Raw genomic sequence first — 55,213 nt, 5'->3', positions numbered from 1 at the left:
TGATTGCGGAAGCGACTGCATCTTTGGAATAATATCGCTCTCGATATGGGCAGGTACTTGTTTGATTACGAACAAGCCCTTTCCATTCCATCCGCTTCTACGGATAGCTCCACCTTGTTTTAGAACTTCGATCGCGTCACCAAAGCTCATGGCAAAAGACGAATCGGCTTCATCGTATGTCTTCACGAAGATGTCCGGTTTACACGGGTAAAACTCTCCATTTACTCCTTTGATGATATAGTCTCCCGGAGAAGCCTTCATTTCTCCTTCAAGCGTAGGGATAAATAGAGACATAAACGGAGAGGTAACACCATTATCGTAAACATCCGCTTCTAAATGTTTCCCAACAAACTCTTGAATTTCTACTCTATTGAACCCATTATACTTAACAGCCTCAATAACTACTGGTTTCTTTCTGAACTTTCCCATTATTCAAATTTTTCTTTTAAACGTTTCTCCGCCTCCAAAGCGGCACCACTCAATACTTCAAATCCTTTAGCTTCTACATAAGAGGCGTATTCTGTCTCATTCTTCAGTGTCAATCCGGTTTCATCTACTTCATACTCGTTAGACTGTCGAAGAGTACCGGTGATGTCCTGATAATCTCCATGATCCTTAGCATACTGAACAGCTTCCTCTCCTACCTCGGCCATAGCTCCCTTGACTTCTTCATAGAACTCATCAAAAGCCGCATCAACATCTGAGAAGTCAAAATCTACAGCCATATTTCCGCATACTTGAAATAGTTAGACTTACCGGACTTGATAACCTTTCCTTCAGCTCTCACGCTTTCCCCGTCCAGGATTCTCACCTCGGTACCAGCGTTTAGTTTCTCACCCTCATAGACTACATGATAACTATAGTCGTACATTACCCCGTTTACGGAGATTTGCTTCATCACGCCATTATCATCACACCGGCAGGAACCGAAGTCTTTCCAATCCTCTTTCGGGGGGATCGGGTTCATATCCTCGTCAAATGACGGACCGGACACGACCTTGACCATTAATCTATGTGGAGCGAATATCATAAGAACTTGACTTTGGGTTTATCGGTATTGAGTTCGTCTTTCAGCCCGTACTTCTTACACAAGAAAGAATAGTAATCCTTAATACCTTGGATGTTCCAAGACATAGAAAAACCGCTTTCCCCGATTGAGGTTGCACGAAGTAATAGAGAGGGGATGAACTTCGCCATCGCCACAGAGACACGATTGTAGCAATCCTCGTTCATCTCATCCTCTCCGCTTATTTTCGAGGTAAGACACATATCCAAAAGGTCAGCCTCCGACAATTGAATGCCGAAAGTCTGGAACTTTTGCTGTATGTAGTCGTTTACCGTCATCACTCGATACCTAATGCTTCTTTCAAAGCGGAAGTCTTTTCTTCATCCAGTTCGCCTGCTTTAGAAAGAAGTGTTCCCTCTCTCATATTTGCAGTTACAGAGACACCTATAGACTTCAATGCTTCTACAACGTCTTTCTTTTCAAACTCCTGTTCGAAGAGAATAATTCCCTTAGAGGCTTTCTTCTCTTCAATGACTTCAACAAGCTTACGTCCCGACAGGTCTTTTACGCGGATTTCGTCTTCAAAATCAAGAACTGTACCTGGATTGTACACTTCGCCTGTAAACTTGTCGCGGAAAATATCAATCACTTTAATCTTCATGGAATCCTCCTTATCCCTCCGGGACAGCGTTCATGGTTGACAAATCGATATTCACTATCTTATTTGGAGTTGTAAATTCAGGAATCCACTCTGCTGTGTACTCCATGTATCTACCCTCTTCGTCACGATAGTTACATACGGACATCTGACCTTCCGAAGTATTGTAAGAACGTCCCGGAACAGGGTCGGTCATTACATATGGCTTATGGTGGCGCATTTTCATCACCTTATCAGTCTGCAACAACGTAATACGGTTATCCGTATAAATCTGTACGTTCTCTTCGTTCTGATTTTCTACATAATCTTCCTTGATTTCGATTGCAGGAAGACCAATACCCGTAAATACGCTGGATGCCATTTGGTCAGTTACCAATCCCGCGTTAACCATGAACTCGCGTTCACCAAGAATCATCTTGAACTTATCCCCAAACTCGGAAGCACCTACAATGTTCTTCGTAAATGTACCACGAGACATTATCATCTTGGAGAACACACCATATTTAGCTTTCAGCTTTTGAATCTCCTGCTGTAAGTAGGAAATAAACGCATTCTTTACTGAAGCATCAGGAGTAAGAAAATGGAACGGTAACTCAATATCAAGCAGTTCGATATTTTCCTTGTTATCCGCCATATAAACGACAGACTTCCCTGTCATCAGCAATTCAGGAACAACGATATCCATACGCTTATGTGGAGCAAGAAGAATCTGGCGGTAGTCATCAACGATGAAGTCTATGATTTCCTGCAAGATTGTACGCTGATCGGAGGTGTTGGCTGCATTGAACTTGTCAATGATATCCTGCAACTGTGATAAGCGTTCAATATCCATCTGATAGCGGTCGCCCAAGTAAGCAATCTCTGTGTAGCCACTTCCAAGATTACGTCTTTCACGAATAGGTTTCTGGTCGTTCTTGCCAAGAATGGAACCAGCGACAACACCCGTAACAGTGCCTAAATAAGTCTTGAAAACACGGGTTTTGGTTTCCAAGAAATCGCCGTATTGCTTCCAGTAGATTGTATCCAATCTCAGTTGAAGCACACGATCAATCACCGCCTTAACAATGTTGGGGTCTGTAAATAAAGTTTGTATGGTCAAATTCATATCTAAACTTTTTAGGATTAATACTCAAATTGGAAACGACTGGTCAATCCAACCTTATCCAACTCATGGATCGGTAGAATCAGTTTACTTTCCTTCACCTCATACGCCTGCATCAGAAGAGTACAGAGGACAGCGCCATCGCTTTCAACTTTCTTTGCATCATAAAGAACGAAGTTTGCTGTATTCTTTTTCTTTGTTCCATCCACTGAGATAGCTTCAAAAAGAACTGCATCTTTTGCAATATCCTCGCCAAAAGCAGCCTCTGTTGTCAGGACATCATAGTCCTTATTGGCCCTATCTATAGCGGTTACCTTTGCTCCCTTCTTGCCGCTTCCAATAAACATGCCGACATAAGCCAGCGATTTCTTTGCAATCTTGATAGATAAAGCATCCGCCCCGGTTGTATAAGCCTCTACAACTTTTACATTACGAACGGGAACCAGCGTATGCTTCACCAAATCGACTTGAACCGGAGTGAACACAGGTAAGAAAGAACCTACCACAAGGTTGGTAATATCCAACTTGTACGGGCCGGACTTTCTCACGCCAGATTCGACACGGTAAAACTCCTGCGGTTCATACTGCGGAGTCAAGTCATAATGTGTACCTGCTGCCATTTAATTTACTTTTTAGATTCAACAATTTCTTTTGTACCCTCTGAAATCATGCTGGCGATAGCTTCGGTTTCTGTCTTAGTATCACCGCCAGTTTCAGGAGTTTTCACGCTTGCAAATCCTGCGTCTACAAGTTCCTGTTTTGCATCCTTGAAATAAGCATCCAAATCTGCATCTTCGGGAACAGCGTAACGCTTTGCCTGTGATTCGGGAATACCATACTCTTTTGCCTTCGCAAGTACCTGTTCTTGGCGGGTAGCCTGTGCTTTCTCTGTCTCAAATTGGGAAAGTTTATCAGAGAGAGGCTTAACAGCATTAGCCACTGCGTCAGCAATAATCTTTGCCATGTCTGGCTGCTGTTCTGTAGTAGTCTGCTGTTGCGTGGTAATTGTGGTATTCTCGATTGGTTTACCGTCCTTCAAGCCATGTTTTTTCTCATAGTTAGCCACTGCGGAAGCAACTGCACCATTAGCCCGGAAATCACCATAGGAATTTAACACGTCCTGGAAGCCTACTCCATCCGCAATTGTCTGTAATTGGCTTTCGTCCGTCACTCCGGTCGCTCTCTTTTCTGCGATCCGGATTAAAGTAGCTTCATCAACCCCAGGGAATTTGGTTTTGAGTAATGCTAAAATCTTTTCTTTCATACCGTATGAATTTTTGTTTAAAATCTTTGGTATAAAAGTAGATAGCTTACTTATTGAAAGGAAATATTAAGGAAGGTAGTAAACCACAATCGGGTGATTGTGGGAAAGTAAATGAAAAAGGCGCGAAACTGGGGAGGAATCACGCCTATAATAGTAAAAACAATTCTTTAAAAACCTAACATAGCTGCCGGAGGTATGTTTAACACACGGCAAAGTAATCTTGCTATCTTCAAAGTCGGTTCTGAACGACCAGCAAGATAGTCATTAATACGTGAAGGGCTAACTCCTATTTCACCGGCGAGTTGTCTTTGTGTCATTCCTTTTTCTTCAAGAGATAATTCTATCAATTCAGATACAGTTGGTTTCTCAATTGGATAGTGTTCCTTTTCATAGGCAATCACTATATCAGACATAACAGAGAGTTCTACTGCACTCTTGTCGTTTGCAGGAGTATCGTCTTCAACCATCGGTAGAAGTTCTTCTATTCTTGCCAATGCAAATTCGTATTGTTCCTTACTAACTTTATTCATATCCTATATCTTAAATGGTTGAACAATCAATTTTATCATAATCTTTATGAGTACCCACCCAGCGGATGAATATATAACCCATTGTAAACTTTACGACAACTACCAACCGATAATTGTTGCCCCTGATATTAAAAACATAATGCTGGTTGCCTACATAATCAGCAGAAAGAAAATCAACCTTAATATCAGATAAGTTTTTCCATTCAGCCTTTTCTGCAATATCATACCAACGTTCAAGAGCTACGCGCGAATCTTCATAACCTTTCGTTTCGTAGAAATCTTTCAGCTTCTTATGTGATACTATTCTCATTACTCTTTCATTTGATACAAAAATACAAAATAATTCTGTATTACAAAATTTTTACAAGGAATTTATTTTACATAATAGAATTTAGATAATAAAAAAGCGGAACTAAATAGCCCCGCTCATTAATATCATATTATCACAACTATGCTGCTGTAGGAGAATTACTTTGTTTTTCTGCCTTTTGGCTCATATCTTCTTCAATTTCCTTCAACTCTTCATCTATGCGATCCATGTTCCCAGCGAATATTATACCTTCTCGACGTGACCATATTCCACCATTTACAGCGGAGACAGCAGTAGATACTTTATCTGATACGTTATCAATCATGTACGGGACAATTTCCACATCAACGTCAATCGTTTCGGAAGCCTTTTCAAAATTGGTATTGATAGAGCCTAATGCAGAGACAAGGAAGTTTACCCTTCGTTGCATGAAGCTACCTATTTCCTCGGAGTGATTTTCTACTGCCATGTGAGCACCCATAAAGACATAGCGGAAGGCTTCGCCGGACAAAGCATTGCCTGTCCCTTTCAGGTTCTCAAAGGAGATACGCGGTGTATTAGTAAGTGCATAAGCCTTTTCTGTCAATCCCTCGGCCTCAAATTTAACCGTATCTGGCACCTGATTCCATGTCAGATATGAAGCGTTTGCACCCTGCCCTGTGAGTTGAACCATCCTATTCCTCAATTCGCCTGCAAATTTCTCGATCTCCCCAAAAAGCATTAAGATAGGGAAGAAATGATAGTCGACGCAATCGGCATAGCTGGACAAAAGCTTCTCTAAGCGCACACGAATGGTACGAATCTTATTACAATATGCCTCTGAACGATAGCTGTATATTACAGGCAGTTTCTTAAAGCCATGCTTGAAAGCGGAAACCATCTCCCAACCTTTGTCTAACTCCCACTGGTAAACTGCATCTTTCGTCACAGTCATAAAACAGGTGATTTCGTAGTCGTCCAGGTCTTTCTTTTTGTACTCACGGGAGAAAGCGACCATATCGCCCGAGTCATCGAAGAATGGATACAGTTTATCACCCCGAAAGGGAGACCAGAGGACACTACGAAGCTTATACTGTGGAACAGCCTTACCGAACAGGTTAGATACCTTCGCTTTCAACTTAGACCAGAAGCCATCGTCTTTCGTCACGTACCAATACTCAGCACACTCCTGTTCCGATAGCCAGGAACGGACGATCTTTCGGTTCTGGTACTTGATTTTGTTCTTCTTCAGAACTTGCTTGAGAGCCTCGAAGATGCCTTTCTCTGATTCTTCAGGGGCACAGTCCATCTTCGGCTCAGTACCAACGGTGAAAGCCGTTTGGATGTTCACGATATCCTGTTCCAAAGGAAGAGCAATCCGGTTAGGATCAACCTTCTTTGTCTTTTTCGGGATGACAGTAGTCTTGCCTGTCTTTTCGTCAAATACCTCTTTCTCCTGCTCAATGGTGATTTCAATCTGTGGATACTTTTCTTCATCCATGATGATTTCATGCTTATTGGGGTCCCAATCAGCATATAGTTTCTCCCGGTCTGGAAGTTGAGTTTTCCGGCCTTTTTTCAGATAGTAGATTTTGCGGTCTATATCTTCGAGTGCTAAAATTTCATCTATCGTTTTCATTTGATTATATTTTAATGTGCAAATACTCCTGAATTATCTTTCGGCTTCAATATCTTACCAAGAAGCATACCCAATACATAATAACGGGCCGCATCTATCAGGTGATTGTCTTTATCTACTGGTTCATTGATATAATTTCCATCTTTATCCTTATCCCAGACATAACTTCTAAGTTCATTAATGAGGTTATAAGAACGTTCGGTTACAAATAACTCCATATCCTTCATCTTATCAATGCCGGCATTGATAGAACCAGGATATTTATCTACAGGGTAAATATTCACACCACCGTTCTTTATCTCCTGGATCAAACGAGGATCAGCAGAGTCCGCCATAACCTTCAATCCCCACGGCTTAAGAACTTTGGTTATGCCAGAAGATAACATTCCTGTCTGATAGCACAACTCATCCAAGTATAAAGCATTATCCACGATACCGCACCGGACAGATGCCGAAGGATCGTTTGTATATCCAAAGTCTTGACCAATACCAACCTTTTTGCACCATTGCGGAAACTCTTTCACAATACCCCACTCCTTGAACACAGCACCTTCCGCAACATCGGCCCACCTACCGATAACTACATGAGCGTACTTTTCGGGGTTGTTCGTCTTCATATCCTCTACTTCCTTTAGAAACTCAGGAGAAAGATTCTCCAAGTTATCAAAGTAGGTCGTATGAATATGAAGCACATTCGGATGAGTGGAGATTTGGACTTGCACACCGTCAATCTCCACCAGTTTATGAGTATTCTCAATGTACTTTTTATAGATAAAGTGATTGGAATCGGTCGGATTCATTATAATCATTATCCGGTTTTGTATTCCTATCTGCCGGATGGAAAGCATTATCTTATCGAAACTATTCTCATCTGTCCATTCTTCGGCCTCGTCACAGACAAAAGTTGTCAAAGCATGGATAGACTTTAATTTAGCCGTCTGATTACCTGATGAAGTCTTAATACCACGGAACATGATACGGCTCTTGGTCATTTTGTTTACTATATCCGTCTTGGTAGTCTTGAAATACCTGGTTGTCCCATCCAATTCGATCTTCTCCATCATCTCCGGAATAATAGACATGCCTGCAGAGACCATCGTATAACGGGTATAAAGAATCTGGTGTACCATCTTCTCGGCTTCCGTCATTTCAAAGGTCAGCCGTTCGATGAAAGCTGAAGCGTTGAATGACTTACCAGAACCGCGACCACCGGTGATAAGGATAATGAACTTCTCCTTGTCAGTGTACAGTGGGTGATATATCGTTTGAGGGACAATCATTCAATCTTTCCTTTTATCCATTCGTTGATATCAATTCCCTTGGTGGGGTTCTTTGGGATATCATCATCTTCATCAATTCTCGGTGCCGGTCTATTCCATTGTTCCGGCTTACGGTTCTTTAGCCAGAAAATACCAGCGGTTGTGTCAGGAGGAACTTCTTGCTCCAGATCGACTACCTCGACATGCTCTTTCTCACATCTCCTGCCCTCTTCATCGAAATAAACTTCTTTTACTTTCACGGCTTGCTGAACCGTAACCCTCATGCCCATTGCCTTGCGGTAAATCTTGCTTTCTATGGCGAAATCAATAGGCGCACGCCCGTTTTTTAATGCTTTAGATAATTTAGGCAACTTACCTTTCAATACAGAGAAATGAGCCTCACTATAACCGATGTTTGATGCAATCTGCTTATCATCCAACCCATCACGCGCCCAACCCTCAATGCGGATCAGGTTCTGTTCATCATCAAAATCAAACTTCGGCTTTGCCATATCACTCTATCCTCTCTATCTGGTTTTCAAATACCTCTCCCTTTACGAACTTCATATCCGGATCATACCCGAAACGTTCCATGAAAGCAGCTTTCGCTTCATAGGTGTTGAAAGAGAGCATAACGTAAGCCTCCATTTCTGAGGCCTTGTCTTGTGTTGCTTGCTTAACCTGTTCTTTGACCTCTTTCATGTGGGCGGTCTTCTCTGCTCTCTCCAACTGCCTTTGGGCTTTATCAGCTTCGTTCATCTCGGTAACAGGAGACATCATATCCGTAAGAGCATCGGCCAGTGAGTTTTCTTCTTCAGTCTGAAGGAGATAGTCACAACCGATCCAGTTCAGATCGACATCCGTCAGTCCGGCATCTTGCCAGTCGATATCCGGGACCAGGGAGCGAAGTTTGTCTGCGTCCCACTTTCCTTGAGCATTGGGGTTATTCAGAAGGATGTTCAATTCCTTTTCCTGCTTATCATCTACGTCTATCAAGTCCACACGGAGAGCGTAGTCATTATCAGGGAACTTATTCAGTTCGTCCATTACCGTCAATCGCTGATGTCCGCTTACTACAGTCATACCAGTACACTTGTTTACCACCAGCCCACCTACCAGCCCAAATTTCTTGATACCACGCTTGAGAGTCTTCTTCTCTTCTTCGGATAGCGTTCGGGGATTATAGTCTGCAAAATGAATAGCAGAACGTTTCAGTTCTACGCTCTCTGACTTTATATATTTACTTAGCTCTGTCATACTCAAATAAAATTCTTTCACTCATAGGGAATACTTTCAATATTTTCTTCAAGTCATCTGGATAATTATCACGAAGCCACAAAAAGCAATCCAGATTAAACCCAATCCCTCCAGATGCTTTCTTAGAATACCTTACCGGCTCAGGGAGAGCTTTCTGTTTAATATAAGCAAGAACGTCTTTCTGTTTCCAGTCAGCCAGAGGATAAACCTTTCCTGCATTCTCATAATTCTCGTATGTGTTCAGCATTAATCTGCGATTCATACTATCCGCTTTCTTCATGCCGTAAAAGACGTAATCAATACCAAACCGTAACCGCATGGCTTTCTCTACGTCTGCCAGCTTCAAGAGCTTTATTTCAGGATTGGGTACACAGTACATCCCGGACCGGAGAATATAAGTAAGATTCCAGTGTGGGATCTGGACGAACTCAACTTTAGGATATTTGGCTTTTACCCAGTTGATATACCGATTGATATGATCTAAGCCTTGTACAAAGTACATGAGCACGCATACTATCCGATCAAATTTTGGATAAACCAGATCCAGCAAAACAAGAGAATCCTTACCCAGAGAACAAAAAACGATAGCCTTATTAGATTTTACCCTAACAAGGTCTATCGTTCTATAAGTTTGCTCAAGCAAGGTCATCCTGAACTCATGCCTAAGCCAGCACGCACATTTCTGTACTGCTGGTTTCTGGTGATAAATCTACCACCCTGAGAAACTCGGTTTGTTCCTGGTACCGTCAAACCTCTACGGCCGCCTCTGTAATTAGAGGTCGCAAAACCTGTTCTGTTAGTTCTTCTACCGACTCAGCGAATTATTAATAGTTAAACATTGGATTTATCTAATACCTTACCCAGATCATAAACAATCTGAGCCATTACGTATTCAACGCCATCGAATTCGTAAGGAATTTCATTGCCATCTTCGTCTGTCAGAATCTCGACTTTTGCGCCTTTAACCTCGACAATAGCAAACGGCCGTGTGCCTTTATACTCACCTGTGAGAAACTTAATTGCATCGTATTCAACCGGCACCACTTCGGGTTCTTGATCTTCTGGTACTTCTTCAAAATGCTTGTATTCTTTGTCATCAACTTTATACCGGACATATTTTTGAGAAGTATTAGGCCGGATCTCTCTAAACTCTTGTGTTTTATTACCGGCTAAAATTTCATAAAAAAACTTCTGTTTAATCGAAAGCGTTAATACATTCATAATCGTGTCTATTATATTAATAAATAACCAGTTGCGGATGTTGGACTCGAACCAACGACCTCTACCAAGTCAAAGTAGCAAGCTAACCTCTGCTCTAATCCGCGATAGCACCACTAAAGTACTATCATACCCAAAGATACAGAAATATCCTGTGTATTGAATAACCCACAACCGGCTAATTGTGGGTTATTTGTTTTTAAGCCAAGTATCACGCTTTTCTCTGCACACCTCTAAGGTAGGCGCACAACAAGAAAACAGTTCACCACTTTCAGTACGGTAGTCGTACTGGTACATTCTCACTCTCTTTCTGCCTAACATGGTGTTGTAGGTAGTGTAATTCTCTTTACCGGGCTGGCATACACTACAACCGTTTTTGTTTATTGAGTTCATAATCATTTGATTTATTTAGCTTGATACACAGACACAACATGACTGCAAAAATCGCCGTCACCGTAAGCGGCTATTTCATATTTATCACCTTTTATATCAACTAAGATTTGATTTCCATCACATTCGATTACTTCATAATCATCCGGTAAATGATTTTCTAAAAAATCATTCATTGAATCTGTTGTTGTGTAAAGCGGATATTCAGTTTGCCATCTGTAATATTGTAAACCGTCCAATATCATTTGTTCTGTAAGCATAATCATTCAGTTCTATAAGATTTACCACTAAATTTCTCATCGCCATATACCAATATATGATAACTGATATAAGGTGATTGCTCTGCTTTATCGTTATACTCTTTGCATTTAATTCTTGCTTCTTCGATTGTATCACATTTGCACATCGCATATTCTGGATAGCCATCGAAGTATCTTACAACTCTATATTCTTTACTCATAATCATTTATTATTTTGCATTAATAATTGGGATTCATCACGTCAACATCACACTCATGGCATAAATTGCATACTTTGTTTTTATCTTTAAGGCAGATTACTTTAGACCTTTCTTTATTCCTCTCTGCCCATTCTGCGCCAGCGATGAAGGCTCTTTCCATGTCGCCAGTATTAATGTCATGACCAATCATGCCTTTAACTTCTTGCCGCACATAATACTGTGCAGCTCTATGCAATTTATTCATCTTTAACTACATGTTTTATGTTCAAACTCTTCACTATCCCATCTTGCACCGCATATCGGGCAAACAAAGCAAATAAATTCGCCTGTATCTGCATCTATTATTTCTGAATGGCTGTATTCGCCATTGTCGGCATATACCTCAATCTCTTTTTCCATAATCATTTACGTTTTTCAATATTATTATTAATTCTACACAAGACAAGCAATATGTAAACCAGCGTCATACAGATTACACATAGCAATGATTCAACTTTGGTAATCGTACCGAAACATTGACCTAAGAGTGCCACAATCATAAGCAGGATGAATATTCTTACATCTGTATTACTCATGGCTATCTATTCTTTATCCATTCTTGTAACCTATCAATATCACCATCTGAAAACTGTTGAACTACTTCTATAATATCATAGTTCTCTATCAGCGTGTTCAGGAATTCATTTGTATCATTAAGGATATTGAATTTCCCACGTTCTACACCGTCTGCAAATCCTTTGTTATAAATATCTTGTTCTGTACCCATAATAATCTATACTTAATATTTCACATTCAATCTTTATTCACCCGCTCTTTTATTCCATATTTCTATTATTTCGCTCTCATGTTTTTCAAATTGAGGCGAAAATGTCAATCCGTCATCATTTGCCTTGCAAGAAACAGGAATTTCTAAATATGGTCTTACCTGGCAATCTTCATTTGTGCATTCTATTGAAAGATATGCGGGTGCATAACTCTTACTAATAAAAGGAATTTCACCGCAAAATGGACATGGGAGTATTGCTTTTAATTCTTTTGTCATAATCGTGTGTATTATGGTAGCCCGAAGGCTACCGGATTAAACTTAGAACTTTTCGATTTTGAAATTGTCATTAATGATAAATTCACGCCCACACTCACAAATTACGTGGGTATCTGTGATTCTCTTTATCACTCTTACTACATCATCGTGTGATATACGCGGTGTACCATCTGCATAGCGACCGTTAGCTAAATCACCTGATACTCTGTATCTCAACCCTACTGTAATTTCGTTTATCTTCATAATCTTCTATATTGCGCAGGGCTTTCGCCCTGCTGGTTAAACTTATAATATTGTAATCTCTTTGTTGCCTATCTCTGTATCTACATTCAAAACCTCATATTTTTGAGCCTTGTAGTTATAAACAACCTCACAAGTATTGAAACCTCTACCATCTTCTCTTTGGTCATAAACAGTGTCTATGTGCTCATACATTTTATTACCTAACATGAAGTTTATCTTACCTGATGTACAGAAATAAAATGCTACTGCGTACCTCAATGTCTTTTTCTCGTCAATTTTCTTTGTTGTCATAATCGTATATCTTTTAATTGTCATTCAAATTATGCTTTTATTATCGCATTGCAAATATCAAATTTTAATTTGAACAAAACAAATATTCGAAAGAAATATTTCAAATTATTTTTTGATACATTTATCGATTAATACATATATAGCTTGAATTTTGTTCCTATCTTTGCATCAAACTTTAATTTGAATATCATGTTAAGAGTACAAGAAATTTGCAAACAGCAGGGAATAACGATGCAAGACCTTGCAAAAAGAATGGGGGTAACCTATCAGGCGTTGTATGCAGCAGTATCAGGCAATCCAACAATAGGAAAGTTAACTTCTATCGCCAAAGTACTAGGGGTTAGTGTGATTGATTTAATTGATGAAGAAAAAGAAGATAACACTTTTACCTGCCCCCATTGTGGAAAGAAAATAAAAATAGAAAAAGGATAAAACCGGCCTAATCCCCTGGCTTTATCCTTTTCATAATCTCCCCGTACATCCATTCTATATCCCTTCTGAAATATTTATCATTTTGATGAAGAAATACGATTGTCTCTATGTTGTGAGAAATGAATGTTATATCCTTCAAATCAATAGCCTCTGCAATCTTATTCCTCAAACCATTTGGCATCCGACCACCGGCCAACACACTAGGAGCAAATAAAAAGAGAACTATAAAAATAAACTTCTTTCTTTGGTAAGCACTTTCTACCCTACCAGGGCAATCTCGATCGGAAATAATCTCCTTAAACCACTCCCAAAGCTGCCCTATCATTTCAAGGTCGGTCAATGTAGGTTCTGTTAGTTCTTTCTCTCTTTCTGACAACTTGGATTTCTGTTCCCGGATGGATTTTATTTCTACAATTTCTGAAAACATGGCACGATTATTTTAAAGTAAATAGTATATTTGCACTAATAATCGTGTGGAGAGGTGACGTTACTGGTGGTTCGGAGCGTTGCCTCTTGTGTTTTTAGAATGGAAGATCATCTGACGGATTGGATTGAAAAGATTCCGGTTGTGGATTGGCTTCTTGTTGAGTAGATTTACTGCCTAACAAATCCAGTTTATCGACAAAGATTTCCGTCACATACCGCTTTGATCCTGTTTTATCCTCATATATTCGGGTCTTAATCTTACCCTCAATAAAAATCTGAGATCCTTTCTTGACGAACTTCTCCACAACCTCGGCAAGTCCTTTCCAAAAGACAAGGCTGTGCCATTCCGTACGATCTGGGATCTGAGTCCCGTTTTGAAGAGCATAACCTTTTTCTGTGGTAGCTAGGGATATATTAGCAACTTTTGTTCCGGCTACTTCTTTCACTTCAGGATCTTTGCCAGTATAACCGAGAAGGATTACTTTATTTACACTCACGAGATTTATTATTGAATTTATAGAGTTTTAATGGTTTATAGCTTCTAAAAACGTAAGAGATTACAAAGGCTGGATAGTTGGAGCTATCCGGCCTTGCTTTTCTATTCATTTTGTTTCACTATTTATCTGTGTTGAGTTAATCTAATCTTCGATAAATCGAATGTGTATGACCATTTACAGCCGTCATGGGCTGGACGATTGGTTTCAGCAATAGGCAAATTGCTGTTCTTGTCAAATCCATATATAGTTGCATAATCATGTTGCCATTCTTTGCCTATAAGATAGTCAATATGATCGCCTATCTTAAATTGGTGTTCAACCAATTTTTCCGATATATGTACCGGATACCACACTTTAGCCTTTGAAACAGTGTCAATCCCGTTAAACCACGTATTCCCGTTTTCGACAATCTTGAATGAAGTTATCTCAGCACGTTTTATATTGCCTCTTGTGTTCCTGTAAAGAACAATATCTCCAATTTTGTATCTCATTTCTTATTAAAATTGAATTTTCTGTTGTAAAACTTCGTCGGCATAAAACTGATCGAAGCCTTTATCACTTATCCACCAGTTGAAGCCAAATTCCGCATCTGAGAAGTTGTGATTAAGATATCCGGCATTAATGAGTTTCTGGATCGTCTGTACCCATTTCCGTTTTACGTGAGGGAAACGTTTTATATCTCTCAACTTTTGCTTTCGGTTTGACATAGGGCAAAGAATACAACCAATACGGCTATAACCTTCATCATATAGCTTGCAATATGGTACTTTATATCGATGAATAAACTCCCAGACTTCCCCTTCCGTCCAATTAAGGATAGGCGAAACAAGAATTTTGTCTTTTCCATTGACACACGTTACCATTGTTTCCCTGTGTTCGGAAAATTGATCGAAATTCCCGCTGAATTTATGACCGCTAATCTCAATTTCTTGACGTTTGGAGCGCCGCACACTTTCAGCTTTACGAATACCGATTAGAGTGACTTTTCCGGCGCCGGACATTTCCTTATACTCAGCACAACACCAACGCATGAACCTGGTTGGAAGAATATGTTTTTTCAACGCCATATCATAGATAGACATTTTCGGTTTTATTAGCTCCACGCTCGGATATCTCTGTTTTACAAAGCGAATAACATCTGGAGGGTCAATAGATGTTAAGTTCATATGTGCTTTAAACTTTACACCCGCCATTCTGGCTAAATGATAAAGAACAAGGCTATCCTTACCACCGGAAAAAGCAAGGTAAAAACCGTTTTCCGGGTCATATTCCCGTGCCATTCTTTCACTTCTCAGCAATAAGACAATAGAGTTGTATATTTTATCTTGTAGGCTCATATTTTTTCTAATTGTTAGATAGTAATTCGGGATTATCGTAGATATTGCCAATTACTTCACCGTTCCGAGTGCAATTATCAATGTGATGTTCTATATCTCCTGCCATTATACATGTCTGAAAATACTTATTCAATGCGATTACACCGATATGGATATTAGTCACAGTTACATGGTATCCTGGCTTCTTGTAATTATATGTAAAGCGTATAATATCTCCTTCGTATATCTCTTTTCCGTTCGTGTCTTTTAGTCCGGTGAACTGACCAACCGTTTCAGGATGCACATCATTCATATATCCTGACCTGCTCATGATTCTGATTACACGTTCATTCCTAATATTCGTATAATCAATTAAAGAGCCTTCTATCCATCTTTCCATTGGGTCTTCAATTTTAACTCTTTTCCCTCTGAATTTAATCTCACGCATTTAAACCTCCTTTCTTTCTAAAAAATTCACACTTCTTCCCCGGCGCTTCGTCCGGTTCCGTCTTCTTAACTTCTGCCTCGGCTGCGTATAGAGCGCACTCATGCCGGTCTGGGCAGGTGTTGCCGTGGCATTTTATTTGATGTCTCATTCTCCCCATAGATAATAATCATCCTCGTCAATTACCTTGATAGTACTCTCGTCGTTTAGGTCATCCTCGTCAATTTCTGATTCAAGATGACAATAGTCCCAATCCTGATTGTAATATTGCGCTTCAGAAGACTGTTCCAACGTGACATTAACTAGGGGCTGATCCTCTCGCCAACACTTAGCTTCTTTGTCTAACTGTGACGCGTCCATCTTATCGATAGCGTCTCTTAATTCTCTCCAAGTCATAATGTTAATAAATTACTGTTTGTCATAGAATAAATCATACCCAACAGAATACCCCTTGCTGATAAGAATATCAACATATCGTTTTGCCCCCATTCTCTAGCCAATAGGGCGAGAGATTTATTTCTCACATCAAGTCTTATAAGCGGGTTTTGTTTTAATGCCTTATAGCATTTATACCGTTCTTGCCGGCTTTCCTTGGACTCCTTGAGTTTTCTAAGCCCTAATTTTGTTTGTTGCATGGATATTTGATTTTTGTTTATGTTATAGCCTCTGCCTCCTGCAAGTACACTCCTTGCATTTCTGGTAAATACTAACCCGATCCTTTTCAGACCGAAATAAAAAAGGGCAACCGAATGTCTTATCGAGTGCCCCGAAGAAATTACAGCCTTGTGGCCTTTTGAATGTCCTTTGAAATATCAGGTTGGAAAGTTTTATAGCTTCCACGGCCTGCTCTTTGGTAAGTAGGTGGTAATACATCATTCTATCTTTAAATTAAAATGGTTGTTCTTCTGTAATTGGCATAAAAGGCATTGAGTTATATCCTTCATCATACTCTCTGAAATGGGTTGTTCTCGCTTCAAATCTTACCAGAAATTTAGCAAGACCTATATTTCGGCCTTTAGCTATATCAATCATTGCAGTGCCCTGTGTCGGTGAGCTCTGAAACGGTTCTGGATAATACTTCCCATAAATTTCAGGTCTATAGATAAGCATCACGATGTCGGCTGCTTCCGCTATCTGTCCACTGGCTCTTAATCTTGCAAGAGTAGGAACTGGATTTATATTGTCCCTATTAAGCTGAGACAAAGCTATAATCCAAATATCCAATTCTTTCGCCAAGTTCTTTAGTCGTCTGGCAACCTCCCCCATCTGCTGTTCAGTGTTACTGCCTTTCATATTGACGGAAAGAATCTGTAAGTAGTCTACAACAGCACCAGAGATTCCATATTTCAATTTCATCGTTCGGATGGATGCAAGTATCACATCAATATTTGAAGTGCTCCTGTCATCAAAAAAGATAGGTTTATCATATATTTTGCCTATCCCTTTATCCACCATATTGAACTGCTCGGCTGAAAGACGGGAAAACATAATTTCATTTCCCGGCACTCCTGATTCAATTGAGATCATCCTCGCCGCAATCTGCTCTTTCTTCATCTCCATTGAGTAGAAAGCGACGCCATGACCGTTTTTAGAAGCTTCAAGAGTCAAGGCTATAGCAAGAGATGTTTTACCCGAAGAAGTATCAGCAGCTATAACTATCAAGTCTGACTTCTGAAGTCCACCACTTCGTTCGTCTATCTTAGAAAAACCTGTAGGCGTTCCTGTTAAAGGCCTGTTATCAGAAGCATTTAAACTCATTTGTTTAGTCACCTCATTTACAGCCTCCTTAATAGTAAATATGCTATCTTTTGATGACTGAAACAAACTTTTAAGCTTATCTTCTATCTCTGATAGTGTGTCGACTATATCATCAGATTCGGAATACGCCTTTGATATAAGCTCGCTACCAATTTCAATAAACTTTCGCCTCTTTTCCTTGTCATGCAAAAGAGCTGCATGTTGGTAAATATCAAACGTATAACACTGAGATATAAGACTGAGATTGTAAACGTCAACATCCCCAGACTTCGTCATTTCATTTGTTACTGAAATCAAATCCGGACGATCCCCTCTTTTGTCTATCTTTAGGATTGTCTCATAGATTGACCTGTGAAAGGGATTATAGAAACATTCTGGCGAAAGAATATCCCTAACCTCTGATAAAGCATTTCTTTCTGTCATTATGGTTCCTATCACAACCTTTTCTGCTTCTAAGTTGTGCGGAGTTAATTTATTTTCCATACTCATTCTTTGCCCAATTTAATACTGTTCGATACAAATTTGTGTATCTCTTTCGTAAATCCTTTCTGTTTTCTATTTGCTCAATGGTATCTGCAATCTCTTGTCCAGTATATTTTGCTTTCAGTTTAAAAAACTCACTTTCGGTAATTTGTACAGGAAAATTTTTAGGATTGCAGCAAAAAGGAGCTTTACGTTTCATCCAATCTTGAAATTTTATATAATCAGGATGAGCACATGAAGAAGGCGAGCCTTCTTTCTCATCTCCGTTAGGAGATTCTTTCTTTCTTACTTCTTCTTTATTCTCTTTATTTAAGTTTGTGTCACCCGTGTGTCGGGGTTGTGTCGTTAACTGTGTCGCAAGCTGTGTCACCAAATCATTTAACCTTTTGATTTCATGATTTATATCTGTGTCACTTACTGTGTCATTTGCTGTGCCATAGCCATTATATTCATTATACTTACAAAGAGTTATCACATTCATTCCCTGACTGTTGTCGGTGATTATCATTTTTTCTTTTGTAAGTTTTGAAAGAAAAGTTCTGACCACTCTTTCACTCCAAGACCATTTTTTTGAAAGGAAGCGTATAGATGCAGGATATTGCCCTCTTCCGTACGTTATTTCTCTACCTCCGATACATTCAGTCGTGTCGGTTGCCTCAAATCGTGCCGATTGAATCAAATCAAGCCACGCTTCGCACTCCGAAAATGTACGGGCTGCTTCCCAAATCTTATTAGAGAAAAACTTACGAGATAGCATTATGAACCCTTTCTCCATATCACTCATTTATATAAATAGCCTTTGAATTAAGCGTCTTAGTAATTCCAATCTTACCAGAAACAAAAAGCTCATTAAGTTCTTTTCTCGCCTCTGCATGGATTGTGTTCATTAACTCCACTTCCGGCACATGATCCGGTGTTATCTTTTCCAATCGTCTCTTTTCTTGAAGACGATTAATTATGCTTAGTATGTCCATATCAAAAATATACGTTAGTTAATTGTCTGCTTTTTGAATATACCGCCCATTTACCATTACCTCCATCAACCAACTTTAGGTCTTTTACTTCCCCAAATCGGTTGATATTTCCACACAAATCGACCACCCATGCCGTTTCCTTGCTTGGATGTGGACGGATAGCCCTGCCAACTATCTGATAATATAAAGCCAATGACATTGTTGGACGAGCAATGACGATAGTGTCTAATTCTTGATAGTCAAAACCGCAAACCAATACCCCTACATTGGCGACAACCGGTATCTGGCCAGACTTGAACGCATCCAATATCTGTTCGCGTTCTTTCTTTGGGGTTTCACCGGAAACTATCGCACACCCGGGTATTGACCAGGTTAATTGTTCTGCTTCTTTCAGAAATCGGGTAAAAACAAGAATACCTTTCCGCTTACCGCCTTGTTTTGGATTCATCAGTCGTTGGACAATATGAACAACATAGCCATAGAAATCTATTCGTTCATACTCTCTTTGAACTGATTTATCCGTGTAGTCGGCACCGGTGGTGTTTACTTTTAAGTTAAGCTCGTCCCATCCTACTGGATTCATCGGATAATAGTTCAGCTTTGCCAGATATCCCATATCAAGTAAGGTAGAAACCTGCACATGATAGATTACATCCTTGAATATAGCCGGACGTGTTCGGGTAATGAATTTCAGCATAGAACCAAACTCTTGCGAACTACTTAATCGATATGGCGTTGCCGTTAAACCAAGAACCTTGCATTTGAGAAGTTCTAAGAATGTCTTATACATTCCTTCTTTAGGATTTACCAAGTGACACTCATCTATAATGATAAACTGGAAATGAGAAAACAAATCCGGATGATTTATTACACTACCGATCGTGGCGAATGTGATCCTTGATATTTCTTTTCTTCCAAAAGAAGCTGAATATATCGAACAATCTGAGATGCCGTAAGAACATAGCTTCTTGAAATTTTGCTCGAGTATTTCCTTGCTGGGCTGAAACACTAAGGTGTGCCTGTCAAGCCTTGCGGCTATATCCGCTATGATAAGGCTCTTTCCCGCCCCTGTGGGTAACACCATAATGGCGTTTGTTTTCTTCGCCTTGTTGTTGAAGAAAGAAACGGCTGCATCAGAGGCTTTCTGTTGGTAATCACGTAATACATAACTCATAAACCTTTCTCCTTTCGTAACTTCTTATTAAGTGCCTTATAATACTTGATTAGCTGTTCATACTCAAAATCAGCAAACTTCCGGCTAATACCCTGCTTTGCTTCGAGTAAGATAACCCTCTGTTCACCATACTTGGCAATCAATCCTTTGCGGTAATTCTGAATATTACCCTCCATAAAGCGGTTGCAGTGCCTACATTGAGCGTTGCAGTTCATTTCATCGAAACGGGTACTCATATGCTGTCGATTTATGTAATGCCCGTTATCTGCCTGCTCAAACGGTTTAATCTGTCCACATGAGATACATTTAAAATATCCGTTTGGCATACAATCACGAAGCCGGATGAAAAGGGAAAACTCCTTATCGAGTTTAGCTTTCAAATCCGGCTTCTTCTTAACTGTCACCCCTGCTTTATCAAACAAGGGTAAAGGCTTGTCTTTCTTCTTAGCCTTTCGTTTCACGTAATATGGCATACTGATTAATTTGGATGAGTGGTGGTAGCAGGATTCGAACCTGCAATGCTTGGCAATCTTCACGTCTTTGCGTAGAACGGGATTAGGTTTTGTTTTACTTTGATGCCCCGTTTTCATAACATCGTAACCAAGTCTACTAAGAGTTGTCAGCGTCTACCTATTCCGCCATACCACCATGTTTACCCGTCACATCTTCACAGACCAGACGAGTATTGAATAATTACAAACGTATTTTCCTATCAGTTCCTACATGCGTACCACATCGGTGGCATACCCGCTTCGGCTTAATAGGATACGATTACAAAAACTGCTCTACATGAAATGAGTGCCCAGATACCGTGCCAACGGATACCGGGCTTAATTTAGTTTTTACCAGAATAAGCCATAGAAAATTCACGGGGAATAAACCGACCGATAGAAATTGGTTTAGCGACTTCAATCATCGTGTGAATTTCTTTCCTCTCAAAAGGATTACCCTTTTCTTTAGCTTCTTGCTCATGTTCATCCTGCTTCTTTTTCAGATAAGAAGTTATCAACATCATTGCCCGGTCAACATTGTAAGTGTGGACAACAAATGTCGCTGAACGTTCATCCTCGTCAAATAGAATTTTTGTTTCTATCTGGTAAAACTTCCGATCACTATTCTTCGGTTCTTCCTCTTCATCAACGTCCGGCTTGTCATCAGGATCATTATCGGGAAAATCCAAAGGCAAAGTATCGATCTTCTTTTCTTTTAATGTGTCAGTAAGGATTACACAGGAATCAAACTCTTTAACCATGTTAATAATAAAGCCTGCCGTAAAGTTCAGTTCAATATAATCCTTTAAGAGAAAAAGTGCAGAATCTACACTGGTTGCATAGAACAGGAATTTACACTTTTTGCTATCAATAGTGACCTGAGCAATATAAGGCTGTAAGTAGTCATTTACCAACTCAACAGCCAAACGTTTTTGATTACTTACCTCAATATCCTTTGTTATATCACCAGACTCATAACAGAATCGGATTTGAGCAAGAACATCTTGGTCTATCAATGTTCCTCTCTGAAACAGTAATTCATTACGCTCAATTGATACAACCTCGTTGGTATCTTCATCAATAAAGTCCTCTGTCCATGTTTTTAGGACCCGTTGAGCAAGGTATTTATTGAGCATCTTTTTGGGATCAGATGTAAAATACCTTATTTCGTTATTCTTTGTCTCTATCATAATTTAAAGTATAAGTGATTCATATTTTTCCGGGCAAGTTGTTTCAATCAGTGCAGTACCAATCTGTAACGTTACCAACTTTCCTTCTTTTCTCAGTTTCTCCTCCGTACTCTTTACGGAGCGAAGCAAGGCAGAAACTTTAGTCTCTTCTTCATGAGCTTCTGCCACAGTGTTTATATCTGTCATATAAATTCTTGATTGCGTTTACTATTCTATACATACCATTTCATAAGCAGATGTTGGAACTTTACCAGAAAGGATAGCATTGCCACAGGTGATAAGCCCATTATCTTCATCATAAGATGGCACAAACACTATCACGTCAAAACCATTGTGTTTCAATTCTTCTTCCACTGCTTTGTATGGAGTAAATTTGTCATATCCACCATTTGTATGCAAATCGTTCTCATCACAGCTATTTGTACAGTGTAATGGAGTAATCTTACACATAAACTTATCTGGATGAAAAAACTCTCTCAAACGCTTTCCATCTATATGGGTGTCGTCTGCCAAAGCAAAGTTCAAGGCATATTTTCGACCAACGGGATTAGGTAACAACATACCTATTTCAGATATTTCAGCCAGCGAAAGGGATTTCCCCGAAAACAGATAGTTTCTTTCTTCGTCATTCGTTGTGTTGATGGAAAATTGAAGCCCCGCATCACCTCTAAACAAGTCGTTCTTTATTTCGCACCATTCTTGCAAAAAAGTAATTAACTTTTTGTTTGCTTTTGGTAGCATGGTGCTTACCACTGGATGTACAAATGAACGACCGATAAACGGCATTATGTCCTTTCTTACTTTCCTTGCGTGTTCCAATACTGCCTTATTCCAAGTAGGTTCACCCATACGGGCGTAATGGATATTCAAACGCTTTGTCGCGTTCACTTCGGGATGTTGTTGTATTGCTAACAGAACTTCGTCCGTCAGGTCTTTCAGTGTGGCATTCCTGCCGATGCCCACTTTAGGCACATCACAGAACTTACAATCCATCGAACAACCATACTGTGTAGAAATGGTAATTACCCATTTTTCAGTAAGAGGCATCGGTTTTCCATTGGGTACACCGTTCAAATCACGGGTTATACCTAAAAAGTCAGCTTTGATATTAGCATTCTTTCCATAATCTCCAACTGTAAGAAATTCCAGCATTCCCTTTTCGCCTTGTGCGGTATAAATCTCGCCAGTTGGAACTTTGATAATTTTATGTATCTTCATGTCTAAATAAATTCTTGATTTCTCTGTATTTCTTGTTGTATATGGATTAAGAATTGATTCTCATTCGGCGCAGGTAAATAAATACCGGCTTGGGCTGATGAATAATTCCTAAACCTCTCTATCGCTGTTGTCATTTCACCCGTAGTAAGCTCGGAACTGCTTCTCATATAGGTGATCTCATACCCTTTCTTGTTCATCTTCTTTCGCTCGAACAAATCACGGTTGCAAGTCTTTTTGAAGTAATCCAGTTTGACTTCATCTAGACTGTACCCTGTTTCACAAGCGAACCAACCAAGTATCAAATGCAAATATGCGTTTTGGCTTAAAGAGCGATTGGGAAGCCTTTTCTTAACCTCGACAACCGCTCTTTCCTTGAATAGCTTATTTACATACTCTTTATACTTGTCAACTTCGTAAGGATTATTCAAGTTGAAAATCATTCTAATCCAAATATTTTTTTATCGGTTATCAACTCTCTATTTTCTTCCAGGAATCGAATAAAATCCTCACAATGGTTAGTAAGAATAGGAATATCACGTTCTGGATTGAACACATAGGTTTCTGTATAGGTATCTACCACATAGCCGCCTTTGTTGAACTCCACGATATTATACTCGAACGTCCGTACATCCGAACCGTTCTGCATAAGAGCGTATGGATAAACAAGATGCTGGTGGTGATCCTTAAACTTTCCAACCGTATAACTTCCGGTCGTTTTGATGTCGTGGACACTGGTAGGCATCAGTTCATCAATCAGACCGTAAACTAACACATTACCGTATGCAGTTGGCAGAATTGCCTCTACACGTTGCTGCGTCAACGCTCCTTTGTAGTAATTTGCGAACTCACGACAAAGGGATATAGGAAAGACAAATGAACGATTGTTATAAATGGCTTTCAAGGCTATAACCTTTTGCTCGTCATTCCCTATATCAGAATATATCTTTTCTACCTGCACCGTTTCAGATTTCCGGTTCTCAATCATACAGTCAATGACCTCATTAAAAGCCGTACCCTTGTCGGCAGCTTCGCTGTCAAACGGTTTACGGTTAATACGGTCTATCAGTTCCTGGAACTGCTGTTCATGGAACTCTTCGGGGGTATGGGGAGGATTTTCACTCCATCCCCAATACTTTTCCCAAATAATATCACTATTCAGATACCCCCAAAAGGTATCGAGAAGTGTTGCATAAATGCGATACTTAAGCTGCATCTGAATAGGTTTTAGTATTCTTGTCAAAGACTAATCCAAGCTCTTTTGCTTTAGCGGCCAGCATCATCGACGCTTTCATTTTTGAACTTCCAACATGATTGAAATCGTCAATGTGTGCAATGAAATCATTCGCTGATTCAGCGTCAGCCACTAATTCCAAACATCCTGTTATATCAGATAGCACTTTGTTATACGCTTCTTGCTCGGCCTTTTTTGATTGCAACATAGTAAGATATGGAGCAATAATCCAAGTAGTGATAAAATCATTCTTAGCCGTCGGATTGCCGTTTCTGTCAAGAATGGTAGGCACTTCCATTACTGAAGGCAAGTTACAAGTGTTCTTTCCGTCATTCCTTGATGTCGGGTCGAAAGTAATAGTACGTCTCTGCACTCCTCTCTCACTCTTCATTTCCAAGTAACCTAACAAATCAAGTTCGGTGACGATGGAGTTGTAGGACTTCTCGCGTAAAGCAGGAATAAACACCGTATCATCACCCTCTTTTCTTGTGTCACGATGGGCAACAAAAATGATATGTTTGTTCAGACTTGATAGCGTTCTTGTCATCCAAGAAAATTCAGCATTGATACCGCTCCAATCTCGGATAGACGGCTGACGGGTTCCACATTTATAAGTAATAATGAAATCCATCATCTTACCAATGGTATCCACCGCAATTGTTTGGTAGGCTGACAAATCCTCCTGCAAGACCTGTTGCACATCGTTCCAAGAAGTTACCTGCACGGTATCTATATTTTCTAGATGCGCCATATTCATACGTTTGACGCCGTTGTCAAAATCCAACAACAGAGGTTTTGGTGCGCTCAAAGCTACCGTGCTCTTCCCCATACCTGCTTGACCGTAAATCATCATCTTTACGTTTGTTGGAATATTCAATTCCGTTGATTTTCTGATTAAACTCATGATTGTTATATTTTTAGTTAGTAATTATATTAGAGACTTCAATAAAGGATCTATACCATCCTTCAATTCTTTAAGTTTCTTCAACGAATAAACTTTAGGACTATTCCTATGTACACCAGCCCTTTTCCAAGTCAATGCTCCTGTAGCGCACTGATGAGCCAACCACCTTCTACCAAATCCAAGTCGTATGGCTTGCGTTTCCGTAATCTCATCAATGACCGGATCCTTGGAGATCGCATATTCACTAATAGCTTCCTTTGCGGCTGCTTTTATTATTTTCTGCAACTGCCAAACATCAAGTTCCATATAGCAAAGGCATATTACGCCCCCTCGTTCTTACGCGAATACGGGCGATAAGTTCTACATTGGCATTAGAACGGGTTCGGATTCGTTGCCGTTTCATGTCTAAATGACTATCTAAACAGAGGATAACCAAAAGGACACAAGCAACAAATGATCTCATAGCCGGCGAAAAGTCCAGCGTCAACGGGATACCTGATATCCTCTCGGCTAACTTTAATGCCAACTCCCTCCCATTCCGAACACCCAAAATCAAAAATGCCGTTTGAAGCTGGTTATTTATCGTGCTTACTGCACGATGCTTCAATACGGCAATCTCCTTTTTCTCATACCCGGCAGCGTACATCTGTGCAGTGATGTCGCATTCAGGTGTTAGCTCGGTGAATACTTTCATAATCGTGTGTGTTTGAAGTTCGAATCAGGAGTCTCTAAATACCGTAATTGTCCCTTTTTGAATATCGGTTTCCGATCTCCATTTATGCCCGTTCTTGTATCCCTGTGCATTTAACAATGATACATTATTACGAACAGTACAAACCTTCCCTATGGGAAACACAACCTTCTTTCCCCTTTTTAGATCACGCATACGAGGCATGATTCCTACTTTTTTCTCCATAAACTGATTATATTTAATTGAATGTGGACGGAACCGGTAACGATCCGGCATACACACTTCCGGCTGTGTGCAGAGCATTCCATATGCCCGCCCGTTTGCCGGGGTTTTCACCCGGCTGCTTTTGCTAACCTAAACACAAAACGAATTAAACAACTTCAAGAAAAGCCTTAATAGCCAACATTTTCTTTTCAGCTAACACTTTGGCTGCTTCTTCTCGATTTTTCCAATCTTTATAAAGTTCGAGGTCATTTTTTGTACTTTCGAGGTCTTTATTAAGAGACGACACCAATTCAATCAGCTCCTCTCTTGTCATTTCTTCAATACCTTTTGTTTTCATATACATTATTATTAATAGTTACCAACTTTTTTCTTTATAAATGGCGATCGTTAGAATAACCGATACCACGAATGTTAATACGTGAAACGGATTAAAGAACATGCCAACAAAACAGGTAGCCGACATCAGTACTGCGCAGATGAATAAAATCAGCTGCACTCTTGAATAAAAAATTACTCTTTTCATAAGCGTTAGAATTAAATTGTACCCGGCAACCGATCCGATCGGCAACATCACGCATTATGCCGGGCTATATATTAAAGCGACATTCGATAGACCGTTTAACACCGATCCAGGACAAGTCAACCGGACTTCACGGACACGACATAATATCCAATATCGCCAACCTTATTACCTTCATTAATAAGTTAGTTTATAATCCTTTCGTTTCAACCCCATTTCTGCGGGTACTAAGGTGTAAGTAAGAGAAAGAACTAACAGAAGTGGCACGGGCAGGATATTCTCTACGCCCACCCGACCGGGCTTTAGTAAGCCGTTATGAAGTTTTCTACTTTGAATGATCTGAATCCATTCGCATCTACATCGAAGTAGCGAACTGTCTTGAAGTTTTCTGATCCAGTCCCTTTTATTAGGTTCTGAACGTCTTTGAGAGTACCTTTAGCTTTGCGAAGTGAACCGTCAGCCTTTTCATAAGCGAACGTTACAACACCTCTGTGCATTTGTCTTGTCAGCCGGTATAAAGCCCAAGCGCGAGAAAGACATACTGCGAATGCTTTACCTGTTGCTTTCATTAGCTCGTAAGCCATGCAAAATACTTTGTGTCTGAAATTCGTTTTCATAATCGTGTGTGTTATATGTTAGTAATCGTATTCAGGTTCGTAAATCTCTGGGGTGAGATATCCTACTTCTTTTTCAAGAGCCTCGATATCCTCAGAGATAATTTTCACGATCTCAGACTTGCTGTCTACATTGTATATGTAGCAGGCTTCTTCTTCGCTGATCGTGCTCAATGCTTCTAACTCTACTCTTGCATTTTCGAGTTCTGCGAGTGCTGTTTCATAAGATCGTGCCATAATCGTGTATTTTAATATGTTTATCCTATTTACTTGTATCAATCATTATTGTATCTTTGTCGTGATTGATTGTTAGATGATGCAAATATACTAGAAGTTCTATATCTAGCATAGTATTTCTAGTTAACAAATGTTATTATGCTAGATTTTCTATAATTTAAACTAGAACATCTATATGACACTAAAAGAAAGAATGTTTTATCTCATTGAAAAAGAAGGCCTTAATCCTAATCAATTTTATACTGTATCAGGTTTAGGTAATGGATACCTTGATAAAATAGGTGAGTCTTTTAGAAAACCCACAATAGAGAAAATTCAAAAAAGCTTCCCTAATTGGAATATAGAATGGATTTTATATGAGAAAGGAGAACCTTTTATAGAAGTTCTAGAAAATACATTTATACCAAACGCGCATGTCGTTGAAAATATATCCTATATGGAAGTACCTATCGTGCATGTTCATGCAAAATGTGGTTACTTATCAGGATATGGAGACAAAGAATACATTAGTAAATTACCTACAATGCCGGTCATTGTAGACAGAACTTATCTAGGCAAATACATGATTTTTGAAGCTGAAGGAGATAGCATGGACGACGATAGCCGTCGTGCGATCTGTGACGGTGATAAAGTTCTTGGTAGGGAAGTAAAACGAGAGTTGTGGCGATCCAAACTCCATTATGATGATTGGTATTTTATTATCGTTCATAAAACAGATGGTGTTACAATAAAAAAGATTATTGATCAGGATATAGAGAGAGGAATAATCACATGTCATTCGTTAAATCCCCTATTCCATGATTACAAAGTCTATTTGGATGAAGTAGCAGAACTTTACAACGTCATAAAAATAGTAGAAAGGAGCGCAAGATTATAATCCTTATCACACAACACACTAGTTTTACCATGAAAGAAGAAAAAAGATTAAAAGATAACTGGGAAGAAGAATTTAATCTTATTCGCCGGAACCCAATATATTTTATTGACTTATATTGGAATAAATTATTTCCCGATGAGATGATAGAGTTGTCCGATGAAGAGAAGCAAAAGTTTTACAACAAATACAGAATAGCTCCACTTCTAAACGATAACAACATACACGAATACTTTAAACAGGCAAAAGAGTTACGAGACAAAGGCGTAAAAGATTGGGAGGCCTTTTTATGAAGTTCTCTCAATACACTTGGAATCTATACAAGCAATCTCCTGATGGGCAAAAGGTCATAAAGGAATTTGAGGAAGCCAATAAGAAAATGAAAGAATATGACTTATTTACCAAATATAATCCATATTCTGCGCAATTCTTCTCAGAAGACTACTTTCTTGACACTTGTGGTCTATTTTGGTCAGTGATTTTTGAGGAAGCCAAAGAAATCGAAAATATTGAGGAAGCTAAAAAATTTTACAGATCACTAATTTTATCAGGAATTTGCGACAAAGAAGGGGAGTATATAATAAAAGAAGGAGAATATAATTTGATGTTATCAGCAAATGACATATTATCCTTCTTGCTCTATTATTTTTCATCTGAATATTTCATACCCTACCTATTTAGATGCAGATTCTTTGAATTAAACCAAATAGCAGACGCTTTTGATATCGATTTGCCTTCAATTCCAAAGAAATCAGATTACAAATCTCGATGTTTATATTATTGGGATTTATGTGAAGTATTCTACAATTTTAGACTGAGTAACAATCTTTTACCGGAAGAGTTATGCGCTTTCTTATATGACTACGCGCCGAATTTTATCCCAAAAGAAAAGACAAACATACCACAACCAGCTCAAGCATGGTTCATTGGAGGCAAAACTGATGAAATAGAGAAGAATTTAGATTTTACCTTCTGGCAATCAAACCCAGAAACTAAAAAAGGTGACATTCTTGTCCACTATGAAACATCTCCAATCAGCGCAATTACTTGCATCTGGATTGCACAAACGGATGGCATAATAGACCCTTTCTTCCATTATTATAGTAACACATACATAGGCAATAAGATAGATATTCATCATATCACGTTAAAAGAACTCCAGACAGATGACTACTTTTCTAAACACCCGCTTATCAGAAAGAAATTCCAAGGCGTAAACGGATGGCCTCTGAGTAGTGATGATTATTCAGAGTTACTTCGGATGATAAAAGCAAAAGGATTTGACACAGATTCACTGCCGAAGTTATACGCTCCTGCTCTACCCAAGAACGTTTCGATCGTAAACGAAAGAGACGTTGAAACACAACTTTTGGAATATTACCTAAACAAAATGGGATGGCACGAAAATAAGGACTTCATTCGACAGCTACCGCTCCATGCCGGTAGAGGACATAGAATATATCCTGATTACGCTTTGCACTACGATAATAAGCCGGATTACGAACAGGCAAAAGTACTGATCGAAGCGAAACTCAATATGAAGAACAACCAGGAAATAGAGGAAGCCTTTAAGCAAGCTCGGTCTTATGCCAATATACTTGAATCCTCGATTATTGTTCTATGTGATAAGCAGTGTTTAATTGTTTATGAAAAGAAAGAAAGTTTTGATCGGGATAGATATGTAAAATACCATTGGGTAGAATTAGAGAACCCCGATAAATTCAACGAATTAAAGAACAAACTAAATTATAAATAAGATGAGAAATGTATTATTATGGATAGCGATCATTATCCCTATCTTGTCTAGCTGCAAATCAAAAGAAGAAAAAGCGGCTGAAATTATAAAAAATGAGATGTTCAAGACATTGTATGATTATGAAAGTTATCAGCCAATCGAAACAACAGTTGATAGTGCTTTCTATTCTCCATACACAGACTCTACAATTTTAAGTCATGGATATATCATAAAAGAACTTCTCAGTGAGGCAAATAAATACCTTGAAGAAACAAAAGAGGCACAAAGTTCTATGGAAATATGGAGTGACTCTTATTCATCATATGGTCTTTCAAAATACTATGACGCCAAAGAAAAAATGAATTCAGCTTTAGAAAAAGCCAATTTATATATGAAATATATTGATACAGAAGGAGATTCGATAAGATTATTAGCAAAAGATATTAAACCCGATTTTTATGGATGGAAAAGCACGCATAAATTTCGTTGTAAAACTAAAGGCGGAAATTCTACAATAGGAAACTACATATATATTTTTGACAAAAAGATAAAACATATCATGTATAAAGAAGACACAGAAGACGAAGATTTAATTAAGGTAAAAAGTCTCATAAAAGAATGCTTAGAAAAAGAAGTGACTTCCAATGATACAGAACAAACTAAATTATAAATGATATGAAGAAACTATTAATACTATTATTTTCCATACTAATATTCAGTAGTTGTACAACCAATTACTTTTTATGTGAAACCGCATGTCCTGTAAAATTATATACATCCCCAAATACTCACTCAGCTTATATAGAAGTGCCTGTTGGCAAGAATTTAATTTCAACAGGGAAATATAAAAAGTACAGAAAAGCAAAATACGGCAACAGAAAAGGATATGTATATAAAACAAAATTCCGATCAGAAAAGAAAATTCGTTATTTATCTGATTGGGAATTTGACTCTGAAACATCTACATATAAATATTCACGTTCTAATTATACGCTTAGTAATTCATCAAAATATAATTATAAGTCTACATCAACAGGTGGTACTGTCCATGTAAAAGGGTATTATCGGAAAAATGGTACTTATGTTAAGCCACATACAAGAAGAGCACCTTCTAGGAGAAGATAATAAACTAATATAGCTATTGACGCTTCATCTGATTCTGGATACAATATGCTAGCTTCACAATTTCTTGAAGAAGCTAAAAAAGAAGGTGTATCAGGGCTAAAAGGAGTATTAATCGTCGATATAAAAAACTCGAAGTTTGAACAAGGAGCTGTTGTTGGCAAAAGAATAGGGAAAGCTTATGAATAACCAGAAACAATCACAGCTATTCTTAATTCGTAGCAATAAAATCCCGGCATATTTTTTTAGTCATGCCGTGCGACAGCGTATAGAAAAAACTATCTTTGCCAAACGAGAAACGTTATATCTATGAATAAACGACTAACTTTTTTACAAATATTTTACAGAATTCAATTCATAAATATATAAATATTAGATAATAAACATATTACAGCATATAAATGAAAAGTAAAAGTTTAGTTTCTATCGATCAATGTTCTAAAGAGGACATTCTTCGTATACTGGATAATGCCAGGAAGTTTGAGGAAAATCCGAATCGTAAGTTGCTGGAAGGAAAAGTAGCAGCAACTCTGTNATAAATGAAAAGTAAAAGTTTAGTTTCTATCGATCAATGTTCTAAAGAGGACATTCTTCGTATACTGGATAATGCCAGGAAGTTTGAGGAAAATCCGAATCGTAAGTTGCTGGAAGGAAAAGTAGCAGCAACTCTGTTCTTCGAACCCTCTACACGTACACGATTGAGCTTTGAAACAGCAGTAAACCGTCTCGGAGGACGCGTAATCGGATTCCAGGATGCCTCTACTACCAGTTCGTCCAAAGGAGAGACATTAAAAGATACCATCCTGATGGTAAGCAATTACGTAGACCTTATCATCATGAGACATCATTTGGAAGGAGCAGCACGTTATGCATCGGAAGTAACAAACATCCCGATTATCAATGCCGGAGACGGAGCCAATCAACATCCGTCACAAACAATGCTGGATCTATATTCCATCCTTAAAACACAAGGTCGTCTGGATAATCTGACCATCACAATGGTAGGCGACCTGAAGTATGGACGAACCGTGCATTCTTTGATTGTAGGAATGTCCCATTTCAATCCTACCTTCCATTTCATCGCTCCAAAAGAGCTTAAAATGCCGGATGAACAAAAGAATTTCTGTGACAAACACGGCATTAAGTATTATGAACATACGGACTTCACGGAAGAGATAATCAACCAGACTGATATTTTATATATGACGCGTGTACAACGCGAACGTTTTACCGATTTGGAAGAATATGAACGCGTAAAGAATGTGTATATCTTACGTAACGACATGCTGAAAAACAGTCGCGAAAATCTTCGCATACTCCACCCTCTTCCCCGGGTAAACGAAATAGCTTATGACGTAGACGATAATCCGAAAGCTTATTATATCCAGCAAGCACGCAACGGTTTATTTGCACGTCAGGCTATCATTTGTGAAGTACTTAATATTCCAATCGAAAATTAATTAGCTATGTCAACAGAAAAGAAAAGAGAATTGCTGGTTGCCGCACTTGAAAACGGCACGGCCATAGATCATATTCCTCCCAGCCAGCTTTTTAAAGTGGCATCACTTCTGGGATTGGAAAAAATGAACAATACAATCACAATCGGAAATAATTTTCACAGCAGCAAAATGGGATGTAAAGGCGTAATAAAAATCGCCAATAAATTCTTTGAAGAGGATGAAATTAACCGTATTGCCCTGATTGCTCCTAATGTTATATTAAACATTATCCGCGATTATGAGGTTGTAGAAAAGAAGACTGTTACTCTTCCCGACGAACTGGTTGGGTTAGTGAAATGTAACAATCCGAAATGTATCACCAATAATGAGCCGATGCTTTCACGTTTCAGCGTTATTGACAAAGAAAAAGGTACCATCAAATGCCGTTATTGCGAACGTAAGATTAACAAAGAAGACATTATAATCAAATGAAACACGATTGGAAACCGGGAACAATGATTTATCCGTTACCTGCCGTAATGGTAAGTTGCGGAAATAATCCATCCGAATACAATATTATAACCGTATCATGGGTTGGCACAATTTGTACCAACCCTCCGATGTGTTATATATCCGTTCGTCCGGAAAGATATTCATACCCTATCCTGAAAAAGAATATGGAATTTGTAATCAATCTGACGACTCGGGATCTGGCGTACGCAACCGACTGGTGTGGCGTAAACTCAGGAAAAGACCATCACAAATTTGAAGAAATGAATCTTACTCCGGGAAAAGCTTCTATTGTAAACGCACCCATTATAGAAGAATCGCCTTTGTGTATAGAATGTAGGGTGAAAGAGGTGGTTGCTTTAGGTAGCCACGACATGTTTATTGCCGATGTAGTAAATGTGCTGGCAGATGATAAATACCTGGACCCCGAAACCAAAGCTTTTAATTTACAAATGGCTGACATATTAGCTTATTCACACGGAAAATATTATGAGTTAGGTGATTTTGTGGGTAAATTCGGTTGGTCTGTACAAAAGAAAAAATAGGGCTATGAAAAAAATCTACCTTCTGTTTGCTTTTTTCCTGCTTTGTTTGTCGGGTAAAGCCGAAAATCTTTTATACCTGAAAGATAAAGCTTTTAACTTTGGCGGCAAAGTAGGATTCAATGCTACGTTTCCGATTGTCAACTCTCTTTCTGTATATGGTGTTGAAGCTACGGATATACGTGTAGAATATAAGGTAGGATATATAGCAGCCGTTTTTTGCCGTGTCAACATTGAACGCTTTTTCTTACAGCCCAGTCTTGCCTGGCACCGTTCGGAAGGCGAAATCCACTTTAATATTCCTGAAGAAGATATAACAAATGGAGTACCGGACATTAACGTTATTGATCCGAAAAATGACCTGAATATGAAAACCAGCTCCCTGGAACTTCCCATTTTGGTAGGATATAATTTTGTAAAAGAAGGTCCTTACGGACTAAGTTTAATGCTAGGTCCAAAACTCAAATACAACTATAAAGTGGCTTACACATCCAATTTTGCCAATGCATCGCCACATGAATATATTAGTGACAGTACTCCTTTCGGCATCAATCTCTCAGCCGGACTGGGAGTAAGCATCGGACGGCTTTTCTTTGACTTTGCTTACGAGTTTGGTCTGAATGAGGTAGAATCGGACTTTAAAGACAAAGACCCTATAGCTCCTTCCGAAAAGAACAACATCCGGATAGACAAACGCACCAATGTTATGAGTTTCTCATTAGGTTTCCTTTTCTGATTTATTTCCCGCAGATTCCTTTAAATGGGCAATATATACATGCTTTCTCTATAGGAGTTTGACTAAATGGTACTTTAGGATCAAACATTTCATCCAGGCAATCATACAATCCTTTCTCAAAAGTTCTGATATATTCAACAAAATCATTCACCGGAAGTTTTTCACGTCCCGAACGGGAATAGACAGAAGGGGCAAACGCCGGAGTAAAAAGCGTACGCATATAATAAATGCCTGGCTTAACCAACATACCTTTTCTATCTTTGGCATGGCTATACATCCAAGCATACATAAACACCTGCATGATTGCTTTAGGACGTTCCTTTTCCGTTTTATCAAAAAGACTCTCCATACTGCCGAAAGCAGAAAGCCCCGAACCTGTTTTATAATCGATAATACGAACCGTATCACCCACCTGATCGATCCGGTCAATAAATCCTTTTAAGCGAATTTCTTTCTTGCATTTCGGAAGCATAATCTGGTGATTAATCTTTTTCTCTGATTCCAAATACAAGAAAGGCGTTAGCTTACCGTCCTGTTCCAATATCTTTTCCGCATATTTACGAATCATTTCTCCAATTAGAAAGTTTTGTCCCGTAAGCGGACGAATTACATCAGTCTTAAAGAATTCTTCAGCAAAGGCACGGGCAATAACACCAGTCAACATTACAGTGTCTTTCCGTATCAACTTTAATAAATCGGCTGTCACCATTTTACCACAGAAAGGCTGGTATAACTCTTCCATCACTTTATGCAGAATACGGCCGAACATACTGCTTTCAATAGTTTCATTCACTTCCTCTTCCTCTTCCACGCCTTCAATCACTGAAAAATAAAATTTAAGAGGACAATCTAAATATGTATTAATAGTACTGGCAGAAATAGCCTTATTACCTCCAAAACAGAACGCATCCAATTGCTTCATCACTTCCTCATTTTTCTTTACTTCCAGAGGCGGAGTTTTAGAAGAGGATACGTTATACACTACAATTTTTTGAGCCAACGGCATCTCATAATGATAGCGCAACTGATGGACAAAACGGCTTACCTCTCCAGTCTGCAAACCATTACTTCGTGTATCATACAAAAGACTCACACGGCTGGCTCTATAAATAAGACGATAAAAATGGTAAGCCCAAACACTATCTTGGTGTTCATAAGTAGGCAATCCAAAACCACGTCTGAGATTATAAGGAATAAACGAATTAGCCGCCTTACGGAGTGGAAAACCCCCCTCATTCATAGAAAGGATAATCAGACGGTCGAAATCCAAGGCACGTGTTTCCAGCACTCCCATAATCTGCAGGCCCGAAAGCGGTTCACCCTGAAAAGGAATAGTTATCATATCCGTCATCCGCTTCAAAAGACGGAAATAAGTATCAATTTTCATATTTATGCCAGCTTCCAACATAACTTCTTTCATGCGGTTGACTGTGGTAAAATAATGAAACAGGAACTCTTGCTCTATATCGGCAGACCGTTGGCAACTAATTTCGTTTTCACCATCTTCATTTTCCTCCTTCGGATTAATCATCTTATTAAGTTCCTGAAGTACCCGGATTAAGTAATCTGAAAACTCATATACACCAGTAACCGGAATAAATAAGATATTTAATAAATGTGTTTTATTCAGTTCCTCTTGATAAATATATATCTTATTATTTTCAGTAATATCTTTTACCAAAACAGTTATTATATCCGGGTTTATTGTGGTTACATAACGATGATTCAAAACAGGCAGCACATCCCTAAAATAAAATGCAGGTCGTCCGTCTACATACCGTACGTTCTTTTGTAAAGCCAGAATATATTCCATTAGAGAAGCCACTGGAGTTCCTGCTAACGGATAACCCATTGTTACATTAATACGGCGTATTTGTTCAGGAATAGCATTCAACACAGGGATCAACAAATTTTCGTCCGGTAAGATTATCGCAGTTCGCAATGCTTCTTCTGCACTCAACTCCTGCTGCTTGCATAAATCCTCCAATAATGAATAAACTTGTTTGGCCTGGCCTATACCGGAAGGTATGCCTATCACTTCTATAGCTGTTGACCCCGAAGAGTTATTGTCTGTCCGTTTATCCTCATCAACTGCCAATTGAGAAGGAAAGTTTTTCAAATTCCGCTCAACAAAATAGGAAGCCTTATTATCAGGATCTGTTACCTTATCGGAAGCATAATCCCAATAAAAATCGGCAATACCCATTTTTTGCAACTGCAACAAAAAATGCTCTTCAGCTACCGACAATGCATTCAGACCGATAAAAACAACTTTATCATAAGGTAAGTCATAGGCTTGTCCTTTTTCCAACTGTTCCACAACTTCACGGAATATCATGCCTTCATAGCCTTTTCCTTCAGCATCCAATGTTTTCCGTAATTCTGCATATAGCCCATAAAGGATTTGCCAAACGGCCAGAAAACTCTGTTGATTGGGAGTATCACTTTTGGGATAAAATGAAGACCAGAAGGTTCGTATGGCAGCAATCTGTTCTTCACTCAAAAAAGAAAAACCATCTTCTATTTCTTTCAGATCGGTCAGGTTAGTAAAAAGCATGCGGGCATCAGCCATATATTTATCTATATCATCAAAATCGTTCAGTAACATTTCGCCCCAATAAAAAAATTCATCAAACGTTTCAGTAGAGCCACTCTGCTTAATATATATATCATATAAAGTAAAAAGCATATCAATACGATCGGCAGACTGCTTACCGCTTAACTGAACAAATAAATCATTGATTGTAAGAATAGTTGGTGAGAACAACGGCTTTTCAGCCACTTCAGAAAGATACTTCTGAAAAAAGAGTCCTGCACGACGATTTGGAAATACAAATGCTAAACGGCTCACATCCGCCCCACATTCTTGATAGAAAAGTTCCGCTATCTGATATAAGAATGGTTTCATACTTTTACTGGGTTCAAAAAAAATTCCTTCCGAATGAAAATATAAATTCTCTCGAAAGGAACTGGTATTTCTTCCGAAAGGGATATTTTTATCGGCTATACAAACGTACGCAAATATTTCCTATTTCAGAAAGCTCATATAAAAGAAAAGGTCATCCTCACGGACAACCAATCTCATTGTTAACCTTAAATCTAATACCATGAAAAACACAGTGCAAAGATATGAATTTTATGCTGTACAACACTAATATTTATTTGGATTTCTCGTCAATTTAACTTGATTTAACTACTTTGTGTTATAAAACATATTTTCAATCATAAAAAAACAGCTTGCAGATTTCTGCAAGCTGTCCTCCATACCATATTATCAAATAAACATTAATCAAATAAATTTCTAAACCGGCTGAATATTTTTTCTTTCATGGATTTATTCGGTTGGAAATTAGGAGAATTCTCCAATCCCGTCAACATATCTTTTTCGGAAGACGACAAAGATTCCGGAATATACACACTCACATTCACCAACAAATCACCTGTGCCATAGCTATTAACAGAAGGCAATCCTTTATTACGCAGACGAAGCACTTTACCTGGTTGCGTACCCGGTTCAATTTTAACCTTTGCTTTGCCATCAATTGTAGGCACTTCAACCGTTCCTCCCAAAGCAGCCTGAGGAACACTTAACAACAGATTGTATAGCAAATCATTTTCGTCACGAATCAGTTCAGGATGCTCTTCCTCTTCTATAAGAATCAACAAATCGCCATTAATACCCCCATGACGTGCCGCATTTCCTTTTCCATTCATGGAAAGCTGCATACCTTCAGCAACACCTGCCGGAATGTTTATAGTAATGACCTCTTCATCACGTACAATACCTTCACCATTACACTCAGGGCATTTCTTAGTAATTACCTTACCTTCTCCACCACATGTAGGACATGTAGATTGTGTTTGCATTTGTCCCAAAATTGTATTGGCTATACGCGTTACGACCCCACTGCCCTTACATGTTGAACATGTAGTTGAGCCATCGTCACCGTCTGCTCCATTGCCATGACATTTACTACAAGAAACGTATTTCTTGACCTTAATTTTTTTCTCAACGCCGTTGGCTATTTCCTTCAAATTCAACTTCACTTTTACACGCAAATCCGAGCCACGATTTACGCGTCGTCCGCCGCGTGTGTTTCCTCCAAAGCCACTAAATCCGCCAAAACCGCCAAAATGACCACCAAAGATATCGCCAAACTGAGAGAATATATCTTCCATTGACATACCGCCACCAAAGCCACCTCCTTGTGAAGCACCTCCTACCCCGGCATGACCAAACTGATCGTAACGTTGACGTTTCTGAGGATCACTCAATACATCATAGGCTTCTGCTGCTTCTTTAAAATTTTCTTCCGCCTGCTTGTCCCCCGGATTCTTATCGGGATGGAACTGTATAGCCTTCTTGCGGTATGCTTTCTTTATTTCTTCTGCCGACGCATTTTTATCAATGCCCAACACTTCATAATAATCTCTTTTAGCCATCTTAGTATTTGTTATTTGCTTCTTTTTGCTTATTCACCTACTACGACCTTTGCATGACGAATCACTTTGTCGTTCAATGTATATCCTGTTTGTACACAATCCAACACTTTACCTTTCATTTCAGTGTCAGGGGCAGGAATAGTAGCGATAGCTTCGAACATTTCCGTATCAAAAGGTTTTCCAACAGCTTCTATTGCTTTTACACCTTGTTGCGACAAATATGACACAAATTTATTATAAATCAGTTCAACACCATCCACAATAGCCTTTATGTCATTCGCCTCTTCTGACTTATGGATATTTTGCAGTGCGCGTTCAAAATCATCAATTACAGGAAGAAGCTCTATTATGGCCTTTTCACCTCCATTTTTTATAAGTTCCGATTTTTCACGCAAAGTACGTTTACGATAATTGTCAAACTCAGCCATCAAACGCAAATGCGAGTCATTTAACTCATCATATTTTCTTTTTAGCGCATTCAATTCATCCGACACTTTGGCAGAAGCGTCAGTTTCTTCTGTCGCATTTGTCTGTTCATCCTGCAAATTTGTCGCATCCTCATTTGCCATCTGTTCATTTTTCGGAGAAGTTTCTTTCTTCCCGTTAGGATTCATCTTGCTCATAATTTATTTTATTTTTTTATTACTATCTAATTGTAAGCAATATACACCATTATACACCTACTTTTTCAAAGCATGCAGATAATGCCGTCCATACTGTCTTTCACCAGAATAGCATCAAATATATTGCCAACTATTCTATATAAGAAAAAATCTTTACCTTTGCATATATTTAGGCTTAAAATAAAAACATAAGAATTTTAGATATTATGAAGAGAGCGATTCTGTCAGCATTGTTGTTATTTGCTTTTCTTATAGGTTTTGCACAAAACCGTAACGGAGTAGTTTGTCGTTTAGGTTTCACATACGATATAAGTACAAACAATAACTGGGGAAAAGGAAAGCCGGTTATTAAAAGTGTTATTCCATACACGCCTGCCGAACAAGCCGGCATTAGTCAAAGCGATATCATAGAAGAAATTGACGGAATTCGTGTTATTGACCTTTCGGCAAACGAAATCAGCCAATTACTTAATCCTGCCGAAAAGAACGACGTAGTGTTAACAATCAGTAATCTTTCTACGCCATTCAAGCAAGCTATCGTAAAAAAAGAATGTAAAAAAAGTAATTCTATAACAGAAGATCAATTGGCTTCGGCTTTTGCCATGTATAGTCTGGAAACAACCAGCGACCGTGAATTTACATGTCCTTTCAAAACGATTGTGACTCCAGATTCTGTGGACTTCGCCAGGTTTAAAACTTTTGCATTCGCTCCGATTGATCAGAACAACCGTAAATTAGAAACGGCAATCAATGAATCTATCGAAAAAGAATTTATAAAAAAAGGCATGACTCTCGATAATAAGCAACCGGACATGCTGATACAAACATTCTATTTCTTTGATAAAAACCCAAATTACAAAGGAGCAAACAAAGTATTAGTAAACAAGGAACCTACTTACCGTTATAATTATTCACTCAACAAAATGGAAAAATTTCCATTTCTGAATGGTTCTGCAAATGAATCCGAAGCCGAATATTTGCTGCAATTCGGATTCCGCCTGATAGACCAGAAAGACATCCCCGGGCGTGTATTATGGGAATGTGAAGCAAACGAACTACTGGAAGATTCCTATCGATTGGATACATATGCCCAAGTTCATGTACCTTTAATGTGCATGCAATATCCATACATAAAATATACCCGCAATGTAAAATTCGGTGTCAATAATAAATCATATAATTATACAGGTATCAGTTATGATATAGATCGCCTGGAATTGATCAGTGATGTAAACCGCAATTCTCCCGCTTATGCAGCCGGACTTCGTCCGAAAGACATAATTGAGAAAATAGGCCGTAACAAAATGGATCATTCTGCAGAAGAATTTTCTTCCGCATATAAAAAATTCATAACGAACACGATGCCATTTCGTGATCCAAAAACTCGGTTTACTGATGCAAACGGTTTCACGCGTTGTATGCTATGGGATACATTCAAATATCCGCAAATAGCAGATGAAATACAGAACCCCAACTATCTGGGAGCATTCTCTTATTTATACAATTTTGCACCTTATATTAATCCGTCAGGGCTCAACACCTGCACGTTTTATATAAAACGAGGTAAAACCAAACTGGAAGTTATTATCCGTCCTACCATCCGAACAGAATCGACGGTAGAGATTAAATAAATGAATTCAAACACGTGATATATCCACAAAATTTTGAACAGAAGACAGGGTTTGATAAAATCCGTCACTTAATTACAGATAAATGCCTTAGCCCGCTTGGTGAAGAGCGGGTTGCCGAAATGGAATTCTCGACAAATTACAAGACCGTAACCGAACGATTACAACAAACTGAGGAGTTTCTCAAAATCATAAACGGTGAAGATGAATTTCCAGCCAATTATTTCTTTGACGTACGCCACTCTTTAAAACGGATACGTCCGGAAGGAACTTGGCTGGACGAAAAAGAATTGTTTGATCTTAAACGATCTTTGCAGACAATCAATGATATTGTCAGTTTTTTCCGCCCCACAAACGACGAAGAGATAAAATATCCGGCACTTACAGAGTTAGCCGGTGATATTTTAGTTTTTCCTCAACTGATAGGAAAAATAGACACAATATTAGATAAGTTCGGAAAAGTAAAAGACAATGCATCTCCCACACTGGCTCAAATACGCAAAGACATCACTTCAACAATGAGTGGTATCTCACGAAGCTTGCAATCCATACTTCGCTCCGCACAATCAGAAGGGGTTGTAGATAAAGATGTAACTCCCACCATGCGGGATGGCCGCCTGATGATTCCTGTAGCTCCAGCTTTTAAGCGAAAAATAAAAGGAATTGTGCATGACGAATCAGCCAGTGGAAAAACAGTCTTTATCGAACCGGAAGTAGTTGTAGAAGCCAATAACCGTATCAGGGAACTGGAAGGAGATGAAAAACGGGAAATCATCCGTATTCTAACGGAGTTTACCAATACAGTCCGTCCGATAGCACCAGACATATTACAATCTTACGAATTTCTGGCAGAAATAGACTTCATCCGCGCAAAAGCACTCTTTGCCAACCAGATAAACGCAATCAAGCCTATTTTAGAAGATAAGCAACAACTTGATTGGGCTCAGGCAAAACATCCTTTGCTCTATTTATCACTGCAGAAACAAGGGAAACAAGTCGTTCCTCTGGATATTTACCTGGATGAAATAAAGCGTATTTTAATTATATCCGGACCGAATGCAGGAGGCAAATCAGTCTGCCTGAAAACCGTAGGTTTATTACAGTACATGCTACAATGCGGATTGCTGATTCCGATACATGAAAGTTCGCGAACCGGAATCTTCTCACATATTTTTATTGATATAGGTGATGAACAAAGTATTGAAAATGATTTGAGTACTTACAGTTCCCACCTTACAAACATGAAATATTTCGTAAAGAATTGCAACGAAAAGACAATCATTCTGATTGATGAATTTGGCAGCGGAACGGAACCTCAGATCGGTGGAGCAATTGCAGAATCCCTGTTAGACCGTTTCAACCGTAACAAAAGCTTCGGAGTAATTACGACCCACTATCAAAATCTGAAACATTTTGCAGAAGATACGGAAGGTGTTGTAAATGGGGCCATGTTGTATGACCGTCACATGATGCAACCTTTATTTAAACTTTCCATTGGCAATCCGGGAAGCTCGTTCGCTATCGAAATTGCCAGAAAGATAGGGCTACCGGAAAACGTCATAGCCGATGCTTCCGAAAAAGTAGGATCAGACTATATCGACATGGATAAATATTTGCAAGATATTGTCCGTGACAAACGATACTGGGAAAGCAAACGGCAAAATATACGTCAGCGGGAGAAAAAGCTGGAAGAAATAACTGCCCGTTACGAACAAGACCTGGAAGCTGTAAACAAACAGCGGAAAGAAATCATGCGAGAGGCAAAAACCGCTGCCGAACGTATTCTTTCCGAGGCTAATGCAAGAATTGAAAATACAATTCGCGAAATAAAAGAAGCACAAGCCGAAAAGGAACAGACAAAGCTGGCACGAAAAGCTTTGGAAGAATTTAAAACCTCTATACAAACTACCGAAGAAGAGGACGGGAAGATAGCCCGCAAAATGGCTAAACTTCAAGAGCGCAATGAACGAAAAAAACAAAAGCAAAAAACGACAAGCCAACCTGCATTTAATAAAGACATAATAGAAGTTGGCGACAATGTTCGTTTAAAAGGGCAAGTATCGGCTGGAACTGTTATGGAATTACAAGGCAAACAAGCAGTTGTGGCCTTCGGCATGATAAAAAGCACTGTAAAGCTAGAACAACTGGAAAAAGTAAGCAAAGGACAAATCAAGCGTGAAATCCAGAAAAGCACCTTTGTCAGCAACCAGACGTCCGACCATATGCACGAAAAGAAATTGAACTTTAAGCAGGAAATAGATGTTCGAGGTATGAGGGGGGATGAAGCTTTGCAAACAGTAACGTATTTCATTGACGATGCTATTCAGGTTGGCGTCGGCCGTGTCCGTATCCTGCATGGAACAGGAACCGGAATATTACGGCAATTAATACGGGACTATTTGCGTACAGTACCCGGAGTGCACCATTTCCAGGATGAGCATGTGCAATTCGGCGGAGCCGGTATTACCGTAGTAGAACTAGAATAAAAGCAGATAATATATGAGACGGAAAGAAGCAAATTCGCACAAAAGAAGACGCATGTCAAATAGAAATTTATCAGACAAGTATTTCTATGTCGGCGAACACGAAACAGTAACCGGCATCCGTCTCACACAATATAATGAAGCAACCATACATACGCGTGAAATCAAAACAACGGATACTTTCAACAAATTAGTTGACACTAACTATATGAATTGGTTTCAGGTAAGCGGATTAACAGATGCAGAAGCCATCACCCGCATTGTACAAGACTTTGGTTTGCATAATCTGGACGCTAAAGATATCCTGACCCCTCAACATGTAGTGAAGATAGAAGAATACGAAAGCCGTTTGCTTATCATTCTGAATTCGTGTTACTACGATGCCAACACAGAAATAAGAACCGAACACATCAGTATCCTGGTAGCCGGAGATACGGTAATAACTTTTACAGAAAGCAGTAATCCAGTATTTGAAGCCACTTATAAAGCTCTCGAGTCCAATATGCTTAGTATTCGCAAAAAAGGTAGCGGATTATTATTGGCATTCCTGCTAAATACAATAATTGCAAACATTGTCGAAAGTGTAACGAAAGTGGAAGAAATGCTGGAAGATATAGAAGAAACTTTGCTGGATATAAAAAACAGCCAGGAAAACATGGGTTCACTTATCCAGCAACGCCGGCATGAATACATGATTATCCGAAAAAACAGCCAACCATTAAAAGAACAATTTTCCAAATTACTACGCAGTGAAAATGGAATTATCAGCTCTGATATACTTCCGATTTACAATGATCTGGCAGATCAACTATCATTCATCATACAGTCTTCGGAAAGTTGCAGGGAGATCATTTCATCATTAGTGGACCTTTACATATCCAACAATGATTTGCGCATGAATGCAATTATGAAACGGCTCACCATTGTATCTACCCTATTCATTCCACTTACATTCCTGGTAGGTGTTTGGGGCATGAATTTCAAATTCATGCCTGAGTTGGATTGGAGGTACGGTTATATTATAGCATGGTCTGTTATGGTAATATGCGGAGTCATCACCTGGCTCTACATGAAGAAAAAAGACTGGTATTAATTACAATCCGTAGTTCTTCTTAAATTTATAGAATGTATTTTTAGATACATTATAATACTTACAGATGGAAGCCACCGTTTCGCCACGTTCAAACATGCTGATAATTTCTTCTTTGCTAGCATCTAAAAAAAGCTGCTTAGACTCAGAACCTTTCGGACGGCCCAGTTTTTTCCCCGCATGTTTCAACTCGATAAGTGAGTCCTTTGTACGCATAGATATCAAAGCATGGTCAATAGATTCGGTCAGTTTAAAAGCCTCGACCATCTTTTTACTATCCATGCTCGAATCAAATATATAACGGTCTTCAATACACCAAAGAGAAACTTTTTTCGTCAGACACAAAGACAATATCTCCATCATTTCGAAAACAGAGCGGCTAAGACGCGTAATATCTGATACGATCAATATATCACCTTCGTTCACGCGGTCTAATGTATCTTTAAGATTCTGCCCCATTTGTTTTGCTTTCTCTCCTGTTACATCAGTTATCCATTTATCAACTTGCAAATTATCTTTTGTAGCAACAAATTTGGTTATTATATCACGCTGAATATCCAAATGATCTCTGTCCGTTCCTACACTTAAATACGCTATCACCATAAAAATACCTCTTTAATGAATTAAAGAACAATAATATATTAGATTTTGTTGGTGAAGATACAAAAAGATATGGAGTCATCTGCATTTCTATATTTAAACTTTACAGTCAAATCCAATCAAACGTTATATAAGAACATCATCTATCGGTTTTCGCAAAGAATAAGGCATTTTCTTACCATACCCAATCCGTATCAATATGGCAGGATATTCTTTTTCCAATAATAAAGACCGTGCCATACCAACCGAAAGGGGCTTCACTTCACATGGTTGATTAAGAAATGCATAAGCAATACCCTGGCTCGTCAATTCCAGAAGGAACCGTTCTAATGTGCGACCTAAATTTATCCAGTCAACGACCGAATCATTCCGGGTTGTAAATAAAACAAAATGAGAAGAAGACTGTATTTTTTTCTTATCACCTTTATTCTGCATAAACGGATTCAGGAAGCTTTTCATAATCAATTCAGACATCCACCTGGGAAAATCGGGCGCTCCAAAAGCCTCATAACTCAACCCATCCCGGGTTTGCAACGTATGCGACCTATTATACCTGATCCAATCGGACAGTTCTTTCTTAAACTCTTTACTTTTCATTTGAATCTCATTTCCTCTCAAAACATAATCGGCTATCACACCAAATTCAGGACTGCCGTTCAACCACATATATACATTCACATTCTCTTCTTTCCCAATCTCCTGCAATGAATAAATAAGGCTTTCTTTTAAAACCGATCCATTGTACACACTTCTGTTTGTCTGCCGTTCTCCTATCTGTTTAAATAAAGCATGCTCCTTTACAGTGTCGGAAAAGGTAAATTGCACCGTAATAACTCCATCTTCCGCAATACTTACATCCAAAGAATATCCTTTCGAAGAAGCTGCCAAAGACAAATTTTCAACAGCACATCCCAAAGAAATGAACAATTCCCTCCTATCCGTATCCACCACTTTCAGCTCCTTATCTGCATTTGGATATAATTCTACTTTGTCTTCATTTTCAAATAAACGAAACAGCCACGGCTGCGTATTATGCCCCGAAGGTGCTTTCACAGCCTGTTCTATCATAAATAACAAATCATTGCGTTTCATAATTATTCTCCTTTCTTTAATGAGATATTTATCCCAATTTTCCTTACCTGCAAATGTTGAGACCTACAAGGAATACCCACTAAGACAAAGATAACATTTACAAACCAGAATCGCTACAATTGCATTTAACAAAAAACGAACTCATAGTTATGACTTTTCAAAATCATTACTATGAATCAAAAAAATCATAACTATGAGTTCATCTACCAGAACAAGAATATTTACTACATTTGAAATCTAATATAAACACCGGTTCATCGTACATGAAAAAAGTTGTCATTGCTATCGATTCATTTAAAGGTTGCCTCAGTTCTTTTGAAACCGGAAAGGCTGCTGCAGAAGGAGTGAAACGTGTTTATCCTGCATGTGAAGTTATACAATTGCCTATTGCCGACGGAGGCGAAGGTATATTAAATATCCTAATGTCTGCAGCCTGTGGAAAATACATCCGGTTAACAGCCCACAACCCGTTAATGGAAATAATTGAAACACAATATGGCATATCCGGTGATGGCAAAACGGCATTTATCGAAATGGCGACCATTAGCGGCCTGCCGCTTATTTCTTCCGAAAAAAGGAATCCTATGATTACTACAAGCTATGGGACAGGCGAACTGATTAAAGACGCTTTAAACAAAGGATGCCGGCAATTTATTATAGGCATAGGAGGAAGTGCCACGAACGATGCCGGACTTGGCATGCTGCAAGCATTGGGATTCCGTTTTCTCGATAATGAAAATAATATCCTGGGAGCCGGAGGCAGAATAATGGATAAGGTTGCCGTAATCGATATGTCGCATGTACACCCGGATCTGAAAAATTCACACTTTACCATCGCATGCGATGTCCATAATCCATTTTGCGGACCAAACGGAGCTGCTTGCATTTTTGCCAGCCAAAAAGGAGCCGACCCTACTATGATACAATTGCTGGACAAAGGCATGTATTCCCTTGCCCGTGTAATCCTCTCCACTACAGGCAAAGACATAACAATGATACCTGGTACCGGAGCCGCAGGAGGAATGGGCGGAGGCTTTCTGGCCTTTTTAGACGCAACACTCAAGCCCGGCATACAGCTTTTATTGGAAACACTCGATTTCAGTAACCAAATTAAAAATGCAGATATCATCATCACCGGCGAAGGTAAAGTGGACAAACAAACCATTATGGGGAAAGTTCCTTCAGGTATTTTAAGCGAAGCGCAGAAACAAAACATTCCGGTTGTCGTTATAGCCGGAAGTATCGAAAATACAGAAGAAATCAGCAAAGCCGGATTCCAAGGCATATTCTCTATCACTCCTGCTCCTATTACTTTAGAAAAAGCAATGGATGCTAACTATGCAAAAGAGAACATTACGAACCTGGTTAGCCAACTATGCAGATTCATTTATCCGTTCGCTACTTAAATCCGGTAGACAACAAAGGCTACAATTCTTCTTCAAAAATTTGCCTGCAGATGTTGTGTCACTGATAATATGTCCGAGGCCGAATTTATCCTAAAAAAAATTCTTATATAAATCCTTTAAAGTCGATTTAGGGTATGTCTTCATTTGCCACATTACAGCCGTTTTTACAGTTTACTCAAACATGATGTTATATATAGCCTTCCCCCATAGCTCACCTAATGACAGCGCCCCCTTTTGGTTAGGGTGCAACAAAAAGATTCCGGCATTACCCTGTTCTCTTTGCAATTCCTCCTCAGCATGTTTTTTAAAATAATCGAAACCAAGTGTATCTCCCAGATATACACGTCCCGGATTTATTTCACTGTAATAAGAAACCAACTTTCTCAACTCCGGATAATACGCTTGAAGCCGTTCCAGGCCTTCCTGTAAATACATAGCTCCGTTATAGGTATTCGGGCTGTACCATACCGGACGATTCACAACTACTATGCAAGAAGGATAAAGAACCAGCAACCTATCAATAATTTTTCGCATATTAACCTGATATTGCCCCGGAGAAACAGGACAACCATTTGTGCCTTTTACGGCACTATCGTTAGTGCCTAACATAATAGAAAAGATTATCGTCGATCCTTTATCATCTTTAAACTTATCAGCAACTTCCTGCATGCCTGAAAACAATGTTCCCATTTCCGGTAAATAATCTACCGTCGTACAGCCACTGACACCCATATTTGCAAACTTTACAGAGGCAATCCCCGGTTGCTTTTCCAAATATATAGCGGCTTTTACAGGAGGAGCATCATGCTTGGGATCAGACAAGCCCGCACCATACGTTATACTGTTACCGATAAAAACAATATCAAGCACTTTCTTTTCTTCTGTATTTGCGGTTATTTGACCGGGAATCAGGCAAAAAAGCAACAAAACTAAAATCAAATTCGTACGTTTCATAATGAAGACAAATGTATTTTATTTAGTCTGAACTTCCAAATACAATAATAATACAGCATATCTCTCAACCGTTGAAATAAAATAATTGTTTCATATAAAAAATTTCCGCGAATTACTTGAAATGCTGCAAAACGACCCGCAAACCGAAGCAATAGCAATGATTGGCGAAATAGGCGGAAATGCCGAAGAATTGGCAGCTCAGTATATCCGCGATTCTGTTACCAAACCTGTCGTAGCATTTATTGCCGGTCAGTCTGCTCCTCCTGGCAAGCAGATGGGACATGCCGGAGCTATCATTTCAGGAGGATCGGGATCGGCAGCCAAAAAAATTGCAGCACTGCAAGTTGCCGGCATCAAAATAGCAAATGAACCATCTGAAATTCCCGCTTTATTAAAAGCCGGGCTTCATCAAAAATCAACCCGCTAAAATTTCAAAGCCGTTTGTTGAATCAAACGGCTTTGAAATTCATCTATTCTATATGAGCTTTCATTCTGACATCCGGCAGTTTCGTATTTGAAGTTCTATATAATGTAACTGTAGCTTCTTCTCCATCATCAGAAATAGAAAATGTTTCAAAAGTATTGTCTTCCAAATACAGTAACCTTATCTGCAATACATTTTTATTTTTCCAGGCAAAACATCCGGCTATATCAAACGGAGACAAACCCGAAGAATTATGCCGCAAAGAAACAAAATAAGGGCTTTTACGCTCTGTTTTATCATAAATCCATTGACCGTTACCACAAACAAATTCATGTGAAGCATCGTCTGTCACCAATGTCATAAAACATTTGTCATCTGCAACCTTAACAGAAATATGATCGATATGTAGCTCATTTGGCTCTACCGAATAATGACGCACCACTGTTTTATCATCTAGCAGGGTAGTTTTATCAAAAGGCATAGGCAAGCTAAGAGTAGCCATTTTCGACATCAAAGCATTATATGCGTCCTTATCATTCGGGAGTTTTTTATCTTTCACAGCAGGAAGAAAATATTTCCATACCAGATTTAGTTCTTCCTTCATATCCGGAGATTCGGAAGTAATAGCCATTACCATATCCTGATCAGGCATTACTATTATATATTGTCCGGAGGACCCGTCTGCACGAAACGCGTTATTACAACATCTCCATATATAATAACCATACCCTTGTGCCCAATCATTTGCTGTACATTTATCGGGTGATAAATCCGGTTGCGGGCTAATATGAGAAGTCGTCGCCTCTTCTATCCAGGATGCAGAAAGTAGTTGCTTTCCTTGCCATTTACCTCTTTGCAAATACAATTGCCCCAGTTTAGCCAAATCGGAAGTTTTCAACCTTAATCCCCATCCTCCGCAATTAATACCAGCAGGACTTTCTTCCCATAAAACAGCATAAATACCTAAAGGCTCGAATAAACGAGGCCTTAAATAGTCACGGACAGGCTGCCCTGTAACTCTCTGTAAAATAGCAGAAACCATATAAGTCGCATACGAACTATATACAAATTTGCTGCCCGGTTTATTTACAAGCGGCGTTGCCAGAAACGCCTTCACCCAGTTTCCGTCTGCAGAAGTAAATACGGGAGCAGGTTCATTGCCTGCCGACATGGTAAGAAGATGTCTGATTGTCAATTGTTCGAGGTAGGGAGTGATTGTATCCGGTAAATATTCCGGGAAAAAACACATCACCTTATCATCTAAAGTCATCAATTTTTCATCGATAGCAAAACCAACAGCGGTTGATACAAACATTTTGCTGACAGAATGTACAATATGTCTTAATTCCGGTTGATAAGGTTTCCACCAGCCTTCAGCAATAACCTTTCCGTGACGGAGCAGCATAAAACTATGCATGCCTAAATTTTTCTTCTCTACAGCATCAATGTATTGAAGAATTACCGAAGAAGATATGCCTTCAGCTTCAGGCGTACTACGTTGCAGGCCATCAGCTTTTATGTTTTTTGCCCATACAGAAGGGCATAAAAGCTGTATTCCTAATAGTATAGATATTAAACAGGTCTTCATAATTTATCGAACACTAATCTTACAATTGTCCAAATTATCTATAATAGCTAAGCTTTCAACATGAATTCCCATATTACGCAATGTTTTTCCTCCATCCTGAAATGCTTTTTCTATAATAAATCCCATACCGGAGATCTTTGCTCCTGCCTGACGAACCAGATCAACCATTCCTATAGCAGCATTTCCAAAAGCAAGAAAATCATCAATAAAAAGGACGTTATCTTCCGGTGTCAGGAAACTGTTACTAATACAAACACTGTAATCCCGGTCTTTCGTAAACGAATGGACCGTTGTTGAAAGCATATTATCCATTGTTTTCGGTTTTTTCTTTTTCACAAAAACAACAGGCAATTGCATAATATAGCCAACCATAATAGCCGGAGCTATGCCACTAGCTTCTATTGTTACTATTTTATTTATTTCTGTTCCCTTAAAACGACGGATAAACTCTTCAGCAATCTTATACATTAACATCGGATCCATCTGATGATTAATAAAACTATCCACTTTGAGAATTCCGCCTGGATAGCACCTTCCATCCTGTAAAATACGTTGTTTAAGTAAATCCATAAGGCTTCTATTTTATTTTTTCTTCCTTTACTCTAATAAATATATTGGCAAAAATGGCTGTTAATCCTCCGGTTGTTATTCCGGAAGAAAATATACCTTTAATGGTTTCCGGAGCTGTTTTAAGAATATCAGGCATTAACTCCACACCTAACCCCAATGATAAACTGACAGCTAATACTAAGGTTGCTTTTCTGTTTATTTCCTGGGCCGCAATAATACGAATGCCTGCAGCAGCAACCGTTCCGAACATTAATAATGTAGCACCTCCCAATACAGGATCCGGCATTAATGAAAAAACAGTGCCTACTATAGGGAAAAGTCCCAACAAGATCAATATTCCTGCTATATAATAGCCTACATAACGGCTGGCAACACCTGTTAGCTGAATTATTCCATTATTCTGCGCAAAGATGGAATTAGGAAAAGAGTTAAATATGGCTGCAATAAAAGAATTCATACCATCAGCAAACACGCCTCCGGAAATCCGTTTCAAATACTCTTTTCCCTCTATAGGTTTACCGGATATCATAGAATTGGCCGTTATATCACCCGTTGCTTCTATCGCCGTAATCAAATAGACTAAACCTATCGCAATAACAGAAGAAATACTAAATTCAATACCGTACTTAAACGGTACCGGAATATTAAAGCCCATCCAGGATTGTTCAAGAACAACAGAAGTATCTACCATACCTAAAGCAAAAGCTAATCCATAACCAATACATAATCCAAGAACGATTGAACTCATTCTTAAATATTTATTTTTACAACGATTAAAGAATAGCACACTAAATAATACAATTGCAGCAACACCTATATTGCGAATACTTCCAAAAGTACCATTGTCCATAGCCGCATATCCACCTCCACAAGCTACCACACCGACTTTTACCAGGCTAAGCCCGATTAACAATACAACAATACCCGATACTAAAGGCGTTATTATATTACGCATATATTTAAATGTACGGCTAATTATCATTTCAACCGGAGCTGCAGCCAGGCATGCTCCAAAAATCATAGGTAAACCACCAATCATCCCTGTGGCAATTATAGGGCCAATAAAAGAGAAGCTGGTTCCTTGTATACATAAAAGCCCGGCTCCCACACCTCCAATACGTCTGCATTGTACGAAAGTTGACACACCGGATGCAAAAAGAGCCATAGAAACCAAGAAACCTGTTGTCTCCAAATCCAACTTTAAAGCCCCGCCAATAATAAGAGGCGGGGTTATAATTGCTACAAAAATAGCCAGTAAATGCTGTATAGCAGCAAATAGAGTTTCCTTCAGAGGAGGACGATCATCTATTCCATATATAAGATCAGTCTCTTGTACAGGTTGTATGGCTTCAACGAATTGCTCCTCATTATTCATATTCATTTCCGGGACTCTTATAGTTTTAAATCAAGTAACGTTTCTCCTTTTACGTTTAATACCTGCAAAGTCATATTTTTGCCATTCTTTCTCAACACCATGACAGTTGCACCATCAGAGTGATTGCTTCCTCCCACAATTACGGGGAAATTATTACCTATCGACCCTTTAGGATGATATACATAACGATGGGTATGTGCACTGATATTGACATCAAACGGAGCTTTAGCCAATATTTCACCCCAAATCTCAGTACAAGGTTGATATTTATCTCCGTTTCCATAAATAGGAACATGCCCTAATAAAACTTTCTTCGAAGCTTTCTTAAACACCTTGCTTTTAAGTTCATTAGTTAAAAATCCAAGCTGTTCCTGTCGTAATCCCGTAAAATCATTCAACCCATAATAAACCCATGTCGTATCCGGTTTATCTTCACCACAATCTAACATCACGAAACGGCTGTCACCCCAATTAAACGCGCCATAGGTTTTATCGCCAACATAATCAAACAAGCTGCGTAACCCGATTGAAAAGGCATCTCGAATTTCATGATTACCGCGAATATAAAAAACAGGTACCTGACTGGCATTCACCTTTTCATTCAGGTGTGTTAAAAACGACAAAGCCTCTTCTTCCGTATGCGATTCGGCAACGCAATCACCATTAAAAACCACAAAGCTATAAGGTATATTTTTTACTTGTTCATACAAAGCATCCAATGTTGAGACATTTTTATGTAAATCATTAAATACCAACATTGTAAAATCAGTATCGTCAGATTTTGGCAAAGTAAAGGAATAGAAAGGAGACACCGCTGTTTCTCCAAACTCTTTTTTATAGGCCTGATAAAGCATTATTTCCTGAGAACAAACACGATAATAATATTTCTGGCCGGCCTGTATATTCTCCAGCCGTATTTTATTATGCAAATCATTACATATAACCTGCCCGTCAACCAAAGTACGTGCACGTTTCAGATTCAATGTATCTGTACCATATTCTACCCAACTATAACACGGTACTGTAGTCTGCCACATAACCGTAATACCTCCCTCTAACGGATTTTGCAAATAAGGAGCAGACAAAAATATGTCTTCTTTATTTGATTTAAATACAATATCAGCAATAACCGGACGATGATCCGAAGCTACCGGTTCATTACAAACAAAACAAGACAAACGGGTAAATGGAAGATTTTCCGTTTTATATGCAGCGATATAATCCAAACAGCTATCTGGCTCATCTGCAGGAAAAGTAGGTTGCTTCGGGTTTGTTATAATTGTAAAATCTTTCTGGATGTCAGCCAGTAAAGATGATGATGCAGTTGCATTCCAATCACCGGCGATAAAAAAAGGTTTATTGGATTCTTGTGCAACTTTACGAATTATAGGTAATGAAAGTTCTTGATCAGCAGGTGTAAGAGACAGATGCGTACAACAAAATATATACTTTTCAAATTCCACAACGAGTAATACCCGGGTTTCTTCCCTGCCGGGAAGCGGAAAACGTTGGGCACTAACAGGTTTTTCTTTACTTAACACACCAATCCCATACTTGCCTCCGTTATAATCAATAGCGGGGGCAAAAGTCCGGAACATCAATGTACGTTCTGATAATTCTTGAAGAACATTTGTTTGTCCACTTCGCCCTGTCACACTATCAACTTCCTGCACTGCAACCACGTCTGGTTTCATCCGGTTTATTACGTCTGCTATACGCTGATAATTTGTTACATTATCCATACCTTTTCCATTACGTATATTGTAACTCATGATACGCAATGTGTTTCTTTCTTGTTGGTTATTCCCAGCCAACAAGGTTTCACTGACAGGTAACAACAATAAAACAGTTGCAGCCCACAAAATCAAATTTTTCATAATGTCCCCCTTCTATAGTATTTGGAACAAAAATACAAAAAATATCATTTAAGCAGACTGCACAACAGGTCTTTCAATCAGGATAATTAAATAATCAAAAAATAAATCTCCATATTCAGTTATGCAAATATTTCTTTTAATACTTGTTCAAAATGAGCTATATCTTCTCCCGTTGTATCCCACGATGTCACAAGGCGAACTTCATTTATCTCTTCATTCCACATATAAAAGAAATATTCCTCTTGCAATTTTTTCAAAGCTTCGGAAGGTATTGTAAAAAACAATTGATTAGACTCTATCTTCTGAGTAAACTTAACTTGGGGATATTGCTTCAGTATTTCAGCCAATTTACCTGCACTGATATTTGCTCTTAATGCATTTTCCAACCACAAATTATTCTCTAAATACGGAATGAATTGAGCTGACAAATAACGAAGTTTGGAAGCCAGTTGTGCAGACTGTTTCCTATAATATTGTAAATTTTCGGTTATTTCAGGGCGGAAAGAAACAACAGCTTCCCCCATCATCATCCCATTCTTAGTGCCGCCAAAACTTAAAATATCCACACCTGCATCAACTGTCAATTGCTTCATCGAACACTTCAAATAGGCACAGGCATTAGCTAAAC

75 protein-coding genes, 1 tRNA gene and 2 pseudogenes (2 of these 78 running past the window's edge) are annotated in these 55,213 nt (G+C 38.8%); 17 read left to right on the top strand and 61 right to left on the bottom strand.

Annotation, left to right across the window (positions count from 1 at the left end; genetic code table 11):
• The 26 genes from CTY47_RS17450 to CTY47_RS12745 all read right to left on the bottom strand — a co-directional run.
• Positions 1–429, bottom strand: the 5' portion of a protein-coding gene (locus CTY47_RS17450) for a DUF2829 domain-containing protein (RefSeq protein WP_233202182.1). Its footprint begins 144 nt before the window's first position; the window shows 429 of its 573 coding nt (coding positions 1–429); its start codon is at positions 427–429; the stop codon falls past the left edge of the window.
• Positions 429–725, bottom strand: coding sequence for an HK97 gp10 family phage protein (locus CTY47_RS12860; protein WP_099465179.1), 297 nt, complete (start codon positions 723–725; stop codon positions 429–431). Before CTY47_RS12860 ends, CTY47_RS17450 begins: the two co-directional genes overlap by 1 nt.
• A complete protein-coding gene (locus CTY47_RS12855) occupies positions 716–1,030 on the bottom strand; it encodes a hypothetical protein (RefSeq protein ID WP_099465178.1) in 315 nt (104 codons plus the stop codon). Before CTY47_RS12855 ends, CTY47_RS12860 begins: the two co-directional genes overlap by 10 nt.
• Positions 1,027–1,344 carry a DUF6706 family protein gene (locus CTY47_RS12850; protein WP_099465177.1) on the bottom strand — a complete coding sequence of 106 codons (318 nt, stop codon included), beginning with the start codon at positions 1,342–1,344 and terminating at the stop codon, positions 1,027–1,029. The genes CTY47_RS12855 and CTY47_RS12850 overlap by 4 nt, the downstream gene beginning before the upstream one ends.
• A complete protein-coding gene (locus CTY47_RS12845) occupies positions 1,344–1,667 on the bottom strand; it encodes a hypothetical protein (protein ID WP_099465176.1) in 324 nt (107 codons plus the stop codon). Before CTY47_RS12845 ends, CTY47_RS12850 begins: the two co-directional genes overlap by 1 nt.
• A gap of 10 nt (positions 1,668–1,677) precedes the next feature.
• Positions 1,678–2,769 carry a hypothetical protein gene (locus CTY47_RS12840; protein WP_099465175.1) on the bottom strand — a complete coding sequence of 364 codons (1,092 nt, stop codon included), beginning with the start codon at positions 2,767–2,769 and terminating at the stop codon, positions 1,678–1,680.
• 17 nt (positions 2,770–2,786) lie between these two features.
• Positions 2,787–3,386: a head fiber protein gene (locus CTY47_RS12835; protein ID WP_099465174.1), complete on the bottom strand. Its 600-nt coding sequence runs from the start codon at positions 3,384–3,386 to the stop codon at positions 2,787–2,789.
• 5 nt (positions 3,387–3,391) lie between these two features.
• The gene (locus CTY47_RS12830; protein WP_099465173.1) at positions 3,392–4,030 is read right to left on the bottom strand and encodes a hypothetical protein; all 639 of its coding nucleotides are present in this window, start codon (positions 4,028–4,030) and stop codon (positions 3,392–3,394) included.
• A 167-nt stretch (positions 4,031–4,197) separates the two neighbouring features.
• Positions 4,198–4,560 (bottom strand): helix-turn-helix domain-containing protein, encoded by a 363-nt coding sequence (locus tag CTY47_RS12825; protein WP_099465172.1) that lies wholly within the window; start codon positions 4,558–4,560, stop codon positions 4,198–4,200.
• A 10-nt stretch (positions 4,561–4,570) separates the two neighbouring features.
• Positions 4,571–4,870: a type II toxin-antitoxin system HigB family toxin gene (locus tag CTY47_RS12820; RefSeq protein ID WP_099465171.1), complete on the bottom strand. Its 300-nt coding sequence runs from the start codon at positions 4,868–4,870 to the stop codon at positions 4,571–4,573.
• Between the two features lie 139 nt (positions 4,871–5,009).
• Positions 5,010–6,488 carry a phage portal protein gene (locus CTY47_RS12815; protein ID WP_099465170.1) on the bottom strand — a complete coding sequence of 493 codons (1,479 nt, stop codon included), beginning with the start codon at positions 6,486–6,488 and terminating at the stop codon, positions 5,010–5,012.
• Between the two features lie 11 nt (positions 6,489–6,499).
• On the bottom strand, positions 6,500–7,768 hold the full coding sequence (locus CTY47_RS12810) for a PBSX family phage terminase large subunit (protein ID WP_099465169.1): 1,269 nt from the start codon (positions 7,766–7,768) through the stop codon (positions 6,500–6,502).
• Complete coding sequence (locus tag CTY47_RS12805; RefSeq protein ID WP_099465168.1) at positions 7,765–8,259, bottom strand: transposase; 495 nt, start codon at positions 8,257–8,259, stop codon at positions 7,765–7,767. The genes CTY47_RS12810 and CTY47_RS12805 overlap by 4 nt, the downstream gene beginning before the upstream one ends.
• A 1-nt stretch (position 8,260) precedes the next feature.
• Positions 8,261–9,004 (bottom strand): ParB N-terminal domain-containing protein, encoded by a 744-nt coding sequence (locus CTY47_RS12800; RefSeq protein WP_099465167.1) that lies wholly within the window; start codon positions 9,002–9,004, stop codon positions 8,261–8,263.
• Entirely contained in the window at positions 8,988–9,653 is a 666-nt protein-coding gene (locus CTY47_RS12795) for a phosphoadenosine phosphosulfate reductase domain-containing protein (protein ID WP_099465166.1), read from the bottom strand. Before CTY47_RS12795 ends, CTY47_RS12800 begins: the two co-directional genes overlap by 17 nt.
• A 182-nt stretch (positions 9,654–9,835) precedes the next feature.
• The gene (locus CTY47_RS12790; RefSeq protein ID WP_099465165.1) at positions 9,836–10,225 is read right to left on the bottom strand and encodes a hypothetical protein; all 390 of its coding nucleotides are present in this window, start codon (positions 10,223–10,225) and stop codon (positions 9,836–9,838) included.
• 31 nt (positions 10,226–10,256) lie between these two features.
• Positions 10,257–10,329 (bottom strand) — tRNA-Val (locus CTY47_RS12785).
• A gap of 82 nt (positions 10,330–10,411) precedes the next feature.
• The gene (locus CTY47_RS12780) at positions 10,412–10,615 is read right to left on the bottom strand and encodes a DUF3873 family protein (RefSeq protein ID WP_099465279.1); all 204 of its coding nucleotides are present in this window, start codon (positions 10,613–10,615) and stop codon (positions 10,412–10,414) included.
• Positions 10,616–10,626: 11 nt separating this feature from the next.
• Positions 10,627–10,872, bottom strand: a complete 246-nt coding sequence (locus CTY47_RS12775) for a hypothetical protein (RefSeq protein ID WP_143813390.1) — start codon at positions 10,870–10,872, stop codon at positions 10,627–10,629.
• Between the two features lie 2 nt (positions 10,873–10,874).
• On the bottom strand, positions 10,875–11,072 hold the full coding sequence (locus tag CTY47_RS12770) for a hypothetical protein (RefSeq protein WP_233202181.1): 198 nt from the start codon (positions 11,070–11,072) through the stop codon (positions 10,875–10,877).
• A 19-nt stretch (positions 11,073–11,091) separates the two neighbouring features.
• Positions 11,092–11,316: a hypothetical protein gene (locus CTY47_RS12765; protein ID WP_099465162.1), complete on the bottom strand. Its 225-nt coding sequence runs from the start codon at positions 11,314–11,316 to the stop codon at positions 11,092–11,094.
• A 2-nt stretch (positions 11,317–11,318) separates the two neighbouring features.
• On the bottom strand, positions 11,319–11,471 hold the full coding sequence (locus CTY47_RS16940) for a hypothetical protein (protein WP_158228537.1): 153 nt from the start codon (positions 11,469–11,471) through the stop codon (positions 11,319–11,321).
• 178 nt (positions 11,472–11,649) lie between these two features.
• Positions 11,650–11,838, bottom strand: coding sequence for a hypothetical protein (locus CTY47_RS12760; protein WP_099465161.1), 189 nt, complete (start codon positions 11,836–11,838; stop codon positions 11,650–11,652).
• Positions 11,839–11,871: 33 nt separating this feature from the next.
• Entirely contained in the window at positions 11,872–12,114 is a 243-nt protein-coding gene (locus tag CTY47_RS12755) for a Lar family restriction alleviation protein (protein ID WP_099465160.1), read from the bottom strand.
• 42 nt (positions 12,115–12,156) lie between these two features.
• On the bottom strand, positions 12,157–12,357 hold the full coding sequence (locus CTY47_RS12750) for a hypothetical protein (protein WP_099465159.1): 201 nt from the start codon (positions 12,355–12,357) through the stop codon (positions 12,157–12,159).
• A 42-nt stretch (positions 12,358–12,399) separates the two neighbouring features.
• Positions 12,400–12,648 (bottom strand): hypothetical protein, encoded by a 249-nt coding sequence (locus tag CTY47_RS12745; RefSeq protein ID WP_099465278.1) that lies wholly within the window; start codon positions 12,646–12,648, stop codon positions 12,400–12,402.
• 189 nt (positions 12,649–12,837) lie between these two features.
• Between CTY47_RS12745 and CTY47_RS12740 the strand changes: the two genes are divergently transcribed.
• On the top strand, positions 12,838–13,080 hold the full coding sequence (locus CTY47_RS12740) for a helix-turn-helix domain-containing protein (RefSeq protein ID WP_233202180.1): 243 nt from the start codon (positions 12,838–12,840) through the stop codon (positions 13,078–13,080).
• Between the two features lie 7 nt (positions 13,081–13,087).
• Here the strand turns inward: CTY47_RS12740 and CTY47_RS12735 are convergent, their stop codons facing one another.
• The 24 genes from CTY47_RS12735 to CTY47_RS12620 form a co-directional block, all read right to left on the bottom strand.
• Entirely contained in the window at positions 13,088–13,507 is a 420-nt protein-coding gene (locus CTY47_RS12735) for a hypothetical protein (RefSeq protein ID WP_099465158.1), read from the bottom strand.
• Between the two features lie 94 nt (positions 13,508–13,601).
• A complete protein-coding gene (locus tag CTY47_RS12730) occupies positions 13,602–14,003 on the bottom strand; it encodes a single-stranded DNA-binding protein (RefSeq protein WP_099465157.1) in 402 nt (133 codons plus the stop codon).
• 122 nt (positions 14,004–14,125) lie between these two features.
• The gene (locus tag CTY47_RS12725) at positions 14,126–14,494 is read right to left on the bottom strand and encodes a hypothetical protein (protein ID WP_099465156.1); all 369 of its coding nucleotides are present in this window, start codon (positions 14,492–14,494) and stop codon (positions 14,126–14,128) included.
• A gap of 6 nt (positions 14,495–14,500) precedes the next feature.
• Positions 14,501–15,340 carry a phosphoadenosine phosphosulfate reductase domain-containing protein gene (locus tag CTY47_RS12720; protein ID WP_099465155.1) on the bottom strand — a complete coding sequence of 280 codons (840 nt, stop codon included), beginning with the start codon at positions 15,338–15,340 and terminating at the stop codon, positions 14,501–14,503.
• A 7-nt stretch (positions 15,341–15,347) separates the two neighbouring features.
• Positions 15,348–15,767, bottom strand: a complete 420-nt coding sequence (locus tag CTY47_RS12715; protein ID WP_099465154.1) for a YopX family protein — start codon at positions 15,765–15,767, stop codon at positions 15,348–15,350.
• Positions 15,768–15,911: 144 nt separating this feature from the next.
• Positions 15,912–16,124 carry a hypothetical protein gene (locus CTY47_RS12710; RefSeq protein WP_143813389.1) on the bottom strand — a complete coding sequence of 71 codons (213 nt, stop codon included), beginning with the start codon at positions 16,122–16,124 and terminating at the stop codon, positions 15,912–15,914.
• 32 nt (positions 16,125–16,156) lie between these two features.
• Complete coding sequence (locus CTY47_RS12705) at positions 16,157–16,399, bottom strand: hypothetical protein (RefSeq protein WP_099465152.1); 243 nt, start codon at positions 16,397–16,399, stop codon at positions 16,157–16,159.
• A 253-nt stretch (positions 16,400–16,652) separates the two neighbouring features.
• The gene (locus tag CTY47_RS12700) at positions 16,653–18,005 is read right to left on the bottom strand and encodes a replicative DNA helicase (protein ID WP_099465276.1); all 1,353 of its coding nucleotides are present in this window, start codon (positions 18,003–18,005) and stop codon (positions 16,653–16,655) included.
• Positions 17,995–18,789 carry a hypothetical protein gene (locus tag CTY47_RS17445; protein ID WP_233202179.1) on the bottom strand — a complete coding sequence of 265 codons (795 nt, stop codon included), beginning with the start codon at positions 18,787–18,789 and terminating at the stop codon, positions 17,995–17,997. Before CTY47_RS17445 ends, CTY47_RS12700 begins: the two co-directional genes overlap by 11 nt.
• Entirely contained in the window at positions 18,782–18,979 is a 198-nt protein-coding gene (locus CTY47_RS12690) for a hypothetical protein (RefSeq protein ID WP_099465151.1), read from the bottom strand. Before CTY47_RS12690 ends, CTY47_RS17445 begins: the two co-directional genes overlap by 8 nt.
• A gap of 1 nt (position 18,980) precedes the next feature.
• Positions 18,981–20,153 carry a DEAD/DEAH box helicase gene (locus CTY47_RS12685; RefSeq protein ID WP_099465150.1) on the bottom strand — a complete coding sequence of 391 codons (1,173 nt, stop codon included), beginning with the start codon at positions 20,151–20,153 and terminating at the stop codon, positions 18,981–18,983.
• Positions 20,150–20,626, bottom strand: coding sequence for a recombination protein NinG (locus CTY47_RS12680; RefSeq protein ID WP_099465275.1), 477 nt, complete (start codon positions 20,624–20,626; stop codon positions 20,150–20,152). The genes CTY47_RS12685 and CTY47_RS12680 overlap by 4 nt, the downstream gene beginning before the upstream one ends.
• 362 nt (positions 20,627–20,988) lie before the next feature.
• On the bottom strand, positions 20,989–21,834 hold the full coding sequence (locus CTY47_RS12675) for an RNA polymerase subunit sigma (RefSeq protein WP_099465149.1): 846 nt from the start codon (positions 21,832–21,834) through the stop codon (positions 20,989–20,991).
• A 3-nt stretch (positions 21,835–21,837) separates the two neighbouring features.
• Complete coding sequence (locus CTY47_RS12670; protein WP_099465148.1) at positions 21,838–22,020, bottom strand: hypothetical protein; 183 nt, start codon at positions 22,018–22,020, stop codon at positions 21,838–21,840.
• Positions 22,021–22,041: 21 nt separating this feature from the next.
• Positions 22,042–23,052: a Fe-S-oxidoreductase gene (locus tag CTY47_RS12665; RefSeq protein WP_099465147.1), complete on the bottom strand. Its 1,011-nt coding sequence runs from the start codon at positions 23,050–23,052 to the stop codon at positions 22,042–22,044.
• A gap of 2 nt (positions 23,053–23,054) precedes the next feature.
• Positions 23,055–23,492: a hypothetical protein gene (locus CTY47_RS12660; RefSeq protein WP_099465146.1), complete on the bottom strand. Its 438-nt coding sequence runs from the start codon at positions 23,490–23,492 to the stop codon at positions 23,055–23,057.
• Complete coding sequence (locus tag CTY47_RS12655) at positions 23,489–24,265, bottom strand: HNH endonuclease (RefSeq protein WP_099465145.1); 777 nt, start codon at positions 24,263–24,265, stop codon at positions 23,489–23,491. Before CTY47_RS12655 ends, CTY47_RS12660 begins: the two co-directional genes overlap by 4 nt.
• Positions 24,255–25,187 (bottom strand): ATP-binding protein, encoded by a 933-nt coding sequence (locus CTY47_RS12650; protein ID WP_099465144.1) that lies wholly within the window; start codon positions 25,185–25,187, stop codon positions 24,255–24,257. Before CTY47_RS12650 ends, CTY47_RS12655 begins: the two co-directional genes overlap by 11 nt.
• 24 nt (positions 25,188–25,211) lie before the next feature.
• Positions 25,212–25,493 (bottom strand): hypothetical protein, encoded by a 282-nt coding sequence (locus tag CTY47_RS12645; protein WP_099465143.1) that lies wholly within the window; start codon positions 25,491–25,493, stop codon positions 25,212–25,214.
• Positions 25,483–25,881, bottom strand: a complete 399-nt coding sequence (locus tag CTY47_RS12640) for a helix-turn-helix domain-containing protein (RefSeq protein WP_099465142.1) — start codon at positions 25,879–25,881, stop codon at positions 25,483–25,485. The genes CTY47_RS12645 and CTY47_RS12640 overlap by 11 nt, the downstream gene beginning before the upstream one ends.
• Before the next feature lie 24 nt (positions 25,882–25,905).
• Positions 25,906–26,103, bottom strand: coding sequence for a hypothetical protein (locus CTY47_RS16810; RefSeq protein WP_143813388.1), 198 nt, complete (start codon positions 26,101–26,103; stop codon positions 25,906–25,908).
• A gap of 145 nt (positions 26,104–26,248) precedes the next feature.
• Positions 26,249–26,440 (bottom strand): hypothetical protein, encoded by a 192-nt coding sequence (locus tag CTY47_RS12630; protein WP_099465274.1) that lies wholly within the window; start codon positions 26,438–26,440, stop codon positions 26,249–26,251.
• Between the two features lie 485 nt (positions 26,441–26,925).
• Positions 26,926–27,240 (bottom strand): SH3 beta-barrel fold-containing protein, encoded by a 315-nt coding sequence (locus tag CTY47_RS12625; protein ID WP_099465140.1) that lies wholly within the window; start codon positions 27,238–27,240, stop codon positions 26,926–26,928.
• Between the two features lie 18 nt (positions 27,241–27,258).
• Positions 27,259–27,474: a hypothetical protein gene (locus tag CTY47_RS12620; protein ID WP_099465139.1), complete on the bottom strand. Its 216-nt coding sequence runs from the start codon at positions 27,472–27,474 to the stop codon at positions 27,259–27,261.
• 175 nt (positions 27,475–27,649) lie between these two features.
• Between CTY47_RS12620 and CTY47_RS12615 the strand changes: the two genes are divergently transcribed.
• The 11 genes and pseudogenes from CTY47_RS12615 (at position 27,650) to CTY47_RS12575 (ending at position 34,432) form a co-directional block, all read left to right on the top strand.
• Positions 27,650–28,351, top strand: a complete 702-nt coding sequence (locus CTY47_RS12615) for a S24 family peptidase (protein WP_099465138.1) — start codon at positions 27,650–27,652, stop codon at positions 28,349–28,351.
• A gap of 29 nt (positions 28,352–28,380) precedes the next feature.
• The gene (locus tag CTY47_RS12610; RefSeq protein WP_099465137.1) at positions 28,381–28,641 is read left to right on the top strand and encodes a hypothetical protein; all 261 of its coding nucleotides are present in this window, start codon (positions 28,381–28,383) and stop codon (positions 28,639–28,641) included.
• Positions 28,638–30,104 (top strand): type I restriction endonuclease subunit R, encoded by a 1,467-nt coding sequence (locus CTY47_RS12605; RefSeq protein ID WP_099465136.1) that lies wholly within the window; start codon positions 28,638–28,640, stop codon positions 30,102–30,104. Before CTY47_RS12610 ends, CTY47_RS12605 begins: the two co-directional genes overlap by 4 nt.
• 1 nt (position 30,105) lies before the next feature.
• Positions 30,106–30,753, top strand: coding sequence for a hypothetical protein (locus CTY47_RS12600; RefSeq protein WP_099465135.1), 648 nt, complete (start codon positions 30,106–30,108; stop codon positions 30,751–30,753).
• A gap of 5 nt (positions 30,754–30,758) precedes the next feature.
• Positions 30,759–31,208 carry a hypothetical protein gene (locus CTY47_RS16805; RefSeq protein ID WP_143813387.1) on the top strand — a complete coding sequence of 150 codons (450 nt, stop codon included), beginning with the start codon at positions 30,759–30,761 and terminating at the stop codon, positions 31,206–31,208.
• A gap of 9 nt (positions 31,209–31,217) precedes the next feature.
• Entirely contained in the window at positions 31,218–31,394 is a 177-nt protein-coding gene (locus CTY47_RS16935) for a hypothetical protein (RefSeq protein WP_394340718.1), read from the top strand.
• 212 nt (positions 31,395–31,606) lie between these two features.
• Positions 31,607–31,738, top strand: a pseudogene (locus CTY47_RS12595) (aspartate carbamoyltransferase); the annotation flags it as partial.
• Positions 31,739–31,744: 6 nt separating this feature from the next.
• A complete protein-coding gene (pyrB, locus tag CTY47_RS12590; RefSeq protein WP_099465134.1) occupies positions 31,745–32,665 on the top strand; it encodes an aspartate carbamoyltransferase in 921 nt (306 codons plus the stop codon).
• Positions 32,666–32,671: 6 nt separating this feature from the next.
• Positions 32,672–33,136 (top strand): aspartate carbamoyltransferase regulatory subunit, encoded by a 465-nt coding sequence (pyrI, locus tag CTY47_RS12585; RefSeq protein WP_099465133.1) that lies wholly within the window; start codon positions 32,672–32,674, stop codon positions 33,134–33,136.
• On the top strand, positions 33,133–33,699 hold the full coding sequence (locus CTY47_RS12580; protein ID WP_099465132.1) for a flavin reductase family protein: 567 nt from the start codon (positions 33,133–33,135) through the stop codon (positions 33,697–33,699). The genes pyrI and CTY47_RS12580 overlap by 4 nt, the downstream gene beginning before the upstream one ends.
• A gap of 4 nt (positions 33,700–33,703) precedes the next feature.
• Positions 33,704–34,432 carry a porin family protein gene (locus tag CTY47_RS12575; protein ID WP_099465131.1) on the top strand — a complete coding sequence of 243 codons (729 nt, stop codon included), beginning with the start codon at positions 33,704–33,706 and terminating at the stop codon, positions 34,430–34,432.
• 1 nt (position 34,433) lies between these two features.
• Here the strand turns inward: CTY47_RS12575 and CTY47_RS12570 are convergent, their stop codons facing one another.
• The 3 genes from CTY47_RS12570 to CTY47_RS12560 all read right to left on the bottom strand — a co-directional run bounded on the left by CTY47_RS12570 (position 34,434) and on the right by CTY47_RS12560 (position 39,498).
• On the bottom strand, positions 34,434–37,340 hold the full coding sequence (locus CTY47_RS12570) for a PD-(D/E)XK nuclease family protein (protein ID WP_099465130.1): 2,907 nt from the start codon (positions 37,338–37,340) through the stop codon (positions 34,434–34,436).
• 377 nt (positions 37,341–37,717) lie between these two features.
• Positions 37,718–38,875 (bottom strand): molecular chaperone DnaJ, encoded by a 1,158-nt coding sequence (gene dnaJ / locus CTY47_RS12565; RefSeq protein ID WP_099465129.1) that lies wholly within the window; start codon positions 38,873–38,875, stop codon positions 37,718–37,720.
• A gap of 29 nt (positions 38,876–38,904) precedes the next feature.
• Complete coding sequence (locus CTY47_RS12560) at positions 38,905–39,498, bottom strand: nucleotide exchange factor GrpE (protein ID WP_099465128.1); 594 nt, start codon at positions 39,496–39,498, stop codon at positions 38,905–38,907.
• 206 nt (positions 39,499–39,704) lie between these two features.
• Between CTY47_RS12560 and CTY47_RS12555 the strand changes: the two genes are divergently transcribed.
• Genes CTY47_RS12555 through corA form a run of 3 tightly spaced genes read left to right on the top strand, consistent with a single transcriptional unit; the run spans position 39,705 to position 44,702 of the window.
• The gene (locus tag CTY47_RS12555) at positions 39,705–41,129 is read left to right on the top strand and encodes a DUF4136 domain-containing protein (protein ID WP_099465127.1); all 1,425 of its coding nucleotides are present in this window, start codon (positions 39,705–39,707) and stop codon (positions 41,127–41,129) included.
• Between the two features lie 14 nt (positions 41,130–41,143).
• Entirely contained in the window at positions 41,144–43,612 is a 2,469-nt protein-coding gene (locus CTY47_RS12550; RefSeq protein WP_099465126.1) for an endonuclease MutS2, read from the top strand.
• 13 nt (positions 43,613–43,625) lie between these two features.
• Positions 43,626–44,702 carry a magnesium/cobalt transporter CorA gene (gene corA, locus CTY47_RS12545; RefSeq protein WP_099465125.1) on the top strand — a complete coding sequence of 359 codons (1,077 nt, stop codon included), beginning with the start codon at positions 43,626–43,628 and terminating at the stop codon, positions 44,700–44,702.
• On the opposite strand, the gene CTY47_RS12540 is transcribed toward corA, so the two are convergent.
• Together CTY47_RS12540 and CTY47_RS12535 are read right to left on the bottom strand one after the other, a co-directional pair.
• A complete protein-coding gene (locus CTY47_RS12540; RefSeq protein WP_099465124.1) occupies positions 44,703–45,302 on the bottom strand; it encodes a recombinase family protein in 600 nt (199 codons plus the stop codon). It lies immediately after the preceding gene.
• A gap of 123 nt (positions 45,303–45,425) precedes the next feature.
• Positions 45,426–46,391 (bottom strand): Acg family FMN-binding oxidoreductase, encoded by a 966-nt coding sequence (locus CTY47_RS12535; protein WP_099465123.1) that lies wholly within the window; start codon positions 46,389–46,391, stop codon positions 45,426–45,428.
• Positions 46,392–46,654: 263 nt separating this feature from the next.
• On the opposite strand from CTY47_RS12535, the gene CTY47_RS12530 reads away from it, so the two are divergent.
• Complete coding sequence (locus CTY47_RS12530; RefSeq protein WP_099465122.1) at positions 46,655–47,797, top strand: glycerate kinase family protein; 1,143 nt, start codon at positions 46,655–46,657, stop codon at positions 47,795–47,797.
• Positions 47,798–47,968: 171 nt separating this feature from the next.
• On the opposite strand, the gene CTY47_RS12525 is transcribed toward CTY47_RS12530, so the two are convergent.
• Positions 47,969–48,751, bottom strand: coding sequence for a GDSL-type esterase/lipase family protein (locus tag CTY47_RS12525; protein ID WP_233202178.1), 783 nt, complete (start codon positions 48,749–48,751; stop codon positions 47,969–47,971).
• A 103-nt stretch (positions 48,752–48,854) separates the two neighbouring features.
• Between CTY47_RS12525 and CTY47_RS12520 the strand changes: the two are divergent.
• Positions 48,855–49,178, top strand: a pseudogene (locus tag CTY47_RS12520) (succinate--CoA ligase subunit alpha); the annotation flags it as partial.
• A gap of 43 nt (positions 49,179–49,221) precedes the next feature.
• Here the strand turns inward: CTY47_RS12520 and CTY47_RS12515 are convergent.
• From CTY47_RS12515 to CTY47_RS12495, 5 genes are all read right to left on the bottom strand, one after another.
• Positions 49,222–50,763 carry a serine hydrolase domain-containing protein gene (locus tag CTY47_RS12515; protein ID WP_099465121.1) on the bottom strand — a complete coding sequence of 514 codons (1,542 nt, stop codon included), beginning with the start codon at positions 50,761–50,763 and terminating at the stop codon, positions 49,222–49,224.
• Positions 50,764–50,766: 3 nt separating this feature from the next.
• Positions 50,767–51,333 (bottom strand): xanthine phosphoribosyltransferase, encoded by a 567-nt coding sequence (gene xpt, locus CTY47_RS12510; RefSeq protein WP_099465120.1) that lies wholly within the window; start codon positions 51,331–51,333, stop codon positions 50,767–50,769.
• Between the two features lie 7 nt (positions 51,334–51,340).
• Complete coding sequence (locus tag CTY47_RS12505) at positions 51,341–52,714, bottom strand: nucleobase:cation symporter-2 family protein (RefSeq protein ID WP_099465119.1); 1,374 nt, start codon at positions 52,712–52,714, stop codon at positions 51,341–51,343.
• Positions 52,715–52,725: 11 nt separating this feature from the next.
• Positions 52,726–54,585 carry an endonuclease/exonuclease/phosphatase family protein gene (locus tag CTY47_RS12500; protein WP_099465118.1) on the bottom strand — a complete coding sequence of 620 codons (1,860 nt, stop codon included), beginning with the start codon at positions 54,583–54,585 and terminating at the stop codon, positions 52,726–52,728.
• 119 nt (positions 54,586–54,704) lie between these two features.
• Positions 54,705–55,213, bottom strand: partial view of a threonine aldolase family protein gene (locus CTY47_RS12495; protein ID WP_099465117.1) — the 3' portion only. 514 nt of this gene lie beyond the right edge of the window; 509 of the gene's 1,023 nt are visible here — the last part of the coding sequence; its start codon lies off the right edge, out of view — the gene reads right to left on this strand; its stop codon occupies positions 54,705–54,707.

The organism is Parabacteroides provencensis (assembly GCF_900232875.1).
GTDB lineage: Bacteria > Bacteroidota > Bacteroidia > Bacteroidales > Tannerellaceae > Parabacteroides > Parabacteroides chinchillae.
Note: the sequence above shows the minus strand (reverse complement) of the source record. Positions and strands in the feature narration are given on the sequence as shown.

Coding starts and splice junctions, on each gene's coding strand:
- CTY47_RS12860 (WP_099465179.1), bottom strand. CDS start 725: ATGGCTGTAGATTTTGACTTCTCAGATGTTGATGCGGCTTTTGATGAG.
- CTY47_RS12855 (WP_099465178.1), bottom strand. CDS start 1,030: ATGATATTCGCTCCACATAGATTAATGGTCAAGGTCGTGTCCGGTCCG.
- CTY47_RS12850 (WP_099465177.1), bottom strand. CDS start 1,344: ATGACGGTAAACGACTACATACAGCAAAAGTTCCAGACTTTCGGCATT.
- CTY47_RS12845 (WP_099465176.1), bottom strand. CDS start 1,667: ATGAAGATTAAAGTGATTGATATTTTCCGCGACAAGTTTACAGGCGAA.
- CTY47_RS12840 (WP_099465175.1), bottom strand. CDS start 2,769: ATGAATTTGACCATACAAACTTTATTTACAGACCCCAACATTGTTAAG.
- CTY47_RS12835 (WP_099465174.1), bottom strand. CDS start 3,386: ATGGCAGCAGGTACACATTATGACTTGACTCCGCAGTATGAACCGCAG.
- CTY47_RS12830 (WP_099465173.1), bottom strand. CDS start 4,030: ATGAAAGAAAAGATTTTAGCATTACTCAAAACCAAATTCCCTGGGGTT.
- CTY47_RS12825 (WP_099465172.1), bottom strand. CDS start 4,560: ATGAATAAAGTTAGTAAGGAACAATACGAATTTGCATTGGCAAGAATA.
- CTY47_RS12820 (WP_099465171.1), bottom strand. CDS start 4,870: ATGAGAATAGTATCACATAAGAAGCTGAAAGATTTCTACGAAACGAAA.
- CTY47_RS12815 (WP_099465170.1), bottom strand. CDS start 6,488: ATGAAAACGATAGATGAAATTTTAGCACTCGAAGATATAGACCGCAAA.
- CTY47_RS12810 (WP_099465169.1), bottom strand. CDS start 7,768: ATGATTGTCCCTCAAACGATATATCACCCACTGTACACTGACAAGGAG.
- CTY47_RS12805 (WP_099465168.1), bottom strand. CDS start 8,259: ATGGCAAAGCCGAAGTTTGATTTTGATGATGAACAGAACCTGATCCGC.
- CTY47_RS12800 (WP_099465167.1), bottom strand. CDS start 9,004: ATGACAGAGCTAAGTAAATATATAAAGTCAGAGAGCGTAGAACTGAAA.
- CTY47_RS12795 (WP_099465166.1), bottom strand. CDS start 9,653: ATGACCTTGCTTGAGCAAACTTATAGAACGATAGACCTTGTTAGGGTA.
- CTY47_RS12790 (WP_099465165.1), bottom strand. CDS start 10,225: ATGAATGTATTAACGCTTTCGATTAAACAGAAGTTTTTTTATGAAATT.
- CTY47_RS12780 (WP_099465279.1), bottom strand. CDS start 10,615: ATGAACTCAATAAACAAAAACGGTTGTAGTGTATGCCAGCCCGGTAAA.
- CTY47_RS12775 (WP_143813390.1), bottom strand. CDS start 10,872: ATGCTTACAGAACAAATGATATTGGACGGTTTACAATATTACAGATGG.
- CTY47_RS12770 (WP_233202181.1), bottom strand. CDS start 11,072: ATGAGTAAAGAATATAGAGTTGTAAGATACTTCGATGGCTATCCAGAA.
- CTY47_RS12765 (WP_099465162.1), bottom strand. CDS start 11,316: ATGAATAAATTGCATAGAGCTGCACAGTATTATGTGCGGCAAGAAGTT.
- CTY47_RS16940 (WP_158228537.1), bottom strand. CDS start 11,471: ATGGAAAAAGAGATTGAGGTATATGCCGACAATGGCGAATACAGCCAT.
- CTY47_RS12760 (WP_099465161.1), bottom strand. CDS start 11,838: ATGGGTACAGAACAAGATATTTATAACAAAGGATTTGCAGACGGTGTA.
- CTY47_RS12755 (WP_099465160.1), bottom strand. CDS start 12,114: ATGACAAAAGAATTAAAAGCAATACTCCCATGTCCATTTTGCGGTGAA.
- CTY47_RS12750 (WP_099465159.1), bottom strand. CDS start 12,357: ATGAAGATAAACGAAATTACAGTAGGGTTGAGATACAGAGTATCAGGT.
- CTY47_RS12745 (WP_099465278.1), bottom strand. CDS start 12,648: ATGACAACAAAGAAAATTGACGAGAAAAAGACATTGAGGTACGCAGTA.
- CTY47_RS12740 (WP_233202180.1), top strand. CDS start 12,838: ATGTTAAGAGTACAAGAAATTTGCAAACAGCAGGGAATAACGATGCAA.
- CTY47_RS12735 (WP_099465158.1), bottom strand. CDS start 13,507: ATGTTTTCAGAAATTGTAGAAATAAAATCCATCCGGGAACAGAAATCC.
- CTY47_RS12725 (WP_099465156.1), bottom strand. CDS start 14,494: ATGAGATACAAAATTGGAGATATTGTTCTTTACAGGAACACAAGAGGC.
- CTY47_RS12720 (WP_099465155.1), bottom strand. CDS start 15,340: ATGAGCCTACAAGATAAAATATACAACTCTATTGTCTTATTGCTGAGA.
- CTY47_RS12715 (WP_099465154.1), bottom strand. CDS start 15,767: ATGCGTGAGATTAAATTCAGAGGGAAAAGAGTTAAAATTGAAGACCCA.
- CTY47_RS12710 (WP_143813389.1), bottom strand. CDS start 16,124: ATGGACGCGTCACAGTTAGACAAAGAAGCTAAGTGTTGGCGAGAGGAT.
- CTY47_RS12705 (WP_099465152.1), bottom strand. CDS start 16,399: ATGCAACAAACAAAATTAGGGCTTAGAAAACTCAAGGAGTCCAAGGAA.
- CTY47_RS12700 (WP_099465276.1), bottom strand. CDS start 18,005: ATGGAAAATAAATTAACTCCGCACAACTTAGAAGCAGAAAAGGTTGTG.
- CTY47_RS17445 (WP_233202179.1), bottom strand. CDS start 18,789: ATGAGTGATATGGAGAAAGGGTTCATAATGCTATCTCGTAAGTTTTTC.
- CTY47_RS12690 (WP_099465151.1), bottom strand. CDS start 18,979: ATGGACATACTAAGCATAATTAATCGTCTTCAAGAAAAGAGACGATTG.
- CTY47_RS12685 (WP_099465150.1), bottom strand. CDS start 20,153: ATGAGTTATGTATTACGTGATTACCAACAGAAAGCCTCTGATGCAGCC.
- CTY47_RS12680 (WP_099465275.1), bottom strand. CDS start 20,626: ATGCCATATTACGTGAAACGAAAGGCTAAGAAGAAAGACAAGCCTTTA.
- CTY47_RS12675 (WP_099465149.1), bottom strand. CDS start 21,834: ATGATAGAGACAAAGAATAACGAAATAAGGTATTTTACATCTGATCCC.
- CTY47_RS12670 (WP_099465148.1), bottom strand. CDS start 22,020: ATGACAGATATAAACACTGTGGCAGAAGCTCATGAAGAAGAGACTAAA.
- CTY47_RS12665 (WP_099465147.1), bottom strand. CDS start 23,052: ATGAAGATACATAAAATTATCAAAGTTCCAACTGGCGAGATTTATACC.
- CTY47_RS12660 (WP_099465146.1), bottom strand. CDS start 23,492: ATGATTTTCAACTTGAATAATCCTTACGAAGTTGACAAGTATAAAGAG.
- CTY47_RS12655 (WP_099465145.1), bottom strand. CDS start 24,265: ATGCAGCTTAAGTATCGCATTTATGCAACACTTCTCGATACCTTTTGG.
- CTY47_RS12650 (WP_099465144.1), bottom strand. CDS start 25,187: ATGAGTTTAATCAGAAAATCAACGGAATTGAATATTCCAACAAACGTA.
- CTY47_RS12645 (WP_099465143.1), bottom strand. CDS start 25,493: ATGGAACTTGATGTTTGGCAGTTGCAGAAAATAATAAAAGCAGCCGCA.
- CTY47_RS12640 (WP_099465142.1), bottom strand. CDS start 25,881: ATGAAAGTATTCACCGAGCTAACACCTGAATGCGACATCACTGCACAG.
- CTY47_RS16810 (WP_143813388.1), bottom strand. CDS start 26,103: ATGGAGAAAAAAGTAGGAATCATGCCTCGTATGCGTGATCTAAAAAGG.
- CTY47_RS12630 (WP_099465274.1), bottom strand. CDS start 26,440: ATGAAAACAAAAGGTATTGAAGAAATGACAAGAGAGGAGCTGATTGAA.
- CTY47_RS12625 (WP_099465140.1), bottom strand. CDS start 27,240: ATGAAAACGAATTTCAGACACAAAGTATTTTGCATGGCTTACGAGCTA.
- CTY47_RS12620 (WP_099465139.1), bottom strand. CDS start 27,474: ATGGCACGATCTTATGAAACAGCACTCGCAGAACTCGAAAATGCAAGA.
- CTY47_RS12615 (WP_099465138.1), top strand. CDS start 27,650: ATGACACTAAAAGAAAGAATGTTTTATCTCATTGAAAAAGAAGGCCTT.
- CTY47_RS12610 (WP_099465137.1), top strand. CDS start 28,381: ATGAAAGAAGAAAAAAGATTAAAAGATAACTGGGAAGAAGAATTTAAT.
- CTY47_RS12605 (WP_099465136.1), top strand. CDS start 28,638: ATGAAGTTCTCTCAATACACTTGGAATCTATACAAGCAATCTCCTGAT.
- CTY47_RS12600 (WP_099465135.1), top strand. CDS start 30,106: ATGAGAAATGTATTATTATGGATAGCGATCATTATCCCTATCTTGTCT.
- CTY47_RS16805 (WP_143813387.1), top strand. CDS start 30,759: ATGAAGAAACTATTAATACTATTATTTTCCATACTAATATTCAGTAGT.
- pyrB (WP_099465134.1), top strand. CDS start 31,745: ATGAAAAGTAAAAGTTTAGTTTCTATCGATCAATGTTCTAAAGAGGAC.
- pyrI (WP_099465133.1), top strand. CDS start 32,672: ATGTCAACAGAAAAGAAAAGAGAATTGCTGGTTGCCGCACTTGAAAAC.
- CTY47_RS12580 (WP_099465132.1), top strand. CDS start 33,133: ATGAAACACGATTGGAAACCGGGAACAATGATTTATCCGTTACCTGCC.
- CTY47_RS12575 (WP_099465131.1), top strand. CDS start 33,704: ATGAAAAAAATCTACCTTCTGTTTGCTTTTTTCCTGCTTTGTTTGTCG.
- CTY47_RS12570 (WP_099465130.1), bottom strand. CDS start 37,340: ATGAAACCATTCTTATATCAGATAGCGGAACTTTTCTATCAAGAATGT.
- dnaJ (WP_099465129.1), bottom strand. CDS start 38,875: ATGGCTAAAAGAGATTATTATGAAGTGTTGGGCATTGATAAAAATGCG.
- CTY47_RS12560 (WP_099465128.1), bottom strand. CDS start 39,498: ATGAGCAAGATGAATCCTAACGGGAAGAAAGAAACTTCTCCGAAAAAT.
- CTY47_RS12555 (WP_099465127.1), top strand. CDS start 39,705: ATGAAGAGAGCGATTCTGTCAGCATTGTTGTTATTTGCTTTTCTTATA.
- corA (WP_099465125.1), top strand. CDS start 43,626: ATGAGACGGAAAGAAGCAAATTCGCACAAAAGAAGACGCATGTCAAAT.
- CTY47_RS12540 (WP_099465124.1), bottom strand. CDS start 45,302: ATGGTGATAGCGTATTTAAGTGTAGGAACGGACAGAGATCATTTGGAT.
- CTY47_RS12535 (WP_099465123.1), bottom strand. CDS start 46,391: ATGAAACGCAATGATTTGTTATTTATGATAGAACAGGCTGTGAAAGCA.
- CTY47_RS12530 (WP_099465122.1), top strand. CDS start 46,655: ATGAAAAAAGTTGTCATTGCTATCGATTCATTTAAAGGTTGCCTCAGT.
- CTY47_RS12525 (WP_233202178.1), bottom strand. CDS start 48,751: ATGAAACGTACGAATTTGATTTTAGTTTTGTTGCTTTTTTGCCTGATT.
- CTY47_RS12515 (WP_099465121.1), bottom strand. CDS start 50,763: ATGAAGACCTGTTTAATATCTATACTATTAGGAATACAGCTTTTATGC.
- xpt (WP_099465120.1), bottom strand. CDS start 51,333: ATGGATTTACTTAAACAACGTATTTTACAGGATGGAAGGTGCTATCCA.
- CTY47_RS12505 (WP_099465119.1), bottom strand. CDS start 52,714: ATGAATATGAATAATGAGGAGCAATTCGTTGAAGCCATACAACCTGTA.
- CTY47_RS12500 (WP_099465118.1), bottom strand. CDS start 54,585: ATGAAAAATTTGATTTTGTGGGCTGCAACTGTTTTATTGTTGTTACCT.